Here is a 57,671-nt window from a genome sequence, read left to right as displayed (position 1 = left end):
TGCGCGGGCACCCGCAGCGTGAATACCACCTCCAGAGGCCGCTCGGCAATCAGGTTGGGCAACTGGTGGCGGCCCAGATCATTGCGGATCAGCGAGTTGATGACCTCGACTCTGGACACCTGCAAGGCCGGATTGGGTTCGATTCCCAGACTGACGGTACGGCCCACCGTGCGCGAGAAGCCCTGCAGTTCGGCGGCAAAGAAGGCGGGGAGGGCCTCGACATCCTCGATATGTTCAAAGTTGCCGTCTCCGGCATCAGCCATGCCGCGCAGCAGGTCTTCCTGATAGTGGCGGCCCAGACCCACCGTGCTGGTGCTGACGCCCCGCGCAGTCAGGCCGCGCACATGTCCGGCAATCACGTCTGGGCGCTGTTCGCCGCAGTTGGCCTGCCCGTCGCTCAGCAGCAGCACCCGGTTCAGGGCTTCCGGGTTCAGGTGCTGGGCAGTCATGGTGGCCCCCTCCAGCCAGCCTGCGTGCAGAGCAGTCGAACCGCCTGCTGTGATGCCCTCCACTGTCCGGCACAGGCTCTCGGGGTCGGTGACCAGTTGCGGCGCGATCAGCAGTTCGACCGTATCGTCGAAAATCACGACGCTCAGGCGGTCTTGAGGTTCCAGGGCACGGATGGCCGTCTGCGCCGCCTGCCGGGCCATCTCCAGAGGGTGGCCGCTCATGCTGCCGCTGCGGTCAAGCACCAGCGAGAGGTTGATGGGCGCACGCGCTCCCGCACGCAGTTGGGGTGCAGGGGGAATGATTCGGGCCAGAACAGTCACCTCCTGCGCCTGACCCACAAACATTCCGGCTTTCAGCGGCAACAGTTCGACCTGGGGTAGATGGGTGGGAGCAACAGGAGTGGACATAGGAGACCTCCAAAATGGTCAGGCAAGAGGGCGCAACATCAGCGTGAGCAGCAGCGTAGAGCCACTTCTCTGGAACACCCAAAGTCTACATCAACAATTCTAATTGTCAACAACCTAGGGTGTCATGGTTGATCTTGCTCTGTTCTCTCCCTAGATTTCCCCTGACCCGCGTCATCGCCTGACGTGCCCTCGCTGGCCTTGTGCAAGGCGAGCAGTGACGCCCGGAGATCTTCCATCAGGGCGTCCCATTGCCGAGGATTATGGGGCCAAGCCATATCGCCGCTCACCTGTAGTTCCAGGCCGCGCCGCACCTGGACTCGGGTCAGGGCTTGCGGTTTTCGGGATGGTGACGGCACCAGCGACGGGTTTGCCGCGACACCCAGCAGCGGCGGAGCTTGAGGCGCAGGGGCGGGCGCAGACAGAGAGGGAATCATGAGCGGCGTGCTTTCCAGTTTCGGGGCAGGGGAGAGCAGAGCCGGGGGGAGGGCTGATCTGCGGCGAATTCCCGCAAGAAACGACAGGGCGTCCTCGCCGTCTTCCGGCGGAGCTTCCAGACTCTTTTGGAGACGCTCCGGCATTGCGGCGTGGCCCCCTGAACTGCCCAGGCCATCGCTTCCCTGCAAGGCCAACACCACCAATTCATCCTGAGTCCGGCCTTCGAGGGCAGAAGTCAGGACTTTTCCGCCCAATCCGTCAGCCATCAGGCGGCGCAGGGCCAGCAGTTCCAGCAACTGCCTGCGCGTATACCGGGCTTCACGTCCTTCACGGCGCGGCGCACTCAGCAGGCCCTGGGTGGTGTAATGCCGCACCAGCCGCGCATTCACCTCGTCTTTTGCACGTCCGGAGCGGTCTTCAGGCAACAGGTAGACCAGCCGCAGATTGGCCTCGTGTACCAGTTGCTCTATCCCGCCGGTCCAGTCGGTTGCTACGTCCAGCTCCAGTCCATCCAGCCCCACTACGTCCAACATGGCCGCAGGGTAACAGGCGCGGCGGCCCATTGACCATGTCTGCTGAACATAGAGCGCTAGGCCGTGACCTTATGCTGGACCTACACGGGTTAAACGGGCACTGCCTCAGCGCACACTGACTTTGGGCACGTCGTTCGGGAACACGTAGCTCGTTCGCATCACGATGTCCTGCTCGTAGTTGCCAAACTTGCGCCCAAACAGATTCAGGCCGGAACAGTTCCGGGCATCCGGTTTGACACCGAGGCGAACCTTGATCTGATTGGCGCCCTGAATCTTCAGGTCGTGCAGAGTCACGTCGGAGAGGCGCTCTCCATCTATATAGGAGCCGTCTTCGGTGACGATCCAGTGCTTCAGAAGGCCGTGCGTGGTCTGATCTTCGTTCCACCAACGCGGCGTGAGGCGGGTCCGGACGCCGCCGAAATCACCCGGACTCGTGAAGGTGCCCACTTCCTGCCCGTTGATCCACAGCGTGATATCGGAAGGCCACTCCGGGTCGTACTGCGGCGCTTCCGAGCAGATTTCCATACTCAGGTCGAGTTTGTCGGGAGCCGCTCCGTAGGGAAGATTGTTGGGGAAAATGTATTCCACGTAACCGGATTTGCCGAACCACAGGATCTGGGCGTACACATGGTCAGGTTCGTATAGAGAGCGTGGGTTGTCGAGCATGCCGATGATCTTGGTTTCGGAAGCGAGGCCGCAGGTCGGCTGGGCCTCGATATGCGCGTAGTTGCCGATGGGCATCGACACCGTGACCTGATCGGGCTTGGATTCCACCGCCGCGCCCGGCACCTTGTAGATGATCTCGTCAAAACGCTTGGAACACAGTTTTTGTGATCCCCGCGTGCCGGGTTCGTATTCCACGGAGATCAGCCCGGCGGCCTGCAACTGCTTGAGATTGAAGTTGACGGTGGAGTGCGGCAGATTCAGCGCATCGGCCAACTCGGACACGTTCATGACGTTGTGAGACAGCATGCTCAGAATCAGCAGCCGAGTTTCATTGGCCAGAGCTTTCAGGACGCCGAGGGCCACCTCTCCTTCCAAAGTCAATGTGCGGTTTCCAGAAGCAGGCATCTCTTCTCCTTTTGGGACGACTATAACAACATTTAATCTGAACTGGTGAGTTTCCAACGATCAGCTATCATGATCGAATCATTGACTGCAGAAAAAAACGCGTCCCTCACGCATAATTTTCGTACCATTCAGCGGATTCTGTTTTACTTCCGGGTCAGATAGATGAACATTTTGTTGACTTGTAACAAAATAAGCTGTTAGTATCACCTCACCAAGCGGTCACAACTCAGAGCAGATCATTCTGCACGTCACGAAGGAGGAGGACAGTTGATTGATCCCCCGCACCACGGCCCCGGCCCATATCGTGCTTACGGCTTGATTTCGACCCTGATGTCTCTGCGATACTGCTCTTCCCCCGCTGGTTTCTACATCCATCCGCACGGCTCTCTCGTGCGAACATCCGCGTCACCTCATCTTTAGGAGGCAGCCTATGAAACGTTTTGCCCTGACTCTCAGCTTTGCCCTACTCGCCGCTTCATCTGCATCCGCCCAGAAGGTCAGCCTGACCTATCTTCACGGCTTTACCGGGCCTGACCGGCCTGTTATGGAAGGGCTGGTCAAGAAGTTCAACGACAGCCACCCGAATATTGAGGTGAAGGCGCAGGCCCAGCCCTGGGGAACGACCTGGCAGCAGTTGCCCGCGTTGGTTGCCTCGGGCCGCGCTCCTGACCTCGTGGTGATCAACGAAGACCAGATCACCGGCTTCGTGGCACGTGGGGCCGTCTCGCCCCTCAGCGACGCCGAGCTGAAGACCGCAGGCATCGACAAGGCCAAATTCTTCGGCCCACTGTTCAAGACCGCCGATTACAAGGGCAAGTCCTACGGCGTCCCGATTTCCAGCGTGGCCTACGCGATGTTTTACAACAAAGACCTGATGAAGAAGGTCGGACTTGATCCCAACAAGCCTCCCCGCACCCGCGCCGAGTTCCTGAAGGCCGCACAACTCTGCACGGTCGACAAGAATGGCAAGAACTCCACGCAGGCGGGCTTTGATCCCAAGAATCTGGACACCTGGGGCGTCAGCCTGTACAACAACTGGGTCGGAGCACGCGCCGCGTATGCCGCCATCCTGCAAAACGGCGGTTCGATGGTGAACGGTGCCCAGAACGCGTCCTTCAACTCGCCTCAGGCCGTCAGCGCCGTGCAGTTCCTGGTCGATCTGGTGCAAAAACAGCGCGTCGCCCGTGCCAACAGCACCGAGGAAGCCGAGCTGGCCGCCTTCTCGCAGGGCAAGGTCTGCATGTTCCCCAGCGGCCAGTGGTACCTCGACCGCTTCGAGACCCAGAAGATGAACTTCGGCGTGACCTTTATGCCGCGTGTGGGCGGAACGGCCAGAGACGCCGCGTGGGGCGGCTCCAGCCACCTGACGCTGCCCAAGCAGCCCACCAATTACAGCGCTGCCAAGCGCAAGGCCGCCCTGGAATTTATGGCGTGGCTGGCCCAGCCAGAGCAGAACCTCGCCTGGACAGCCACCGGAAGCCTGCCCACCCAGTCCGCCGTCGCCAAGAATCCCAAGTTTGAGAAAGCAGCCATCAGCGGCATCTTTGACCGCCTCGGCAGCGTGTACGCCACCAGCGGATTCCCCTGGGTCGGCCAGGTCATGGGGCCGTTCGACGCCGCGTGGGAAGCCGCCTATCTGGGCAAGAAGACCGTCACTCAGGCACTGAACGACGGCGTGGCCGAATCGAACAAGCAGATCGACCAGGCCCGCAAGAACTTCAACTGAGCGCGGCGGCCTGAAAGTCTGAGCCAGGAAGTTCAGAAGAAGTGGGAGCGGTCAGGTTTCCTGTTTGGGAGAATGCCGCTCCCCTTGCTATGCCCCGGTCAGCAGTTTCAGGCCGACCCCTGGTGCAGCTTCAAACTGTTGTGATTCCAGCAGGCCCATTTCCCGATTCGATGCTTCCAATGTGCCGTGCTCAGAGAAGCCGGTACACCGTCCTGAGCGAGGTATGAGCCATGACCACCACCCACGCGCCGCCCGGCCAACACACCGCTCCTCACAAGCGCAGCAGGATTTCGCTGGAGCCTTACCTGTACCTGCTGCCGCACGCCGTCCTGTTTTTCGTCTTTACGGTGTATCCCATCGGTTACGGCCTGTATATCAGCATGCACCGCTGGGATCTGCTCAACAGCAACCAGCAGTTCGTGGGATTTGAATTTTTCCGCAACCTCTTCACGGCGGGCACGCCTCAATTCGAGTTTTTCTGGCGCACGCTGCTCAACACCACTTTTTTCACGGTGGTCAGCGTGCCCCTGCTGGTGGCTTCGGCTCTGGGCCTGGCCGTGTTGCTGCACCGTCCGATCTTCGGGCGTTCCTTTTTCCGGGCCGTCTTCTTTATGCCGGGCATTCTCACGGTCTCGGTCATGGGCATTCTGTGGCGCTGGATGTTCGACAACCAGATCGGGCTGGTCAATGCCGCCCGCGACCTGCTGACCGGGGCGGCCCCGATTCCCTGGCTGTCCACAGAAGGGCTGGCCTGGGTTCCCATCGTGGTGGGCACCATCTGGTGGACGCTGGGCTTCAACATGACCCTGTATCTGGCGGCCCTGAGCAACGTGTCGGTCAGCCTGTACGAGGCCGCTTCTCTGGACGGCGCAAGCCCCTGGCAGCAGTTCCGGTTCATTACCTGGCCGATGCTGACGCCCATCACGCTGTTCGTGGTGATCACCACCGCGCTGGCCTCGTTCCAGCTGTTCGGGCAATCGCTGACCATCACCAACGGTGGCCCCAGCCGCAGCACCCAGAGCGTCATTCAGTACATCACCGAGGAGGGCTTTACCAACTCGCAGATTTCCAGCGCCGCCGCGATGGGCTTCGTGTTCGGCCTGATGATGCTGATTCTGACCGGGGCACAGTTCCGGATGATGGCGCGTGACGTGACCAGCAGCTCGGAGGGCAAATGACCATTACCGCGCCTCAACCCACCCAGACGGCCAACGCACCTTTCAAAAAGCGCCGTCTGCCGCGTGATATTCCCCGTTTCCTGATCCTGTGTGTCCTGTCGATTCTGTTCCTGGCTCCGGTGTACTGGATGATCAGTACGTCGCTGAAAACCGAGGCCGACGCCATCGCCTCGCCCGTGCAGTGGTGGCCCGCGCATCCCACGCTCGACAACTACGTGGCCGTCCTGACCTCACCCGACGGCAATATCTTGCGTTGGACCTGGAATTCCCTATTCGTGGCGCTGACCTTCACGGTCATTCACGTGGTCGTGTGCGCCCTGACCGCCTACCCCTTGGCCCGCATGAACTTCAGGGGCCGCAACGCCTGGTTCTGGATCATCCTGTCCAGCCTGATGATTCCCGGCATCGTGACCCTGGTGCCCACCTACATCATGATGCTCAATTTCAACTGGATCAATTCCTATCACGCCCTGATCTGGCCGGGGGTCAGCGGAGTCTTCGGCGTGTTTTTGCTGCGCCAGTTTTTCGTGGCAATTCCCAGAGAACTGGAAGAGGCGGCGACCCTGGACGGAGCGAGCAATTTCCAGATTCTGTGGCGCATCATCTTGCCGCTCAGCGTGCCGTCGCTGGTCACGCTGGCCGTGTTCGCGTTCATGGGGTCATGGAACAACTTCCTGTGGCCGCTCTTTACCGTCACCGACGTGGACAAGATGACGCTTCCAGTGGGCATCACGACCTTCTCGCAGCGCTACACCACCGAATACGGCAAGCTGATGGCCTCGACCACGCTGGCCGCCGTGCCCGCCCTGATCGCCTACCTGGTGGCCCAGCGCTTTCTGGAAGCGGGCCTCTCCACCACCGGACTCAAGGAGTAGTGGCCGACGTGTCTATCCATCTCTTCTCGGGCCTGAAAGGGCTGTCTGGGGCTGCCCTGCTGGTGGCCGGAATGTGGGGGGCGCTGGCTGTAGCGGGAGGCACTGGCTCCGCACCCACCGCCTCTGCCCCTGCCACCGGCTCTGCCCGCACTGCGGCCACCTTCTCCAACCCTGTGCTGGACGCCAATTTTCCTGATCCATTCATCCTGCGCTCGGGGGCGACGTACCACGCCTACGCCACCAACGGCAGCGGGGGCAACGTGCCGCACGCGGTCAGCAAGGATCTGGTGAACTGGACCGCAGCGGGCGACGCCCTTCCCAAGCTGCCCGCCTGGGTGAAACCGGGCCTGACCTGGGCACCTGAAGTGGCGCGGCTGGGCAACAAATACCTGATGTACTACACCGCCCGCGACATCAAAAGCGACCGCCAGTGCATCGGGGTGGCTGTGGGGGTGCAGGCGGCAGGGCCATTCTCGCCCGCAGGCGGCGGCCCGATCGTCTGTCAGGCCGATCTGGGAGGCAGCATCGACGCCAGCCCCTTTATCGACACCGACGGCAAAGCCTACCTGCTCTGGAAAAATGACGGCAACTGCTGCAACCTAACCACCCAGATCTTCATTCAGCCCCTCAGGAGCGATGGTCTGCGCCTGACCGGAAAAGCCACCGACCTGATTCAGAATTTCCAGTTGTGGGAAGGAAGCGTCGTGGAAGCGCCCACCCTCTACAAGGCGGGCGGCGTGTATTACCTGCTGTACTCGGGCGGCCCCTTCGACAGCGACCTGTATGCCGTGGGCTACGCGACCAGCAAAACTGTGACTGGCCCCTACAAAAAAGCTGAAGAAAACCCCGTGCTGATCAGCAAAGGCGCAGTTGCTGGCCCCGGCCACCAGACCATCGTGACCGACGGGGCGGGGCAACCGTGGATCGCCTACCACGCCTGGACGACCGGGCAGATCGGCGATAGCGTAGGCTACCGCAGCATGCGAATCGACCAAGTGACTTTCAGCGGCGGCAAGATGCGCGTCAGCGGCCCCACCCTGACCCCTCAGACAGCACCGAAGGCGATCCGGTGAACGGCCCGCGTTACTCCGGCTACTTTGCCGATCCTTTCGTGCTGGCCTGGCAGGGTCAGTATTACGCCTACGGCACAGGCCACAACGGGGGAGAGGATGGCCGCGCCTTCGAGATCCTGTCTTCGCCCGATCTGGTGAACTGGACCTCACGCGGCGGAGCCTTGACGCCCCTGCCCGGTGAACCCCGCGACTACTGGGCACCTGAAGTGGCGCAGTCGGAAGGCACGTTCTACATGTACTACTCGGCAGGCGTGGGCGACAAGCACCACCATCTGCGCGTGGCGACCGCGTCCAGTCCACTGGGGCCGTTTACCGATCAGGGCCTCAACCTGACCCCCGGCGAACCCTTCGCCATCGATCCTCACCCCTTTCAGGACAAGGATGGTCAGTGGTATCTGTACTTTGCCCGTGACCATCTGGACGGCGAGCGCGTCGGAACCTCGTTGGCGGTGATGCCCATGCAGGACATGCAGACTCCCGGCGGCCCCGTGACAACTGTCTTGCGGGCCACCCACGACTGGCAACTCTACCAGCGCGAACGCTCCATGTACGGGCAGACCCTCGACTGGCACACGTTGGAAGGCCCTTTCGTGGTGCATCGCGGCGGCCTGTATCACTGCTTTTATTCAGGCGGCGCATGGACCAACGAGACCTACGGCGTGGGGCATGCAGTGGCCGAACATCCGCTGGGGCCGTGGCGAGAACCCGCAGAGGGACCAGTGGTTCTGGCAAGCGGCCTGAACGGACTGATCGGCCCCGGTCATAACTCGCTGGTGGTGGGGCCGGACGGTCAGGACATGATCGTGTTTCATGCCTGGAACGAAGAACGCACCCAGCGGCAGCTGCACCTCGCGCCGCTGGACTGGGCCTCGGGAAGTCCACGCCTGCACAGCTGAACCGAGAGTTCATAGCAACACGGCAGGCCCGCTCAGGATGAATGAGCGGGCCTGCCGTGTTGGTGGTTCTTCCCGGCCTACTTTTTCTTCAGCAGGGCGATGTAGCTGTTCAGGGCATCAGCGCCCCGCCCTTCCTTGAAGGGATTGAAGGTGCCGGGTTGCCGCTGACCCGCCTGACCTGTTCCGGCCTGCCGCTGCGCGTTCTGGCCCCCCGGACGCTGGCCGCCCAGCAGCCCACCGGGAATTCCCGGAACACGTGCCGTCTGCCCATTTTGCCGGGCGGCCCGCTGCGCCTGCTGTTCTTTCTCGGCCTTGATCACCAGGGTATCCAGCGCCGTCAGTTGTTTTTCGGTCAGGATTTTGTCTTCGATCTGGGTGAGGTATTTTTTGGCATCGTTGGGCTGCACCGCCGCCTTCTGCAACGTCGTCAGGATGGTCAACAGCGTTTTGGCCTGCGTCCTGGTGATGGCCGTCGCCTTGTTCTTTTCCAGCTCGGGCAACAGGCGCACCGTCTGAGACAGGTCGATGATGGGCTGCATGGCGGCCATTCGCGCCCGCATTTCGGGGGTCATCTGGAAGCCGGAGCCAGCAGTCTGGGCCGCAGCAACGGAAGCGAGCAGCAGGGCAGTGGTCAGAAACAGAGGATTGGAAGGCTTGAACGGCATGGGTGTTCTCCTTGACATGGGAATGGGTGTGGGATTCCGGGCAGTCTCTATTCGTAGCGCAGGCTTTCCACGGGATCGAGGCGGGCGGCTCTGGCGGCGGGGTAGTAGCCGAAAAACACGCCCACCAGGGCACTGAACACGAACGCCACCACGATGGGCGTGGCCGAGAACACCGGGCTGATGCCGAAGCTGTTGCCCGCATAGGCCGTGGCGATCCCCAGACCGATGCCGATGATGCCCCCGCCCAGACTGAGCAGCGCGGCTTCCACCAGAAACTGGGTCAGGATGTCGCGGGGACGGGCACCCAGCGCCTTGCGAACGCCGATTTCGCGGGTGCGCTCGGTCACGCTGACCAGCATGATGTTCATGATCCCGATGCCGCCCACCAGCAGGCTGATCCCCGCAATCGCGCCCACCAGCAGCGTCAGCGTATTGGTGATGGTGTTCAGGCTGGCGAGGCTGTCGGCCTGATTCTGCACGCTGAAATCGAGGTTGTCGGGGTCGGTCTGCTCGTGGCGGGTGCTCATCAGGTCGGTCACGTCGGTCACGAGGGCCGTGAGATCGTCTTTGTCGGTGGCCTGCAAATACACGTTGCTCACGGTGGGCTGACCGCTGGCGCTGTTGGTGCGGCTGAAGCGCTGAATGTAGGTGCTCAGCGGCACGATCACCTGAGAGTTGGCGTTGCCGAAGCCGCTGTTGCCCTTGTCGGGCAGCACGCCAACCACCGTGAACGACACGCCGCTCAGACGCACTTTCTGGCCCACCGGGTCGGGCGTATCGGCAAACAGGTCGGTGACCACCTGAGCGCCGATCACGGCCACGCGCTTGCGTCCGTCTACATCCGCCTGAGTGAAGTAACTGCCGCTGGCAACGGGGCTGTTGCGGACTGTCTCGTAGGCGGGCCAGGTGCCCAGCAGCGTCACCTGCGCGTTCAGGTCGCCCGCTTTGGCCTGAACACTACTCTGGGCGGTGGGAGCCACGCCCGCGATCCGCGCACCGAAGGCGGTACTCAGCGCCTCGGCATCTTTGAGGGTTACCGTCTGGCGGGGGCCTGCCCGCACCAGGCTTCCGCCGCCGCCCCCACGCGCACTCTGCACGGTCAGCAGGTTGGTGCCCAGCGATTCCAGATTGCGCGTGATGCCCGCCGTGCTGCCCTGTCCGATGGCCGTGAGGGCCACCACCGCTGCCACTCCGATAATCACGCCCAGCGCGGTCAGAATGGAGCGCAGAGGCGTTCCGACGATGGCCCGCCAGGCGATCACGAAGGCCCCGCCCAGGCCGATGCCGCCGCCTCTGCGGGGCCGCGCCGGAGCAGAAGCGGGCACAGGCCGCACCGTTTCACCCGCCTGAACGGTCATGCCTCACCCACCGCCTGGGCGACCGGCAGAGGCGCGGCCACCCCCGGACGCCTGGGCACCTGCTGGCGGTCGCTCTCGATCAGGCCGTCTCGCACCCGCACCACGCGCTCCGCGTAGGCTCCGATATCGGCCTCGTGCGTCACGATCACCACCGTGGTTCCCTCGGCATGGAGGGCACAGAACAGGGCCATCACTTCCTCGCTGGTGCGGGTATCGAGGTTCCCGGTGGGTTCATCGGCCAGCAGCAGACGCGGGCTGCCCGCCAGGGCGCGGGCCACGGCCACCCGCTGTTTTTGCCCACCGCTGATCTGGCTGGGGCGGCTCCCCGCTTTGTCGGCCAGTCCTACCCGCTCCAGCAGATCCAGTGCCCGCGCCCGGCGTTCACGGGGCGGCACTCCGGCATACACCAGCGGCACCTCCACATTTTCCAGCAGGGTCTGACGGGGCAACAGATGGAACGCCTGAAAGACGAATCCGATGTCCTCGTTGCGGGCGCGGGCCAGATCATTTTCACCCAGTGTGGTCACGTCACGGCCTGCCAGATGGTAGGAGCCGCTGCTGGGGCGGTCGAGCAGCCCGATCACCTGCATCAGCGTGGTCTTGCCGCTTCCCGACGGCCCCATCAGGGCCACCATCTCGCCCTGAAGAATGGTCAGAGAAACCCCGCGCAGCGCCTCGAAAACCAGTTCGCCCTGCGTGTAGATTTTGCGAATGTCCTGGAGTTCGACCACCGCAAGGGGGGCAGCAGCAGCAGCGGTCATGGTGCGCCGCCAAAGCCACCGGGAGGACCAGCCACGCCGCCCTGACTCTGCGTGCGGGGCGATGTACCAGACGTGGTGCGCGTGCTGCCCGGCACCACCACTTCCTGCCCCGGAGTCAGGCCACTTTTGATCACGGTATTCGTGCCATCGGTGTCGCCCAGTTCGACCCGCACCCGCTCCGGCTCGGTGCCCGCCGCGCCCTGCACCTGCACGTAATGGCGCGTCCGTACCGTTTCAATCGCCTTTTGCGGCACGATCAATCCCTGGTCTTCGCTCTGCACGATTTCGGCCTCGGCGGTCATGCCTGCCCGCAGCACGCCGTCCGGATTGGGCAGGCGCACGGTGGCCGTAAACACGCTGATACCGCTGGACTGCGTGGCTGCCGGAGACACCCGCACCACCTGTCCGGTAAAGGTTTCGCCGTCCACGGCGTCCAGGGTGACGCTGGCGCTCTGGCCCACCTTCACACCCGCGATCTCGGTTTCGTCCACCTGTACGGGCAGTTCCAGGGTGGAATCGTCCATCAGGGTGAGCAGGCCTGCCGCGCTTGCCAAGACTGCGCCCTCGGTGGCACTCACGGCACTGACCACGCCCGTGATCGGGGCATACACCTTCAGGGAGGTGCGGGCCTGCTGCGCCGTTTCCAGGCTGGCCTGCGCCTGCTGCACGGCAATCTGGGCACTCCGCAGGTTCTCGGCGTCGCTGCTGGCGTTGGTGCTCAGTTGGGTACGCGACGCGGCGGCGCTAGAGCGGGCGCTGGCGAGGTCGAGTTCAGCTTTGGTCACGGCGTTCCGGGCGTCGCCCAAAGCCTGCTTGCTGACTGCGCCGATGACGGCAAGCTGTTCCTGTGCGTTCAGGGTGGTGCGGGCCTCGCTCAGCGACTGTTGCGCCTGGGCCACATTTCCCTCGGCGCTGGTCACGCTGCTCTGCCTGCTGGCCGCCCCAGACACCTGAGAAGCCCGCGTCGCGTCCAGGCTGGCCCGCGCCTTCTGGAGATTCAGTTCTGCGGTTTTTACGCTGTCCTGCACGTCATCGCTGGTCAGGGTGGTCAGCAGTTGTCCCCTGGTGACCCGTTCGCCCACAGCGGGCAACGCGCCGACGGTGACGCTGCGGCTGACCCCAACCGTGCGGGTCGCGCTGGCTTCCAGCGTGCCGGGACCGCTGACACTCACGCGCACCACGCCCCGCTGTACAGGCTGCGTCTGGATGGTGGGTACCGCCGTCTGGGCCTGCGCCGACCGGTTGCGGGTCACGATCACCCCCCCGGTCACGCCGCCGATCAGCAGCAGTGCTCCCAGCACCCAGGGCCAGCGGCGACGGGCCGGGCGAGCGGGAGTGCGCGGCAGGGTGGGCCGGGGCGGGGAAGGATTGAGCATAGGTTCAGTCATGGGGGAACCTTTTGAACAGCGTGAGTGGTCAGTGGAGAAGGAAAAAAGCGCGGGGCAGGGGAGAGCAGAACCCGTGCGGCATTGGGGCATGGCTCAGGACGGCTGGTCCAGAGCTGGCCTGTTCCTCAGAACGTTCCCCCGATTCCGGTCAGGTTCTGCCCCGCAGCCACCGACAGGCTCGCCAGAGCCTGCAACACGTCCGTCTGGGCCTGAAGTCGGCTGTACTGGGCTTTTTTCAGCGTGAGCTGGGTATTTTGCAGGTCTACGGCGCTGATGGTGCCGCTTTTCAGGCGGGCGGCGTCCTGCGTATAGGTCTTCTGGGCGGCACCCTCTTTGCTCAGCGCCACTTTCAGCAGTTCGGTGGCATTGTCTACGTTCTGGTACGCGCTACTGAGCGTGGTGGTCGCGTTCTTCTGGGCCGAATCCAGGCCGCGCTGGGCATTGGCAAGGGCAGTGCGGGCATCCTGAAGGGTACGGGCAGGCGTAAAATCGTTGTCGGCCAGTTTGACGCTGAGTTGGGCAGAGGCCACCTCGTTGCTGGCCGAGACGACGGCGGTCAGGTTGGTGTTCAGGCCCGTTTGCAGGCTCGCCAGCGGTGTCTTGAGGGCCGGCACGTTGCCCTGTGCCCCGGCCCGCACGCCCGCCGCAAGTCCGGTGGCGACGCTCAGCTTGCCGCTGGCGAGGTTGACCTGTGCGCGGGCATCGGCCAGATTCTGCTGAGATCCGGTCAGGGTATTGCCCGCATTCTGCACGTCCAGCGCGGTGGCGTTCTGCACCTGCAATTTCACCTGCGCCACCTGAAGCCCCTTCTGATCCACCTGCACCTGAAGCGTCTGCAATTCCACATTTTCCTGCGCTTCCAGCAACGTGGCGTAAGAGTTGATGGTGGTCTGAAGGGTACTCAGGCGGGCACCCTTGAGCTGCACCTGCGCCAACGTCAACGTGTTTCTGGCGTTCAGCTTGGCGGCGGCCAGAGCGCTGGGGTCGGCCTGCTGCGCGGTGTTGGCCGCCTGAGCCTTCTCCAGATTGGCCTGCGCGGTCCGGACATCGGCCCCGTTTTGCAGGGCGGCCTGTACGGCGGCGCTCAGGGAAACGGGAGCGGCAGTCTGGGCCACCACAGCAGCGGGGCTGAGCAGCAGGGCGAGCGTGAGGGCCGCTTTGGACAGGGAGTGGAACGGTTGAGGACGAATCATGGGAAGCCTCCAGCGGCGTGATGGGGGAAATAGGGAAGAGCAGGGAGTGTTCAGAGCTACCGGCTCAAGGTCCAGAGTCAGGCTCTTCAGGCTAATACACCGAATTTTCAAGTTGCAGCAGGGCCTGCTGCGCGGTACTGCGGGCCTGTACAAGATTACGCTGGGCCTGCACCAGCGAGATCTGGGCCGCCGTGACTTCGTCCTGCGTGCCTGTTCCGGCACTCAGGCGCAGGCCCGCCGCGTCCAGTCCGGCCTGCGCCACCTGCACCTGAGTTTCGCTGGTTCTCAGATTGATGGTGGCGGTCTGGGCCGCGCTGTAGCGGGTTCGCACATTCAGTTCGGCATCGCTCTGGGCGGTGTTCAGGCTCAGTTGCGCTCCGGTCACGTTGGCCTGCGCTGCCGACACCTGCGCCCGCACGCTGGGTGAGTACACCACGTAACTTCCGGTCAGGCTGGCGCTCAGGCGGTCTGCACCCGCGCCCGTGCCCAGTGGCAACGTGTAGCCCACACCCGCCGTACCGTCTTTCACGTTCAGATTGGCGCTCAGGCCGCCGCTTCCAGACGGGCCGTAGCGCAGGCTGGCATTCAGGGTGGGCAGATTGGCGTCACGTTGCTGGGTATTCAGGGTGTCCTGCGCGTCTGCGAGGTCGTTGCGGGCCTGCACGACAGCGCGGCTGGAGGTGCGGGCACGGGTCACGAGTGCGGCCAGGTCGGGCAGAGTGAAGCTGACCGGCGGCTGGCTGGAAAATACGGTGCCCGTGAGGTCCACATTCAGCAGCGCCGACAGATTGCGGCGGGCGGCGTCCAGGTCGGCGGCGGCATTCAGGGCGCTGGCCTGTGCGGTCAGCACGTCGGCCCCGGCGCTCAGCACGCTCTGCGGGGTGGCATTGCCCAGATCGGCCTGGGCCTGAGCCACCGCCTGCTGCCGCTGCCGAAACGCCAGAGTCTGATTTGCCAGCGCCACGTCCTGCGTTGCCACCACCGCTGCCAGATACTGCGAATAGACGTTCAGGCGTGTACTGGCCTGCGTTTCGCCCAGCCGGGCCTCGGCCAGCGCGAGGCTGCGGGCTGAGGCCTGCAGGGCCGTCTGACTGCTGGCCCAGGGCAACAGGCCCAGATTGATCTGGACGCCCGCACTGCCGCTGAGACTGGAGGCCGTATTGACGGTGCTTCCATCGGCGGCGGTACTGGCAAACCCGCCCGAATATCCGGCGCTGCCGTTCACGCTGACCGACAGGCCCAGTGCGCTGCGGGCCGCCTCATAGTTTTGCTGCGCCACCTGCACGCTCAGGCGGGACGCCGTGACCGATGGAGCCTGCGTCAACCGCGCCAGAGCGTCTTCTAGGGTCAGAGTTGGGAGCGCCCCGGTCTGCGCTGATCCGGTCTGGGCCAGCCCAGTGGCAGACAGGAGAAACAGGCCAAGTGTCAGGGTTCTGAGTTGGATGGCCCCTGAAGAACGGGGCGGCGGCTGGCATCGGCTCATGGCGTTACTCTGGGCCGGGCGCACGAAGACCACGCGAAGGCTTTTTGAAGATTTGTCGAAGACGCCTCGAGCCGCACGCAGACGCAAGATCATCCACTTTGGCGCAGGCACGGGCCTTGAACACCTTCGCACAACCTTGCAGGCCTGGGCCTACCATGCAGGCATGAGCGCCCTGATTCTGATTGTCGAAGACGAACCGCAACTGGCCGAAGTGCTGGAAGCCTACGCACGGCAGGAGGGCTACCGCACCGAACGCGCCGCAGACGGCCTGATGGCCCTGACCGCCTACCGCGCCGCACACCCCGATCTGATCCTGCTGGACGTGATGCTGCCGGGCAAGAGCGGGTTGGACGTGCTGAAGATCGTCCGCGCCGATGGCCTGACACCCGTGATTCTGGTCACCGCCCGCGCCGAAGAGACTGACCAGATCGTGGGGCTGGAACTGGGAGCCGACGACTATGTGGTCAAACCGTTCCGGCCCCGCGAGGTGATGGCCCGCGTGAAAGCGGTGCTGCGCCGCGCCACTGCCGCCCTGGAAAGCAACGAAAAACCGCTGCGGGTGGGAGAACTCGAAATCGACCGCCGCGGCGTCTCCGCCCGCGTGCACGGGCATCCGCTGGCGCTCACGCCTGCCGAATTCCGGCTGCTGGCCCATCTGGCGCAGGCTCCGGGCCGGGCCTTTACCCGCGAAGAACTGCTGGCCGCCGCCCTGCCCGAAAGCGAGGCGCTGGAGCGGGTGGTGGACGCGCATCTGGCGAGCGTGCGCCGCAAACTGGAAGCCGCGCATGCGGGCGGCCTGCTGCACACGGTACGCGGGATCGGGTACAGGCTGGAGGCGTCCGCTTGACCAAGCCGCCGACCAAATCAGTGCCGCTCTCGACTTTCAGCCGACTCAGACGCGGCCCCAGCCTGACCGTGACGCTGATGTTGACCATGTTGGCGATGGTGCTGCTGACCATCGGCGGCATGTTCTTGTTCAGCAATCTGGCCGTCAAGCGTCAAATTGCCCGTCTGCCGCCCGAGGTGCAGGCCTACCTGCGGGCAGGACAGGCCGCCGAACGGCTGGGACAGCAACTGGCCCCCAATCCCCCCACGCCCGAAATCCGTCTCGGCAACGACCCCGACGCCTATCTGCTGCCGCCCGGCGATTCGAGTCCGGGGGTGTACGGCACGGTGCCCAATCCCAACGGCCCCACGACAACCATCGAAAACGGCCTGCGTCCACAGCCGCCCGGCGATACGGGCAGTGGGGAACGCCGGGGCCGCACCTCTTTTTCGGGTCTCCTGCCTGCGGCCGTGAACCCACGTACGCAGGATTTTGTGCGCGACGTGCAGAGCAGTCTCATTCAGGCCGGAGTGTTGGCGGCCAGTGCCGCGCTGGTGCTGGCGCTGCTGCTGGCGCGGCGGGTGGTGCGGCCCATCGGGGCAGTCAGCCGGGCCGCCGCAGAATTGGCCGCAGGCAATCTGGCGGTGCGTGCCCCCACGCTGGGCGCAGAGCGGGAGGTGGCGGAACTGGCCCGCACCTTCAATGAGATGGCCGAGAGTTTGCAGGCCCTGGAGCGCGAGCGTCAGCACGCGGTGGCCGACATCGCCCACGAACTCCGCACACCGATTGCCATCATGCAGGCGCGGCTGGACGCCATCGAGGACGGCGTCTATCCGCTGACGCCCGAACAGGTGACGCTGCTCAGCGGACAGACGCAACTGCTGACCCGACTGGTGGGCGACCTCAGAACACTGACACTGGCCGACGCGGGCCGCCTGGGACTGAATCCGCAGGGCGTGAACCTCGGTGAATTGGCCGCGCAGGTGGTCCGCGATCAGCAAGACCGCGCCGCCGCCCGCTCGCTGAGCCTCACCTTCCGGACCGCGCCGCCCACTCTGATGCCCGCCGCCCTGACCGCCGACCCTGACCGTGTGCGGCAGGTGACCAGCAACCTGATCGAAAATGCGCTCCGGTACGCCAGTAGCCGTGTAGAGGTGCAGATCGAGGCGATGCCGGACGCCGTACAACTGCACGTGGACGACGACGGCCCCGGCATTCCCGCCGCTCAGCGCGACGCCGTGTTCACGCGCTTTACCCGTCTGGACGAGAGCCGCGCCCGTGATACCGGGGGCAGCGGACTGGGCCTCTCGATCGTGCGGGCACTGGCCGCAGCGCACGGCGGGCGGGCCAGCGTGGACCGCAGTCCGATGGGCGGGGCACGTTTTACGGTGACGCTGCCCCTGCACCCGGCGGGGCGGGAGTCCTCGGGTCTGGGATTGGCGGGCCTGACGGCAGATACACCGCTGCGTTAAAGCGGGGTTCTGGGCCGCCTCATCTGTCTGCCAACGCCAGAAGCGTACCTTGAACCTATGACCATTCACAGGCGGGCACTGGGACGCACAGGAATACAAGTCAGCGAGATCGGCTACGGCGCGTGGGGAATCGGGGCCGACATGTGGAAGGGCGCACAGGACGACGAAAGCCTGACCGCACTGCGCCGCTACATAGAGTTGGGCGGCAACTTTATAGATACGGCCATGGGCTACGGCGACGGCCACAGTGAGCGTCTGGTGGGTCAGGTGGCCCGCGAGCATGAGGGCGTGTATGTGGCGACCAAAATCAGCCCCAAGAATATGCAGTGGCCTGCCCGCTCCGGCACCCGCGCCCCGGAAGCCTTTCCCGGCGACTGGGTGGTGCAGTGTACCGAGGCCAGCCTGGAACGCCTGGGAACGTCCAGTATCGACGTGCAGCAGTTTCATGTCTGGGACGACAACTGGCTCAGCGTAGGCGACTGGCAGGAGGCCGTGGCACAACTCAAGCGCGACGGCAAGATCAGGCACTTCGGGATCTCGATCAACGACCATCAGCCGAACAACGCGGTCAAGGCCGTGGAAGCGGGCGCAGTCGAAACGGTGCAGGTCATTTACAACGTCTTCGACCAATCGCCGCAGGACCGCCTGCTGGATGCCTGCCTTGCCAACGGCGTGGGCGTGATCGTGCGTGTGGCGCTGGACGAGGGCAGCCTGACCGGAAATATTACGGCTGACACGACCTTTCCGGACGGAGACTGGCGCAACAACTATTTCGGCGGCGACCGCAAGGCCGAGCTTCAGCCCCGGCTGCGGGCCATAGAGCAGGCGCTCGGGATTTCCACGGCGCAACTGCCGGAAACGGCGCTGAGATTTGTACTGGCGCACGAGGCCGTGAGCACCGTGATCGTGGGGATGCGCTCGGTTCGGAATGTGGAGCGCAACGCTGCGCTGGGCGACGGCCAGAGCCTTTCTGACGAACAGGTCCAGCAACTGTATGCCCACCGCTGGGAGCGCAACTGGTATGAGCCAGCCACCGATTGATCAGCCTGTGAGCGGTCAGCGAATGGCTCCGCCGCCGTCCCACTCTGGCCCGGAGCCTATCGAAGAGATTCGCGTAACCTCCTGGGCACACCTGCTGGACGTGCTCTACACTGGTGGCTGGAACGCTGGTCTGAGGCGGCACCGTTCGCCCTATGTGTTCCGTGGATCGCACGACGCCACCTTTACCCTCCAGACCTCTCTGCAACGGTTGGGCGGCGATCCCGCAGAAACAGAGCGCCATCTGCTGCGCAATTTCCGCAAATATGCCCGCCAGGAGAGCATGCAGGGCGATACGGTCTGGGACTGGCTGGCGTTGGGACAACATCACGGCCTGCCTACCCGCCTGGTGGACTTTACCTATTCTCCACTGGTGGCGCTGCATTTTGCCACCCGTATGCCCTCGCAATTTACCCACGACGGGGCCATCTGGCGGGTCAATCCGGCCCGCGTGCATGAGAGTCTGCCTGCGCCTCTGCGCGACGCTCTGGCCGGTGAAGGGGCGCAGGTCTTTACGGTGGAGATGTTGCAGAGCGTGATGTCGCCGGGGCGGAAAGGCTCCAGTCTTATTGCCGCGCCCCTGGCGGAATTGGCGGCGCTGTCGGAGTCTCCATTTCTGACTTTCCTGGAGCCGCCTTCTCTGGACGCCCGGATCGTGCAGCAGTTTGCGCTCTTTGCGCTGCCCAGCACGCCCGAACTTCAGGTCGAAAACTGGCTGGAATCCCAGCCTCACGCGGCCCTCAAGATCACCATTCCTGCCGACCTGAAGTGGCAGATTCGGGATCATCTGGATCAGGCCAATATCACCGAGCGCACCCTGTTTCCGGGGTTGGCCGGGCTGGCCCAGTGGTTGGCGCTGTATTACATGACACCGCCGTTGCCGCCTGGAGCAGAACAGGACGCAGATACCAACCTGCTGGAACAGAATGTGGATGCGCTAGATCGGGAGCTTGGGCCAACAGATCAGGTCAGATGAAGGGCGTCGCAGCAGAAACTCTTCAGTCCTGCTGCGACGCCCTTTTTTTGTCTCTCCATTCACTGAGGTGAGGTAAGAACGCGGCTTCCTCAGCTGTCGCTCGCCTGATTCAGTTCCAGTTCATGGCTGCTTTCGATGTCTGGGGCGTGATCGGGGCGGCGGGTTTTGAGATTGAAGCTGTCGCCGTGGGCCAGCACATGCAGCCGCACATCGGTCAGCGAGAGGGCGCGGTTGTGCCCACCGTCGGCAATGTTGGAATAGGTCACTCCTGCGCCGTCCAGCACGTACACTGCGCCCGCACCAACCACACGGAAGGAGCTGTCCCGCACCACGATGGCGGTGTTTTCATCTATGCCGATCCCCAGCAAGCGGGGATTGTGGGCCACGGCGCCCAGCAGGCGGCCAATGCGCCCACGTTCGCCAAAGTGCTGGTCGATCATCACGTCGCGGATCAGGCCGAGGCCAGGGGCCATGTGCAGGTCGCCAATGCGGTGAGATTCGCTGCTGGTACCGCGCACCAACATGGTTTCGCTCATGACGCTGGCCCCGGCAGAGGTGCCCGCGATCACGCCACCTGCCTCAAAAATCTCGTGAACGCGGACTTCCAGCGGCGTGTCGCCTATCTGGCTGGTAATTCTGAGTTGATCACCGCCAGAAAAGAACACGCCCGCCGCACCGTCAAAGACAGCCTGCTTTTCGGGCAACAGGGTTTCGGCCCGTTCCTGCACGTACAGTTCGGCCATCTCGGTCACGCCCAGCGCACCGAAGGCCTGCTGATAGGTTTCAAAGTAGCCTTCCGGCTGGTGTGAGGCGACTGTGGCAAGAACAAGTTTTCCGCCGTGCAGGTACCGGGCAACCTCCTGGAGAATCAGGCGCTTGCCTTCCTTGTCTTCATGGCCGCCAATGATAATCAGCGTGCCAGATGCAGTTCTCTGGGATTCGGTCATACAGTGTCCTCGCGTTTCAAAAAAACCTGTGCGCTCTGCTGCGACGTGGCATACGCCACCGCGAAATGTGGGCTGCGGTGATCCCAACCGACCCTGCCCCCAGCGTCTATGGCAATGGCTCCGGCATCGGTTTTATCGGTGTCGGTCAGGCGGTCAAGGTGCCCCAGAGCACTTGAAACCGCACTCTGCACGTCAGTTTTTTCCATCGCGTGCATGATCCGGCCCGCCAGCATCAGGCGCGAAATGGCCTCGCCATGACCCGACAGGGCCACGCCGCCCAGGGTGTTGTCGGCATAGAACCCGCAACCGGGCAGCGGAGAGTCTCCGACCCGTCCGGGCAGTGTTCCGTTCAGGCCGCCCGTAGAGGTTCCGGCCACAAGATCGCCGTATTGATCGAGTGCCACGCAGCCCACGGTGTCATGCCCAGGCAGGGGTTCTGCCGCTTCACTGGCCTGCTGGGGCAACAGCATCTCGGCTGGGTCGCACAGTTCCGCGCCGTACAGGTCTGATTCGGTGTGTTCGGCAAAGTGCCGCGCCCCCTCTCCAATCAGGAGCGTCGGCGGTTCCTTGAGCAGCGCCCGCGCCACCGAGACGGGGTGCCGCACGCCCTGAATGCCCGCCACCGCGCCCACCGCCAGCGTCGCGCCCTGCATCAACGCCGCGTCCATCTCAACCTGCCCGTCGGCATTGGGCACCGAGCCGAAGCCTGCATTGAAGGTCGGATCGTTTTCCAGCGCACGCAGGACGGCTTCGGCAGCGTCGAGGGCGTGGCCGCCCGCTTTCAGAATCTCTTGACCGGCCACCAGCGCCGCGAGGCAGCCCCGGCGATTGGCTTCCTCCTGCTCAGGCGCAATCTCTTTGGCTCCGCCGTGCAGGATCAGCGCCCAGATCGGTGGATCAATCATGGCCTGCTCGCTGAGATTGGGTGCCGCTGCCTGTCTGGTCAGTGCGCGTATTGGGGCGCTGATCTGGGCGGGGCGAGACGGAAGGTTGAGCCTGAGTTTCGGCCCGGCTGTCCGGCACAAAGGTCTGGACCTGCTGCCACACAGCGTCAATCGCGGTGGGCATCAGGGCCACCAGATCGCCGGGCCGGGCCAGACGCAGCGAGGCCTCTACAGCATCGGTCTCGTGCAGCACGCGGCGCATCCGTTCGGGCGAGAACCCCGCGCCCAGTGCGCCCTGTGACAGCAGCGCCATGACCTCGCCGCTGGCCCGGCCCCGTCCGTCCGGCGCCTCCCGGAAAATCAGGTCGTCGAAGGTCCGGGCGGCAATGGCCCCCATCTCCTCTATGTCCTCGTTCCGGCGGTCACCGGGAATGCTGACCATGCCGATGGTGCGGGCATACTGGGGCCGCAATTTGCCCACCAGATCGCTGAGCGCCGACAGGCCCGCCGGGTTGTGCGCGTAGTCCACAATGACGCGGAAGCCGTGCCCATCATGCACATTCAGGCGTCCGGGCGACTGTTCGAACGAAGAGGTGAAGGTGGACAGGGCGCTGCGAATCTCACCCACCGGGAGGCCATGAGCAAAGCACATCGCGCAGGCCGCCAGAGCGTTCTGTACGTTGAAACCTGCCAGGCCCCCCAGGGTAGCGGGAATCTCGGCGGCGGGCATGATCGGCAGGCGCTGCTGCTCGCTGCCCCCGTACACCACGATTTCGCCCTCTTCGAGAACCACGGCCATGCCTCCAGCCCCCACATGCCGCTCCAGTTGACTCAGGCCGTGCATGGAGAAATACACCACCTGGCCGCCCGCCGTGCGCCGCATCCGGGCCGTCAGGGGGTCGTCGGCGTTCAGGATGCTGTGGCCGCGCCGTCCCACCACATTCACCACCAGCGACTTCAGGCGGGCCAGATCCTGCAGGGTGTCTATTCCCTTCAGGCCCAGATGGTCGGAGGTGACGTTCAGCACTGCGCCGACATCGGCCCGGTCTATGCCCAGGCCCTCGCGCAACATGCCTCCGCGTGCCGCCTCGATCACGGCCACATCCACAGTGGGATCACGCAGCACCATGCGGGCACTGCGGGGGCCGGTGGCGTCGCCGGGGGCCACCAGTTCGCCGCCGATATACACGCCAGACGTGCTGGTCATCCCCACGGTGAGGCCCTGAGCGGCCAGCACATGCGCCACCATCCGGGCCGTCGTGCTTTTGCCATTGGTGCCCGTCACGGCCAGAATCGGAATCCGGGCACGCGAGCCACGCGGATACAGCATCTCGATGACGGAGCGGGCCACGTCTCGCGGCTGGCCTTCCGAGGGTTCAAGATGCATCCGGAATCCCGGTGCGGCGTTCACTTCGACAATGCCGCCCCCCGTTTCGCGCACCGACTGGGAAATATCGGGGGCCAGGAAGTCTATGCCCGCGATGTCCAGCCCCACGGCCTGCGCGGCGCGGCGGGCAAACAGGGCATTGGCCGGGTGAATATCGTCGGTGCGGTCTATGGCGGTGCCGCCTGTAGAAAGGTTGGCCGTGGAGCGCAGCACCACCGTCTGGCCCGCATCCGGCACGGAATCCAGCGACAGGCCCGCCGCCGCCAGCAGCCCCCGCACCTGTGCATCGATCCGGATGCGGGTCATCACGTTTTCATGGCCCGCACCGCGCCGGGGATCGCGGTTCACCTCGTCAATCAGGGCCTGCACCGTGCTGACACCGTTGCCGACAACCTGCGCTGGCACGCGCTGGGCCACCGCCACCACCTGCCCATTCACCACCAGAATGCGGTGATCGTGCCCGGTGTAGTGCTGCTCCAGAATCACCCGCGCCGAATGCTGGGCCGCCAGTGCAAAGCCGGAGCGCACCTCGTCGGGTGTGGTGAGGTGGGTGCTGACGCCGCGCCCATGGTTGCCGTCCAGCGGCTTGGTCACGAGGGGATATCCCAGCCGCGCCGCTTCACGCACGGCCTCGTCGGCGCTGCGAACCACTGCGCCACGCGGCACAGGCACGCCCGCATCCGACAGGAGTTGCTTGGTCAGATTCTTGTTGCTGGCGGCGTCTACCGCCACATGCGACGTCTGCCCGGTAATGCTGGCCCGCAGCCGTTGCTGATTTTTGCCGTACCCCAGCTGAATCATGCTCAGTTCATCCATGCGGAAGACCGGAATGCCGCGCCGCCGCGCCGCCTGCACCAGGGCCGCCGTCGTGGGGCCAAGTCGGGTGCGCCGAACCAACGTGCCGAGGATCTCCAGCGCAGCAGGCAGATCAAAGCTTCCATCGGGCAGATTCAGGGCCGCCAGACTCCCGGTTTCATCCCGGTAGGCCACGTCCAAACCGCGCACGCCGCGTAAATCGGACGGCAACAGGGAATCCACAAGTTGCAGGGCCAGCCGTCCGGCCAGCAAGCCCACCTTCTCTTCCTGGTAGGCGTACATCATGTTGTACACGCCCTCTCTGCCTTTTACGGAGCGGGTTTTGCCACGCGAAACAGGCGAACCTGCCAGCGACTGGAGTTCCAGCGCCACATGTTCGGTGACGTGGCCCAGCCAGGTGCCCGACTGAAGCCGCTCGACCAGACCGCCGGGCCGACCCAGGCTGCACTGATGGGTGTGGAGACTGGGCAGCAGCGCCAGCAGGCGGCCATTGAAATCCGGCAGACGGTGGGAAGGCCAGGCTTCCAACGTGCCCAGATCCAGCATCAGCCGGATCATTGGAAAGAAGCTGTAGAGGTGCGGCCCCCGGTACACGCCCTTTTCAAGAACGCGCATGGAGGAAGGCAGAGGAGAGGACGGCACGGCGCGGGCAGAGCCGCTATCGGGCAGGGTCATGGTCAAGGTTTCCTTTCAGAAAGAAGGCGAGGCTAAAAGTCAGATAGGCATCAGGAATGCGGCTCTATTCTAGAGAGCCAGATTGAGTCTTCTTCTATGGGAATACGGGTGAAACCTTAACAACTGGCCGAAGACTGTAAAATTTGTGACGTTTTAGCCTTATAGCTCTACAGTAGCGAGCAGGTGAACACCAAGTCTTTTGTTGTTTTTCAATCTCTATTAGATTAATCTGGAGAGATAGAGTAAAAGTCTTCTTCTGTTGTATTGATTGGCCTCTCTCTAGGGGTCAAAAGTCGGGAGTAGGCAGCAAAAGTCGGCTCCTGTAGGTTGTTTTCTGCAATGAAAGCCACCCGGAGCCGACTCCCAGAAGATACCCTGTCCAGTTACCTTGCCACCGTTCTTCCCATTGATCCCCGCCGACTGGCCGTGCTGGCTGCACTGATCTTGGCCATGATTGAGAAGCGCACGGTGTGCCTTGCTCAGCTAGTGAGTTGCATCCGCCTCGTCGGAACCGACGAGACCATTTACCAACGCCTCAAACGCTTTGCTCAATTTGCATGGACAGATCAGCAGCTCTTGACGGCCCGACTGGTGTTGAGTCATTTCCGGGATGACGCTGAACTGGTGCTGATCCTTGACCGCACGAATTGGAAGTGGGGCAAGGCCGATGTGAACTTCTTGATCTTGAGCGTGCTGTGGAAGTCATTCAGCTTCCCCTTGGCTTGGCAAGTGTTGCCACACAGCGGTAACAGCACTACTGCTACTCGAGTCGCGCTGCTGGAATCGGTGCTGCCTTTGATGCAGGGCAAAACTGTTGCCCTGCTCGCAGATAGAGAGTTTATCGGCAAAGAGTGGTTTCAGACGCTCAAACGGCTGGGCATCAAACCAACCATCCGACTCCACGTCACAACCAAAGCCGACGGGATCGAGGTGTGGGCCTATTTCAAGAAGCTCCATCCGGGAGAACTTCGCATCTGGCATACCCCGATGACGGTCTATGGCGTGAAGATGAGGGTTCTGGCCTGCCAGAACCTGTACGGACAGACGCTTTATCTGGCGTATCACGGTTATGGTACCCAGGCCATCAGACGCTACGCTTGGCGCTGGAACGCAGAAAATATGCATCAAGCCCTCAAGGGACGAGGCTTTGACCTTGAAGCGACCCGCTTGACCGAGGGCACACGAGTGAGCTTGCTCTTTGGTGTCGTGTCACTCGCCTTCATGTGGTGCTGCTTGAGCGGGGACTTCGTCGCAACGAAATCCCCACCGAGAATCCTGAAACACGGCTACCCCGCGAAAAGCCTCTTTCGATTAGGCCTTGAGGCACTTCAAAGTGCACTGTCAAGTAGGCCAAAGGGAAATAGTCCGTCTAGGCCGTCATTCCAGCAACTCCTAGCCACTTTTGACCTGTAGAGGCCGGCCCATTGCCCACACTTTGCTGAAGAACCGACCAGTCACGTGGCCTGGGCAGCAGGCCACATGAACGGGGAAAGTCAGCCCCAGGATTTAGCCCACCTTTGGTCAGCTGTCCGCCTTGTTCACGGCTCCGTAAATCAGCACTTCGCCTACGAAAAACGCCCCCACAATCCAGCCGCGCAGATGTGCAATCCCCAAAGCATCGGCAAACAGGGCCAGGGCGCCACAGATCAACGCCCACAACACGAGCCAAGGAAAGGGTTTTTGGCTAAAAACTGATTTGGAAGGTGAGGTCACACGAGGCAGCATACAAACGAATTGACCGTGCGTCAAGCAAAATTACGGCGAGGGGCAGGGCTTCTTGTAGAAATTAGCTTCAGGCAACTTTCATCGCAGGAGTCATCCTGCAGAAGCCGATTTATGCTGCCTACCCCCGACTTTTGACCCCTAGAGAGGATTGGCCTATAGCAGGAACCGCCAGAAGTCTCCTGGGAGGTTCTGGCGGTGTGAATTGCGGCCCACGGGTAAGGTGGCCCAAAACGTATGTCAAGTCTGTCGCCGTCGATATCCAATCTAGCTCAGAGGACACGATCAAGATGCATTCTCTTCGATCCTCTGTTTCGCAGCTTCATGAGGCGATTCGCAGAGATGATCTGGAGATTGACTTCGACCTGTTCAGGCCAACGAATTGGCAGGATGGACCGGAAAGAGATGATCCAGCTCGGCATCGTCGTACAGGCGCGAGCGGATCAGGAAGCGCACGCCTTCCGGGGCTTCTACGCTGAAGCCGCCGCCCCTGCCGGGAACGATATCGACGGTGAGTTGGGTGTGTTGCCAGTATTCAAACTGACTGACCGACATGTAGAACGGTGTACCAGCGATCTCGCCCATATACATGTCGGAGCCGCCGACCCGGAATTCTCCGCGTGGGTAGCACATCGGAGAACTGCCGTCGCAGCAGCCGCCCGACTGGTGGAACATCAGAGGGCCGTGCTGCACTTCCAGCCGTGCCAGCAGGTCGCGGGCAGCGTCGGTGATGTTGACGCGTGGAACAGGAACGGAGTGGGTCACCTTGTCTCCAGAAAGTAAAAAGAGAACATCGGCGGGCAGGGAGCCATTGCAGGCCACCTCCACCCACCGAAGTCAGAAGGCCAGCCTCAGAAGAAGCCGAGCTTGGAGGTGCTGTAGCTGACCAGCATATTCTTGGTCTGCTGGTAGTGATCGAGCATCATCCGGTGGTTTTCGCGGCCAATGCCCGACTGCTTGTAGCCGCCGAACGCCGCGTGTGCGGGGTAAGCGTGGTAGCAGTTGGTCCAGACGCGGCCAGCCTGAATGCCGCGCCCAAAGCGGTAAGCCTTGTTGATGTCCCGCGTCCAGATGCCCGAGCCGAGGCCGTACAGGCTGTCGTTGGCAAGGGCCAGAGCATCGTCATCGTCTTTAAAGGTGGTGACGGACAGCACGGGGCCGAAGATTTCTTCTTGGAAGACCCGCATGCGGTTGTGGCCCGCGAAGATGGTGGGTTCCACGTAGTAGCCTTCCGCAAGGTCGCCCTCAAGGTGGGCACGGTGGCCGCCCGTCAGGACTTCTGCGCCTTCCTGCCGCCCGATATCGAGGTAGGACAGGATTTTTTCCAGCTGGTCGTTGCTGGCCTGAGCGCCGATCATGGTGCCCGGATCCAGCGGATTGCCCTGCTTGATGGCCTGCGTGCGGGCAATGGCACGTTCCATAAAGCGGTCATAGATGGATTCGTGAACGAGGGCGCGGCTGGGGCAGGTGCAGATTTCGCCCTGATTGAGCGCGAACATCGTAAAGCCTTCCAGCGCCTTGTCGAAGAAGTCGTCGTCCTCGTTCATCACGTCGGCAAAAAAGATGTTGGGGCTTTTGCCACCCAGTTCCAGCGTGACCGGAATGATGTTCTCGGAGGCGTACTGCATGATCAGGCGGCCCGTGGTGGTCTCGCCCGTGAAGGCGATCTTGGCGATGCGGGGGCTGCTTGCCAGAGGCTTGCCCGCCTCCACGCCAAACCCGTTGACGATGTTCAGCACGCCGGGGGGCAGCAGATCCGCGATCAGTTCCATGAGCATCAGGATGGAGGTGGGCGTCTGCTCGGCGGGCTTCAGGATCACGCAGTTGCCTGCGGCCAGCGCCGGGGCCAGCTTCCACGTCGCCATCAGAATCGGGAAATTCCACGGGATGATCTGTCCGACCACGCCCAGCGGCTCGTGGAAATGGTAGGCCACCGTATCGTTGTCGATCTGGCTGATCCCGCCTTCCTGGGCACGTATCGCGCCTGCAAAATAGCGGAAGTGGTCGATGGCGAGCGGCAGATCGGCGGCCATCGTTTCGCGCACCGGCTTGCCGTTTTCCCACGTTTCAGCAATCGCCAGCTTCACCAGATTCTGCTCCATGCGGTCAGCGATTTTCAGCAAGATATTGCTGCGCTCGGTGACGCTGGTGCGGCCCCAGGCGGCGCTGGCGGCATGCGCGGCGTCCAGCGCCAGCTCGATGTCTTCGGCGGTGGAGCGGGCCACCTGCGTGAACACCTTGCCCGTAACCGGGGTAATGTTGCCGAAATACTGCTCCCGCGTGGGCGGAACCCATTGACCCCCAATGAAGTTGTCATAGCGGGCCTTGAATTCGACCTGACTGCCGGGCTGGTTGGGCTGCACAAACGCTTGCGGTTTGTCCTGTACCGTCATGCTTCCGCCTCCTAGATTTTTAGTGCTTTTCTATCCTACACCCGGTGTAGTGAGAAGCAAATGCAGGAAACGTCACCAAGTCGCAACACCAGATTGGGGGTATTCCACCGCAATGGGAAAATCAGGCGGGCCAGCCCTGTTCGGCCCGCTCCAGCACCTCTTTGGGATTCAGCACGCCCTTGAACCACACGACGCGGTTGCCAAAATCGGCCAGATTCACGCCCGCCTTATCCAGATTCAGGCGCTCGGAAACGCACACGATTACGTCTGTTCGACCCGATTTTCTCAGCAGCTCAAATTTTTTGCGGAGGTATTCGGGCCGCCAGTAGCCCACGATTTCGACCAGCACGCTGCGGCCATCCGGGTGCTTCAGGCGAAAATCGGGGATGACGACGCCCCCCGGCACAGGCACCAAGTCCACCTCGCGCTCCAGCACCCACGGCGTCTCCAGCTTGGTCCAGCGGTCTGCAAATCCGGCTTCCAGGGCGCTGTCATGGTCTTCGGGCGGCTTGTAGTGGCTGACGTAGCCGTCCTCACTGGTCATCTGGAACGACCATTCCTCATCGGTGGCATCTACCCACGCCAGATCTTTGCGGGGCTTCAGGGTGGCACTCAGGTCCCATTTGGTGACGTGCAGCAGGGCAGGCAGGAACTTTGCCATCGCCAGGCCGTAGCGCGTGGTGCCGCTAAACAGACTCATGGGGCCGTCTACAGTGAGGGTAAAGCCGTAGTCGGGGTCGCCTTCTACTGTGACCATCAGGCCAAAAAACTTGGTGTATTTCAGCAGTTGCTTGTAGCGGGCGGGTTCATTGCGGCGGGCCGTGATGATCAGGCTGGAGGCCCGGTACAGCGTGCCCTGCGCCTGTGCCAGATCAAAGCGTTCCAGCAGGGCAGCAGGTTCGGGAGCCTCGAACAACACCAGGGTCTGCTGGTCGGCCAGATCGGCGTACAGGGCCGCCGCCACGGCTTCGGGCGCGACGGCCAACGCCTGCGCTGCCCTTTCCAGCACCCGCGCCGTGGCCGCCCGACTGGGGGGTTGGGCCTGCGCGAGTTCAAAGACTTTGGCCCGCACCACGCCCGGTTCCACGTCGCCGCCCGCCTCGAAGGTGCCCAGCGAGGTCAGCAGATGCGCCAGCCCCCGCAACACTCGGAAATCGGTTCGGCCCGCCTCCAGCACCTTGAGTTCGGCTTCCAGTTCTCCGCGCTGCTTGCCGATATTGGACTGAAACAGATCAATCAGGGTCTGGGCCAGTGCCAGATTGCCCGAGGTGGCTTTCAGGCGGCGCGGCTCCACGATTCCGGCCTTGACCCGGAACATCAGCAGTTCAGTGGGGAGCATTCAGGTTCTCCCAGATACTGGCTTCGTGGGCTGCTGGCTCCCGCGCCTGCCCGCCTCCCGGCTTCCACTGCCCGCGCCGCTGCTGGCTGACCCGTTCTTCGCTGGTACCCTCGGTAATGACCTCGTACAGCACGGCATTTTTGCCTTCTGCCCGCCGCAGAATCCGCCCGAGACGCTGGATATGTTCGCGCTCGGTGGCCGTGCCGGACAGCACGACGGCCACGCTGGCTTCGGGCACATCCACGCCCTCGTTCAGCACCCGGCTGGTGACCAGCACGCGGTAGGTGCCGTCTCTGAACTTTTCCAGCAGGGCGTGGCGCTCCTTGGTGGGCGTCTGGTGCGTCAGGGCCGGAATTAGAAATTCACGGCTGACCCGGTACACGGTGGCGTTGTCGTCGGTAAAGATCAGGGTGCGGGCGTCGGGATGATTCGCCAGGACTTCTTCCAGCACGCGCAGTTTGCCCTCGGTGCCGTAGGCGAGGCTGCGGGCCTCGCGGTGGGCCAGCATCGCGCTGCGGCCCTGCGGCGTGCCGCTGCCCATCACAAACTGTTTCCAACCCTCGATACTGCCCAACTGAATGCCCGACAGGCGCAAAAAGTGGTTTCGGTGGGCGATCAGTTCGTCGTAGCGCTGCTGCTCGTGCTGGCTCAGGCGCACGCGGATCACGACTTCCCGGTAATCGGCCAACGTGCCGCCCGACAGGTCTTCGGGTCGGCGCTGATACACCACCGGCCCCACCAGCGTGTCCAGATCGCGCTCACGCCCGTCGCTGCGTTTGGGAGTGGCCGTCAGACCGAGGCGGTAGGGGGCCAAACCCATCTCGGCCACCACCCGCGTCCAGTCGGAGGGCAGGTGATGAACCTCGTCGTAGACGTGCAGGGCGTAGCGTCCGGCGAGGGTTTCGGCGTGGATGGCCGCCGAATCGTAGGTGCTGACCAGCAGCGGGGTTTCGTCGTGGCTGCCGCCGCCCAATACGCCCACATTGGCATCGGGAAAGGCCGCCACCAGGCCCGAATACCACTGCTGCAACAGGTCCAGCGTGGGCACACAGATCAGGGCGCTGCGGGGCGTATCGCGCAGGGCGAGGTGGGCCACCAGCGTTTTGCCTGCCCCCGTGGGCAACACCACCACACCCTGCCGCCCGGCCCGCTTCCATTCCTGCAAGGCTCCGGTCTGGTGAGGATAGGGCTGGACCTCGCGCCCATACACCAGTTCCAGCTTCTCAAAGGCGCTGGCTTCATCGGTCACGCTGATGTTTTCGCGCTTCAGGGTTTCCATCACGGCGCGGTAGGCGCGGCCCGGAGCACGCCAGGACTGGCTGCGTTCATCCCACTGAAACAGCTCTTTCAAGATTGCGGGCGGGTCTTTCATGACCAGGGTACCCCGGTCCAGCCTCAGCAGGGGCGGCATCAACAGGGCCTCTGAGGTTGCACCAGCCTGATGCTGAATTCCAGATCATTGTCCTTCTTTCTTTGCCGCAATTGCATAAGGATTGGCCCTCAAGTCAGTTAAAATATCCGGTTTGAATGAAGGCTGATTCGCTTTCCTCCGACCTACAGATAATCTCATGACCGCAGAGCGCGAAATGAGGCAAATGGCTGAAAGTGCTGGCAGCTTTTATAAAGATGACCTTTAGATCAATAGGATGAAGTGGACCATCACAGAACAAGAAAAGCAGGCGACCCTTTTGACGGGATCACCTGCTTCTGGAATTGATGGATTCAGATAGAAATTTGCTTTAGCCCTGATGTTGCAGCGTGCGTGCTGCGGTGGCCGCCACATGCTCGGCCTTCTTGTCGGCGGGCAGGAAGGACAGGTGACCCTCGTAGGAACCGAGGTTAAATTTCATGGGGCGCTTCTCGACCAGGGTGCCCTGCATCAGACCGTGCTGGGTCATCACGTACAGGTCGCAGCGTCCGGTATCGGCGCAGGCATTCCGCAGGGCGTCAATATCCACAGCGAGGGGAATGGGCTGATTGGCGGTTGCCTCGGCCAGAATGGTGAGGCGCTTGTTTTGTGCGACGTGGTACTTGCCTTGAAGGGTCAACATGGGGAAACTCCAATGTGAAATAGTGGGAGTGAGACAAATGTGGGGTGGACGAAAGGCGGCGTGGGCAAACCGGCTCAACCGACGCTGCTTACGGAGCCGCGGGCGTGAAACCCGACCAGCCCTGAAAACGCCTTGACAGCTTGTTGTGGAATAGGCGCGTAAAAAGAGGAGCGGAGAGCATCTCTGCCGCTTCAGACGAACGAAATGAGTTCAGAGGAGTAGTTCGGAACGACGCACCGAATCTACCGTCAAATCCAAGTATCGCACGCTCTCATGATATTTGGATGCAGCGGCTCTCCTGCTCTGCCGCTGCATCCAGTTGTTGAGAGGCTCAAGACCCTACCAGACGTGCTCCAACTCAGACGAGCAACTCAGTCGATGCCCATGCTGATGAACTTGGTTTCCAGATATTCCTCTAGGCCCCAGTGCCCACCCTCGCGGCCCACACCGCTGTTTTTCATGCCGCCGAAGGGAACGTGCGGCGCGGCGGCACTCGGTACGCCGTCGTTGATGCCCACGATGCCGTATTCCAGCGCCTCGGCCACGCGCCATGCTCGGCCCAGATCGCGGGTGTAGGCATAGGCGGCCAGCCCGTATTCGCTGTCGTTGGCAAGGCGCAGGCCCTCCTCCTCGGTATCGAAAATGACGATGGGGGCCACCGGGCCAAAGGTCTCTTCCCGCAGGATCAGGCTGTCAGGGGCCACATTGGTCAGCACGGTGGGCTGGAAGAACAGACCGTGATCGATGGCGCCGCCCACCACAGCGGTTGCGCCGCGTTCCAGTGCGTCCTGTACCTGTGCCTGCACCTTGTCCAGTCCGGCCTGCTCGACGACAGGGCCGACGCTGGTGCTGTCCAGCAGGGGATCACCGAGGATCAGTTGGGCGGTCTTTTCACTGAGAATGCGGGTGAACTCTTCGGCCACCTCGCGCTGCACGTACACGCGGTTGGTGCTGATGCAGGTCTGGCCCGCGTTTCTGAACTTGCTGCCCACCACTTCCCGCGCCGCTTTATCGAGGTCGGCATCGGCAAACACGAGGAAAGGGGCGTGTCCGCCGAGTTCCAGCGAGACGCGCTTGATGGTCTTGGCGGCCTGCGTGTACAGCAGACGGCCCACGGCGGTGCTGCCCGTAAAGGTGACTTTGCGGACCCGCTCATCGGCCATAAAGGGCGCGGTGAAGGCGGCGGCATCGTTGGTGGGCAGAACCTGGAAGGTGTTGGCGGGGCCGCCCGCTTCCAGCCACAGTTCGGCCAGATACAGCGCCGTCATGGGGCTTTGTTCGGCAGGCTTGAGAATCATGACGCAGCCCGCCGCCAGCGCCGGAGCCGCCTTGCGCGTGATCATGCCCGCCGGAAAATTCCAGGGAGTCACGGCGTACACGATGCCCACGGGTTCGCTGGAGGTCAGGCCGCGCTTGCGGTCAAAGCGCATGCTGACGCGCTCGCCGCTGATGCGTCCGGCTTCCTCGGCACACCACTCGATAAAGCTGGCGGCGTAATGCACCTCGCCCCGCGTTTCGGTGATCGGCTTGCCCATTTCCAGCGTCATCAGGCGGGCCAGTTCTTCCTTGTGCACGAACATCAGGTCGTTCCAGCGGCGCAAAATCTTGCCGCGCTCGTAGGGATTGACCTTGCGCCACGTTTTCAGGGCCACTTCGGCGGCGTCTATGGCCCGCTTCGCGTCGTCGGCGGTGCAGTCGGCCACCGCGCCGATGCTTTCTAGCGTACCGGGATGAATCACGTCGAAGGTGTCGGGCGTGCTGCGCCATTCGCCGTCAAAATAGGCGCGGGTACGGGTGACGGGATCGTTCAGCAGAGCCGGGGTTGGATTGGTCTGGGTGGTCATGTTGTCTCACTTTCGGCCACTGGTGCGCCGGAAATAGAATGGTCGGCAAGAATTGCGCCGTGTACGGGAAGGTCGGACAGCAGGTGGACTTCAGTATGAAACGGATCGGCGTGTAGGCGCGTGAGGTCGGCCCGGAACCCCGGACGCAGGCTGCCGCGTTCGTGCGAGTCGCCGTGCGCCACCGCGCCGCCGTGGGTATACGCGCCCAGTGCCTGCGCCAATGTGACGTTCATTCCGGGCACGTACGCCTCACTGACCGCCGCCTGCACGCCCGCCAGGGGCCGCAGTTCGCGCACGACGGGGCCGTCGCTGGAAAAGGCCACATCCAGTTCCGCGCCGAACATGGCCCGCAGCGGAAAGACCTGCCCCGCCAGCTCGGGCGGAATATAGCGGTCATAGTTGGCGCGGAGTTCGTGCAGAAAAATCGGCTGTGGCACGGCGATCACACTCAGGGCGCGGGCCTGTTGCAGATGCTGGGCCGAGGGCAACCCGAAATGTTCGATGCGGTGACGCGGCCCGCCGGGATGCTCCGCGTTCAGGCGGGCATACACCGCCAGCAGTTGATCCAGCGCCCGGTCTCCAATCGCGTGTGCGCCGATGTGAAAGCCGCTGACATGGGCTTCGCAAGCCAGTTCGTACAGATCGGCGGAACCAAAGCGCAGCACACCGTGATTGGGCGGCGTGAGGCCAAGGTAAGGCACGCTGACCGCCGCCGTTGCCCCGCTGAGGCCGCCATCCAGGAAGAACTTGACGCTGTCGCAGCGCAGCCGATCTGAAAGGTATTTTTCGGGCAGGGGCAGGGTCTCGGAACCGCCGTCGGGCCTGCGGATATACAGCAGATTGACCCGGATGGGCAGCCTGCCCGCTGCGTCGAGTGCCCGGTAAGCGGCGTACAGGGGCGCGTCCACGGCAGGATCGGTCACGGCGGTCAGGCCCAGCGACTTCAGGTAGGTGAGGCCCGCCAGAATCCACGCCTCGAACTGGGCCTGCGTGGGGGTGGGCATCGCGCCGTAGACGAGGCCGTACGCCGTTTCGGTGAGGCGGCCCGCCGCGTAATCCAGCTCTCCGCCGGGGGGTGCGGGCGTGCCGGGGCCGATGCCCGCCGCCTCCAGCGCCCGCGTGCTGACGGCGTGAATGTGGGCACAGGTGCGGGTCAGCAGTACGGGCCGTCCGGGGGCGAGGGCGTCCAGCAGGGCGCGGTCTGGAATGAATCCCTGCCGCGCCTCGTTCCAGCCTCGCCCCCACAACCATTCGCCGGGAGGCAACTGCTGATGCCGCGCCCGCACCAGCGCCGCGAATTCTTCGGCAGACTGGGTTTCGCGCAGATCCAGCAGGGTGGTGCGGAGTTGCCCTACCTTCCAGACATGCACATGCGCGTCGGTGAGGCCGGGAAGCAGGGTATCTCCGCCCAGATCGTGGGTGAGGAAGTCGGCCCCGGCGGCGGCCCGCGCTTCCTCCACTGAACCAGCGGCCAGCACGCGCCCACCACGCACGGCGAGGGCGTCTACAGCCTGCCCATCGGCCTGCGGGTAGATGGGGCCGCCCGTATAGATGGTGGCAGCAGGCTGGCTCACAGGGCTTGATGACTCCGGTTGCGCCACACGATAAACACGCCGTGATTGCCGCACGATTCATCTTCCAGATAATCGGGAATGATGCCCCAGACGCCGTACCCGCGCTTGAGCTGCACGCTCAGCACCGGGTCGGCCCGCTCGTTGCGAATGACTTCCATCACGTACTGCTCTATAGACAGCGTGTCGCACACCGCGCCGTAACCTTTGGGCATCGCTCCGGCCACATGCCCGCGCAGGTTCAGGCGGCGGATCAGGTCATGACGTGCGCCGTACAGCAGCGTTGCCAGCCCCTGCCCGCGTGCGTCCGGGTGTACGCCGATGTCTGCGCCGTACAGCCAGTCTCCGTGCGGATCGTGGGTGGTAAACAGGTTGTCGCCGGTTTCTTCGAGGTACGAATGGGCATAGTGGGCAAAATCCACCCGCATCCGAAAATCGCTGCTGGAGGCCACCAAACGCCCATTTTGGGTGTCCAGCACCGCCAGTTGGCCTTCCGGGAAATGTGCCTGATGCGAGAGGAAATGCCGCTCGGTGGCCAGTTCTGATTCGCTGAGGTCGGGAAAGCAGGCCCGCTGCACGGCTTCGAGTGCCGGGGCGTCGGCGGCCTGCGCCTGCACCACCACGTAGCGGCCATCGTTGCGGGCGGCCAGGACGGGGCGGCCCTGATACTCAGTGGGGGTCGTCTGGGGCTGGGTCGTCTGGGGCTGGGTCATACGGGGGCGGCTAAAGCTGGAAGTTCGGCAGCGGCGGCGGGACGAGCTTTGGCATAAGCCTCACGCACGGCGTCTACCACGGCATTCAGGCCCTCGCGCAAGACCTCTTCGGGAATGTCCAGCGCGGGCAGAAAGCGCAGGCAGTTGGAATACAGGCCCGCCCGGATCAGCAAGACGCCGCGCTCCACGGCCAGCGGCACGGCGGCGGCCACCATGTCCATCCACGGCTCCTTGGTGTGCGGGTCTTTGACGAATTCCACGGCCATCATCGCGCCCACGCCGCGAATATCTCCGATGGGCAACTCTCCGCGCACCGCCTCCCAGACCTCGCGGGTCACGCGCTCGATCATCTGGGCCTGTTCCAGAAAGCCGGGTTCGGTCAGGATGTCCAGCACCGCCAGAGCCGCCGCACAGCTCACCGGACTGCCGCCGTAGGTGCTGCCCACGCCGCCCAGATGAGGCGCGTCCATGATCTCGGCGCGGCCCGTGACGGCGCTGATGGGCGTTCCGGCCCCCAGGCTCTTGGCACTGACCAGCAGATCGGGCACTACGCCCGCGTGTTCGATGGCGTACAGCCGCCCGGTGCGCCCGCTGCCGCTCTGGATTTCGTCAGCGATCATGACGGCCCCGGTGCGGTCACAGATTTCACGGATTTTGTGCAGAAACTTGGCAGGCGTGGGAATGAATCCGCCTTCGCCCATCACCGGTTCGATGACGATGCAGGCCAGCGCCGAGCCGTCAATGTGCGCCACCAGCGCGTTTTCGAGGTTCCAGCAACACCAATCGGTCCACTGCTCGCTGCTCAGGCCTTCGGGGGCGCGGTACGGGTTGGGGTAGGCGAGACGGTAGACCTCCGGGGCAAACGGCCCGAAGCCTTTCTTGAACAGGCCGTATTTGGAGGTCATCGCCATCGTAAGGTTGGTGCGCCCGTGGTACGCGCCCTCGAAGACGATCACGCCCGCCCGTCCGGTGTAAGCCCGCGCAATTTTCACGGCGTTTTCCACGGCTTCCGCGCCGCCGTTGGCGAGCAGGGTCTTCTTGGGGAAGTCGCCGGGGGTCAGGGCGTTCAGGCGTTCGGCCAGCGCGGGATAACCCTCGAAATTCGTGACCAGCGCACAGGGATGAATGGCCTCCTGCACCTGCGCCTGCACCGCCGCCACCACTCTGGGATGGTTGTGGCCTACCGCCATCATGCCGATGCCGCCCGCCAGATCGATGAAGGTATTGCCGTCTACATCGGTGACAAGCGAACCCCGCGCCGACTGCACGGCGACGGCGTTGGCCTGCCCCAGTCCCCGGCTGACCGCCGCTGCTCGCCGCTGCTGGAGGGCCACGCTGTTGGGGCCGGGAATTTCAGTCTTCAGTCGGATGTGGGTCATGGGGACTCCTTGTGTGTGGGTTGAGTGGGAAGGCGAACCCCCCCCCCGTTGCTGTGCAACGCCCCCCCTTAGACTTGCAAAGCTCCGCAGGAGAGGGGAGGACAAAAGATGTTGCGCTCCCCTTAAGGAAGGCTGGCGGCAAAGCCGACTGGGGGGTTTGCACGGAGCGTCAATCTCTGGCTTGTTACCGTCCCACCGCCTCCAGCACCGCCGCCCGCAAAATGACCAGCCCTTCTTCCAGTTCCTCAAAGGTGACGGTAATGGGCACCAGCACGCGAATGACGCTGCCGTACATGCCTGCCTTCAGCAGCAGCAGTCCACGGCGGCGGGCGGCTTCCACGATGCGGGTCGCCAGTTCGGGGGCGGGGGCGCGGGTCTGTGTCGCTTTGGTCTGGGTGCCTTGGGTCTGGCTGCCTTGCACAAATTCCATGGCGACCATCGGGCCGAGGCCGCGCACATCGCCAATTTCGGGCACTTCGGCCTGTAGAGCAAGGAAGGCTGCCGTGAGGCGCTGACCCACCTGCTGCGAGTGGGCCAGCAGGGCGGGATCATCAAATAAATCCATGACCGCCATGCCTGCCGCGCACGCCAGCGGATTGCCCGCGTAGGTGCCGCCCAGACCGCCGGGGGCCGGAGCGTCCATGATCTCGGCCTTGCCCGTGACGCCCGAGAGGGGCAGGCCGCCGCCGATGCTCTTGGCAAAGGTCAGCAGATCGGGTTGCACGCCGCTCTGCTCGATGGCCCAGAAACTGCCTGTGCGCCCCACGCCGCTCTGAATTTCATCGGCAATAAAGACGATGCCGTGCAGGTCGCAAATATCGCGCAGGGCCTGCAAGAAGGCGGTGGGGGCGGCCAAGAATCCGCCTTCGCCCAGCACGGGTTCCAGAATGATGGCCGCCACGCGGGAAGGGTCTACGGTGGTGCGGAACAGCTCTTGCAGACCCTCCAGCGCCGCCTCCACGCTGACGCCCCGGTACTCGTAGGGAAACGGGGCGTGGTACACGTCGGGGGCAAAGGGGCCGAAATTCTGCGCGTAGTACGCCTTTTTCCCGGTCAGGGTCATGCCCAGCAGGGTGCGCCCGTGAAACGAGTGGGTAAACGAGATCACGGCGGGCCGCCCGGTAAAGCTGCGGGCGATCTTGATGGCGTTTTCGGTGGCCTCGACTCCGGTGGTCAGAAAAAGAGTTTTAACGGGGGGAGTTTTGGTGGAAGTCGCCGCACCCGAAGCCGCGCCGGGAAAACGGGCATTCAGGCGCTGCGCCAGCCGCAGATAAGGCTCGTACATGGCGACCTGAAAACAGGTGTGGCTGAAGTGATCCAGTTGGGCACGCACGGCGGCCAGCACATGGGGATGGTTGTGGCCCACGTTCAGCACGCCGATACCGCCCACCCAGTCGTGGTACATCCGGCCTTCTATATCCCACAGCCTCACGCCCTCGGCCCGCGCCGCGACCACCGGGTGCGCGTTGCTCACTCCACGCGGGATTTCCGCTGCCCGCAGCGCCAACAGTTCATCCGTTCTGGACGGTGAAATAGTCATAGCAAAGCCCTCCCTTTGAACGGCCAGCGTAAGCCCTGCAGTCAGGGGGCGCATGGGGGGCAACCACCGAAAACAGGGGGTATTTGTTGTGGTAGTCCGACAACACCGCCCGACAACGTGTCCTAGAGTTGGCTGGGTTGCGGCGTTCCCAGTTCCAGCGCCCCCAGTTGTAATGCCAGCCACCACAGCGACCTGGTGGCCGGGTCTGCCAGCGGGCGGCCTGTCAGCGCCTCTATGCGGTCCATGCGGTAACGCAGCGTATTGCCGTGAATCTTGAGGCGGGCGGCAGCTTCGGCCTGGGCAAAACCCGTGTCGCACAGCGCCTGCACGGTGGCGATCAGGGCGGCTCCACCCCGCGCCCCACGCAAAGGTTCCAGCAGACCGCGCATCAGGTCGGCCTGAGCGTCGCGGTCGCCGCTGAGGGCGCGGGGGACCAGCACCTCGGCATAGGAACGCAGTTGGCCGGGTTGCGCGTAGGCTGCCAGCGCCAGCACCTCGGCCCGGCTCTGCGCCACGCCTGCCACGCCCAGCCGTTCCCGCCCGTACACCATGCCGGGAACCGTTTCAGAATTTCCGGCCTCCTGCCAACCCAGCCGCGCCCACACCCGCTCGGCGCTGAGGCTCTGGGGCAGCAGGAACCAGATGTGATCGAGGCTGACGCTGACCAGCGGCGCGGCTCCCAGCGAGATCAGCGCCCCACGCAGTCGTTTGGTGGCCTGTTCGCGTTGGGCAAAGCCTTCAGGCAAGAGGGGCAGCGCACCCGGCAGCACCAGCAGCGCCACCGTATAGCTGCCCAGAACGTCGAATCCCAGCCGCCGCGCCCGCTCATGCAGGCTGGAATCGGCAGTAAATCTTCCCTCCAGCAGCGTATCCACGAAGGCGTATCCCAGCCGCGCCTCCAGCACCTCCATATCCTGCTGGGCCAACATCAACAGGGCGGCAACAGTGGCCGCGTGCTCGGCAGCCCGGACCTCCAGATCATGTCCCGGCCCCGCCTGTGGCCCAGCGTCTGCGGCAGCGGCCTGGCCGGAGGAGGCCGCACCCGCCACCCAGACTCCACCCTCGCGCTGTCCACGCAGCACCACCGGAACCAATACGCCGCCTGCCAGCGGGCGCGGAGCCGTGCCGGGGCGAGCCAACGCGAGCCGCGCCAGCGCCGGATCGGGGGCTGGTGTCAGCCCTGTATGAGGAATCAGGGGAGAGCCGTTGCGGGCCAGCAGCAGCGCCACTCGCCCCAGTTGCTCCGACAATGTTCCGGCCACATCACTGAGCTGTCCGCCCAGTGCGGCGCGGGTCAGCGCCCGGTGAATAGATTCGCTGCGGGCCAGATGATCGGCCTGGGCGTGCAGAATAAACTCGTGGGTCTGCTGCACCACCTCCACGAACGGCACTTCCCAGGGCAGTTCCAGAGCCGGAATGCCGGATTCGGCCAGCGCCCCGGCCACCTCTGGCGGAAAGGCAGAAAAAAAGTGCGGCACGGCCAGCATTACCGCCGCTGGGCCGCGCCGCGCCAGATCCTGACCGAAAAGGGCCAGCGCCTCCGCCTCACGCGGCCACGACAGCCCGGTGGTGAGCAGCAACGTGCCGGGACGCACCCAGCTCTGGGCGTCGGGCACGTCTATGACGTGGGCCAGCCGCACCGTGCGGGTCAGGTCGGCTGCCGTTCCCCGGACAATCTCCGCATGGGCGCAGGCGGGCAGCGCCAGCACATCAGCAACTTGCACGGCATGGCTCCAGAGATGCAAGGCGCTTCACACCGCAGAGAATACTGGACGCCAGACATTGTGACCAACTGCCAATTTCTCCGTCTCAACTTGGTGGGTCTGTCACAGGCCAGCCGGATGATGACTTGATTAAGCTGAGGCTTCTTTACCACAGCTCATCTTTTCCACAGTTCATCAGCCGTTTGCCTATCGTTTTTTTCTTTTGTGTCCAAGCGAGGTTTCCATGACGGTCAAGCCCACCACTGCTGGAAGTTCTCCTGCCCCTGTCCCCGGACGGCCCAAACTGGGGCTGTGGGGCGTCATCATGGTCATCTACTTCACGGTGGCGGGCGGCGCATTCGGCATTGAGGGGGTGGTCGCCGGTTCTGCGCCGGGCATGGCGATTGCCCTGATCCTGATCACGCCGTTGATCTGGAGCATTCCCACCGCCCTGATGGTCACTGAACTCTCTACTGCCATGCCGGTGGAGGGCGGTTATTACGTCTGGGTCAACCGCGCTCTGGGCCGCTTCTGGGGCTTTACTCAGGGCTGGATCAGTTGGCTGTACGGCCTCGTTATCGCGGCCAGTTTTGCGGCCCTGTTTGCCGAATACACCAGCAGTTTTTTGCGCCTCGCCTTCGGCAGCACCATCATTGACGATTCGGCAGCGGTGCGCTGGATCGTCGCCGCCCTGCTGATCACCGGCTTCGGCTTTCTCAATATTCGGGGCGCAAAAGCTGTGGGAGACAGCAGCAAGGTGTTTGCCGTGATGGTGTTCGCGCCGTTCATCACGATGTTCGTGCTGGCAGGTGTGCGCTGGGCGGCCAATCCCGCGCCGTTCTGGTTGCCGGTCACGCCGCCCGATACGGGCATCATCGGGGCGTTTGGGCTGGGCCTGTTTGTGGTCATGTACAACTTTCTGGGCTGGGACAGCATCAGCACCATCCTGGGCGAGATCGAAAGACCGCTGAAGGTGGTGCCCAAGGCCATGCTGATCGCGGTGCCGCTGATCATCTTCGCCTACCTGTTGCCTGTCTTGGCGGGCCTGACCTCGGGTGTGGAGTACACCAAATGGGGCGACACGGCCTTTTTTCCTGAACTGGCAACCGCTATCGGTGGGCGCTGGCTGGGCATCTGGGTGGCCGTGGGCGGGATGTTCTGCGCGGCAGGGCTTTTCAACGCGATGGTGTTTTCCAACAGCCGCCTGCCCTTCGTGCTGGCCTCGGACGGTTACCTGCCTGCCGCGCTGGTGGCCCGCCATCCCCGCTTCGGCACGCCCATGATCTCCATCATCGCCTGCTGCGTCATCTACGCGCTGCTGGTGGTCGGCCCCTTCCAGACATTGGCCGTGACCACCGTGCTGCTGTACGGCGTCAGCCTGCTGCTGCAATTCACGTCGCTGGTCGTGCTGCGGGTGCGTGTGCCCGAGATGGTGCGCCCCTTCCGCATTCCGGGCGGCCTGCCGGGCGTGATCGGCATTTCTCTGCTGCCCGCGCTGATTATCGTGGTGGCTGTGGTGACCACGGCGCGGGACGAAGGCACCAGCTTTTTGCTGCTCGCCGCAGCGTTGCTGGTTTCTGCGCCGCTGGCCTTCCTGATTACCAGCGCCCTCTTCAAGCGTGGATCACCTGACCGCCTGACCCACGAACTGTCGGTGGCAGACAGGGCCGAACTCTAGAGCACGTCCAGAACAGGTTCAAACAGATCTATAACATGGAGCCACCGACAGAAGAGATGTTCGGTGGCTCCAGAGTCTGTTGGGTCACGAAGGACGCGCGTGCTGATGATCGACCGGCGGTCAATTCGTGCGGATAGCCCGAACATATGCCCGGCCCCGCACAGCGTCCAGCAAGGCCCGCGCTGCCAGCCCTGCCGAGCGGCGATTCAGTTCGCGGTGCTGGGCCAGCCGGATAAACGCGCCGCCCGTTTTGACCAGCAGCCGGATGGCATACCACGGGGAAGAGGTGCCGTACTGGCGGTAGACCAACAGTTGATTGCGCGTGTTGTAGTAGTGCTTGAGCGGGTTATAAGCGGTTCGGACGGGCGGGTAGGTGAGGCTGCCGTGGTGCCACACCCGGCTGGAAGGCACCAGGCGGGTGGTGATGCCCAGCTCGCGCAGTCGCAGGGCATATTCGCTGTCGTCGTACATGAAAAAGAAGTTGTTGACGGGAAGACCTGCCCGCCGCACTGCGTCCGTGCTGATCAGCACACTGACAAAGGTAAACAGGTCTACGGGCGTGCCCTGCTGGGTGTAGGCCTCTTTTGGCAGGTCGGTTTCGCTCAGGCGCACCTCATCGAAGCTGCGGCGCTGATGGAGATCGTAGCGCCCGTCGCGGGCCAACACGGCGCTGCACAGGGCCTCGCTCTGGGGCGTATAGGTCAGGAGTTCGGCCAGGGCCTCGGGTTCGGGCAGGCAGTCGTCGTCCATCAACCACACGTACTGGTAGTTGCCTTCAAGTGCTTGCTGTACGCCGTACGAGAACCCGTAGGCACCGCCCAAATTGCTTTCCAGGCGCACATGGGTAATGCGTGGGTCCTGCGGAATGACTTCGGCTGTGCCATCTGTCGAGGCGTTGTCTATGACGTAGATATGTTCCAGTGCTGCCGTCTGACCAAGCAGCAGGGTAAGGCAGCGGTGCAGCAGCGCCTTGCGGTTGTAGGTCACCACGATAGCAGCGGTGCCGCTGCTGATCGGGGTCGCCTGGGGCGCGGCCTGCACACCGACTTCTGGAGGAGATGGGGGGATCAAATTGGTCATGGCAATGTTCCTTCCTGCTCGGATGAGGGCAACTGGGTGAGAACTGTTCGGATGGAGGGACAAAGAGAAAGAAGATGCAGCGGCTCTCAGGTGCCTTCGGTGGGATGAATGGCCCGCCACCAACGTTCAGTGCGCGACAGGAATTGTCTGGAAAGGCGGCGGGCCTGTTGCTGCAGTTCGTTGGGTGGACCGAAGAGCAGCACTGCAAGCACGAGTGCACCCCCCACCAGGCCTTCTATGCCGAACAGGACGAATGCAGAGAGACCTGTCTGACGCAGCGGATAGACCACCACGAACAGGGCGGCGGCCACAGCCAGACCGCACGACAGCCCCACGCCGTAGGCACGGACAATGTGTTGACCGCCGCCGCCGATGATGTGGCGGGCCACGAACGCGTAGGCGAAGCTGCGCAGAGCGCCCGCCACCACCAGCACGCCCGCAAAACCGACGATGCCCCAGCCAAGACGGTAGGCCGTCCAGTATGCGGCGGCCAGCACCACCAGATACACCGACTGCACCGCAATTTTGGTGTTCAGGCGGGCAGAGGCCTCGGCCAGGACTGCCGACAGATTGCTGAGAACAGGAAAGGGAATAAAGAGCGCCAAAATCTGCACGATGGGTACCACACCGACAAACGAGTCTCCGAGCAGCACGAGCACGATTTCGTGGGCTGACACGAAGGCGCACGCGGCCAGACTGAACAGCAGCACCGACAGCGCCATCAGGCCCGACAGGTAGGCGGAGCGCAATTTGCCCTGATCGTGCTGCACCACGCTGAACGACGGCGCAAGGACGCGGGTCAGGCTGCGGGCCATACCCATCAACGGCGCGTAGATGGTGTTGTAACCCCGGTTATACAGGCCGAGGGTGGCGGTTCCGTAGAAGCGGCCGATCATCAGGGTGTCCAGATTGACACTGAGGAATTCCAGAAAACTGATCAGCGAGGCGCGGCCCCCGAAGGCGTAGAGCGCGCGGTAGGAGTCGCCCCGGAACGTGAAACGAAAGGGGTGACGACCGTAGAAATAAGACACCGACAGCTGAATGACGCCCTGCACGGCGGCGCTGATGATCAGGCTGTACGCGCCGAACCCCAGGTAAGCGGCCCCCAATCCGAAGACGCCCTGCCCGATCACGTAAGACCCGACCTCCGCAACCATGAGGGGCTTGAACCGCAGGGCGCGGCGCAGCAAACTCGTCGATACAGTCGCCAACGACGCAATAACGTACACGCAGGCGTAGGTACGCATGAACGGCGTGACATCCGGATTGTTGAAAAATTTGCCAGCTACAGGTGCCAGCAGCCAGGCCAATACGGTTGCCAGCAGGCCCAGCATGACCGACGATGTAAACCCGGCCCGGATGTCTTCTTCAGTCAGGTCGCTTTTCTGCACCAGGGCCTGCCCGATGCCGAAATCTGCAATGTACTGTCCGACCGCATACAGGCTCAGGCCGATGGCAAACAGGCCGAATTCTTCTTTGGTCAGCAGGCGGGCCAACACTGCCGCAAACAGGGGCGTCAGCAGCACGGTGGTCAGAAAGGAGAGTGAACTCCATTTGATGGCCCGCATGGTCTTGTCTTTCAGACCGCTCATGTGGAACCCACGTCGCCCGACCAGCGGCGCTGCTGTGCCTGTACGGATTCAGCAGACGACACCGACTCGTAAAGACCTTCAAGCTTGCGGACCAATACACGCGAGTCGAAGCGTGCCCGCACATCGTCCAGCGCGGCAGCCCGGAAACGTTGGCTCAGCGGGCGGTCCTCCAGAAGTTGCAGGATCGCGTGTGCCAGTGCAGCCTCATCGTGTTCCGGCACCACAAATCCGGTCTCGCCGTGCGTCACGGCCTCAGGGTTGCCCGCACTGGCCGTGGTCACGGTCGGCAGGCCCATCGCCATCGCCTCCAGAATCACGGTGGGCAGGCCCTCGGTATCGCCGTTGCGGGCTGTGACACTGGGCACACACAACACCTGAGCCTCCCGCATCCAACCCCGCACCTGCTCCGGCGTCTGACGGCCCACGAACAGAGCATTCAGCCCCAGTTGCGCGGCCAATTCTTCCAGAGGTTGCAACAGAGGCCCTTCGCCGATCAACACCAGGCGGGCCGCTGGAAGCCGCTGCTGAAGCGTATGCATGGCCCGTAGCAGCGAACTTCCGCCCTTTTTTTCCACATGACGGCCCACGAACAACACCAGCGGCTCCTCGGCAGGTTCCGCAGCGGGCACAAAGACGGACGTATCGATCCCGTTGTAGTGCGTCACAACCTTCTGGGCTGGGAAGCCCTTGGCAAGCAGTTGCCTGCGGATATGCTCGGATACGGCAATGAAGAGTGCGCCTTTGCGGATCAGTTCGGGGCGTCTGGACACCAACTGGCGGTCCCTCAACACGGGAGAGGCCCGCAGTTCGGCGTCGTGCATGGTGGCATCGAAGCCGTGAAACGTGACCACCAGCGGCAGTTTCAGGCGGCGGGCCAACGGAAGAGCCTGCGCTCCATCAGGGCCAAAGTGCGCGTGGAGCAGCTGGGGCCGAACAGCGCGGATCTGCCGGTCAAGCCGGGGGGCAAGGCCCGTCGCCTTGTACCACAGCTCGGACAGACGGCCACGAAGATCACCGCTACTCAAAATCAGTGTCCGGTCTGAGGGCGTAGAAATGCCCTCGACCCGGCGCGTGCCCACGTAATAGGGCGTGAAGCGGGTCAGCGCCTCTGCCTGATTCAGAATAAACGTCTCCGAATAGGCCAGAAGATTCTCGCGGTAGATCACCACATGGGGCGTCATTCACTTCGCCTGCCTTTGCAGTCTGTCAGCCGGAAACGGCGTACCTGATCGCTGGATGAATTGTGGAGGCAACCACGCATCAGACCTGTCCGGCATCCGTTTGACCTATGTCCGTTCGGCTCCTCTCCGTTCGGCGGGGAGGCCGCACCTGCGCCCAGCCTGTTTCGGCCAGGACATGAATACGCCGCCGCACCTGCTGCGGAAAGACCCACGTCGCCACGTAGCGGCCAACCTCGAAGGGCCGGGGCCGCCCCGACAATACGGCCCGCGAGGTTGACCAGAACGCCTTGGCGGTTCCGTCGTTGGCCGCGAACTGGGACACATGAAAGACGATGAAACCTACGTACGCCCGCTGGCTCAGCCGCCCATCCCGGTAGTGTGCTTCGGCCCACTTCAGAGACTCGCTCCACTTGGCCGACAAACTCATGTGAGGACGGGGTTCGTGAAAGTGATAGGTCGCCAGCAGTTCGGAAACGCCCTCGAAACCGACTCCGGGCAATCCGGCAACCCGCAACAACCAGTCCCAATCCTGATGGCGGCGCAGAGCAGGATCGAAGGGCACCTGCAAAAACAGTTCACGCCGGGCAAACAACACCGTACTCATCAGCGTGCGGTCACGCGACAACCAGGCATCCCGTGCCATGAGGTAATCCCCGATGGCCTCGCCTGCACGGGGAAAACGGGGCGGCTCTTCGTGGGTGCCCTGCGGGGTGGGCAGGAAATACCGGCAAACCACGATCGGCTGGGCATGGGCAGAAGCCCGCGCCGCTTCCAGCTGCCGTTCCAGTTTTTCGGGTGCCCACTCATCGTCATCGTCCAGCAGCGCGATCCATTCTGCCTGAGCCGCACGAATGCCAATGTTGCGGGCTTCGGCGGCTCCGATGTTGTCTGGCAGGGCCAGAACGCGCAGTCTGGAATCAGGTACCTCTGAGAGCGCCTGCACAGTGGCCGGATCAGGGCCGTCGATGACCACGATGACTTCTATGTTGTGCAGCGTCTGCGCGAGGGCCGTTCTGACTGCCCGCTGAAGCAGCAAATCCGGGCGGTTGCGGGTCGGAATGACCACGCTCACCAGAGGTGTGTGGGCGGCCTGCTCCGTTTTTATGCGGTCTTCCCGGAAGGCGGCAGTAGTAATGCTCAGCCCCTGGGCCAGGGCCACCTGGGGTGTCCAGCCGAGCAGTTCCTGTGCGCGGGAGATGTCAGGTTTACGCTGCTGGGGATCATCGCTCGGCGCAGCCTGATACACCACCGCCAGCTCCGGATCAATAATCTCCCGCACCACATCCGCCAGTTCCAGCATGGTGAATTCCGTCGGATTGCCCAGGTTCACCGGCTCGTGATAACTCACGCCCATCAACCGCACGATCCCTTCGACCAGATCGTCCACATACTGAAAGCTGCGCGTCTGCAACCCGTCGCCGTAGATCGTCAGTGCCTCGCCCCGCAACGCCTGATGCACGAAGTTGGTGATCACCCGCCCATCGTCGGCCCGCATGCGCGGGCCGTAGGTGTTGAAGATCCGGATGATCCGGGTGTCTACCCCCTTGGCCCGGTGATACGCCATGGTCATCGCCTCGGCGTAGCGTTTGGCCTCGTCGTAGCAGCTTCTCAAGCCGTTGGGATTGACATGCCCCCAGTAACTCTCCGGCTGGGGATGCACATGCGGATCACCGTACACCTCGCTGGTGCTGGCCAGAAAGAACTTCGCGCCGTGCTTGAGAGCCAACTCCAGACCGTGTTGGGTGCCCTGGGCACCCACCATCAGGGTTTCGACCGGGAATTCCTGGTAGTGGGGGGGGCTGGCTGGAGAAGCGAAATGCAGCACCCAGTCCAGGGTGTCCCCGGTGTAGGGGATGCCCTGGCTGACATCGGCCTGAATGAAGCGGAAGCGGGGATGCTGTAGAAACAACGCGGTGTTCTGGCGCTGACCGCTGATATAGTTGTCCACGCCGATGACGGTGTGGCCTTCGTTTAGGAAGCGCTCCACCAGATGCGAGCCTACGAACCCCGCACTCCCCGTGATCAGGATGGTCTGCGGCGCCGACTCGGTCATAGGGTCGCACCAGCCAGCACCTCGTTGTCGGGAACGTTGTGCAGGACTGTGCGTCCGATCTGCTCCACTGTGCTGTGCTGGGGCAACTGCTGAAGCACGTTGCGGGTATCGATGATCAGGCGGCGGCGCATGGTCCGCACGGCCTGATCCCAGTCCAGCGTGCGGTAGTCATCCCATTCAGTCATCAGGATCACGGCGTCGGCTCCGCGCAGGGCGGCCTCGGCAGTCTCGGCCTCATCGTAGGTCAGGTGTGCCCATTCGCGGCGGGCGTGCGGCATCGCCACCGGGTCATGCACCGTGACTTTGGCCCCCAGATCCATCAGGCGGGCAATGCAGTCGTGGGCGGGAGCGTCGCGCAGATCGTCGGTGTTGGGTTTGAAGGCCAGCCCCAGCACTGCCACACGCTTGCCCTGAAGGCGGTGCAGGTGGCGCTGCAACTTGCTGATCACCAGGTGGCGCTGACGCTGGTTGACTTCCACAGCCGCCCGCAAGATGGGCATGGTGTAGCCGTACTCACTGCCGGTATTGATCAGGGCCGCCGTGTCTTTGCCGAAGCAGCTGCCGCCCCAGCCCGCGCCCGCCGACAGGAAGCGGTGGCCGATGCGCTGATCACAGCCGATGCCGTGGGTCACCTGCTCGATGTCAGCGTCCACGCACTCGCACAGGCCCGCAATCTCGTTGGCGAAGCTGATCTTGAGGGCCAGAAACGCATTGGCCGCGTACTTGATCATCTCGGCGCTGCTCAGGCTGGTGGTCACCAGTTCGGGCAGGGTGTAGTTGGAGGGGCGGGGCATCCCTTCGGGCGGCGTAAACGTCTGCTCCAGCAGGGGCTGATACAGCTGGCGCAGGCGCTCGATGCCTTCGGGCGAGGAGCTGCCCAGCACGATGCGGTCAGGGTAGAGACTGTCGTGAAGCGCCGTGCCTTCGCGCAGGAATTCGGGATTGCTGACCACCACGTAGCGGCCTGCCGAATAGTCGAGGGCGTTCTCTTCGATGATCCGCGATACCCAGTCGCCCGTGCCCACCGGAACCGTGCTCTTGTTGACGACCACCTGCAATTTGCCGTTCAGGTTGCGGGCCACACTCTGGGCCGCCCCTTCCACATAGCGCAGATTGGGCTGACCACTGGGCAGCGGAGGCGTTCCCACGCAGATAAAAATAACGTCGGCGTCGGGAATGGCTGAGGCGTAGTCGTCTGTCCAGCGCAGGCGCTCCTGACTGGCCCTGAGCAGGTCTTCCAGGCCGGGTTCGTAGATGGGCAGTTCACCGCGCCGCAGCATCTCGATCTTCTTCTGGTCGATGTCGATGCCCACGACCTGATGGCCCAGAGAAGCCAGCATGACGGCGGTGCCCATCCCCACATACCCGGTTCCGACAACGGCGACTTTGAGGGATTCGGTCAATGATTTGGTTGGATGCTCGGTTGGCTGCATGGTGGGTTCTCCTTGAATGCTCATCTCTGAATGCCGGCGCTGAATGCTCTGTCCTGACGACCTGTGCCTGACCAGCTCTGCCTGAAGGGGTTGGTTCTGAGGGAGAGGGTCAATTCTGCTCTCTGGGTGGGCCGCGCCGACAGTGCAGCGGGAAGGCCGGAACCAACGCAGAAAACTTAACTTGGAAGGCGCTAACGAAAAATAAACCCAACGTTTTTCTTTATCGTGAGTTTACAAATGGAGGAAAGATAAAGGTAGAAGTAAAGCCAGTGGAGCTAGAAATGCGCCGGATACTGATGCTCTATGTGCCAGCGGGCGGTGTTGTAGACGCCTTCTAATAGACTCACGCCACTGCGCCATCCCAACCGTTCCAGAGGCAATTCGGGTGACACGGCGGCAGAAGCGGGCAGGCGCTGACTGAATTCGAAGGTGCCCCGGTACCCCGTGACCGAGGCCGCCAGATTCACGAGTTCGCTGATGGTGCAAGACTGCGTCAGGCCCACGCTGATCTGTCCGGGACGCTCCACCTGATCCATCATGAACATGGTGGCGGCGGTCAGGTCGTCCAGATGCAGGAGCGAGTAGCGCTCGTAGGGGTGCCCCAACACCTGAAAGACGGGCAGGTTGCTTTCGGTAGCCCGCTGCATCTCCTGAAGCAGGGTGGGTACCAGGGCGCCGCCGGGTTCCGAGCGCACGCCCGGCCCGTAGACGCTGCTGCTGACGGCGCTCACGAAGTTGCAGTTGTATTGGCGGCGGTAACTGTCACACAGTTCGGTGGTGGCCCGGCGGGTGACCGCGCAGGCGTGACGGGCCTCTTCGAGCCGGGCCGGAGACCATTGCTGACGTTGCAGCGGTAAGGCCGGGTCTTCAAGCAGGGCCGCGCTGCAATCGAGGCACAGCAGTTTGCCCACATCGTACAGGTAAGCGGCATCGACCATATTGGTCACGCTGAGCAGGTTGTCACGCAACCACTGCGGGGGCTGGAAGCTGTCAGCATCGAGGCTCTTGGCCTGTGCCGACATAAAAAACACGTAATCGGGAAGTTCGCGCTCAAAAAATTCCAGCACCGCTTCTTTTTCGCGTAAATCCAGCGCGTCGGCGATCACCAGATTGTCGTGACCCTGAGACAGCAGCCGGCTGACCAGCGCTTCCCTGAAGGCTCCCGACGGATAGGCCACAAAAATCTTGCTGTTGTCGGGCACATTCATAGGCGCGGCTCCGGCACGCCGGAAATGAGGACACAGAGCTGGGGCCGTCCGGTCTGGGTGTCAGCAGTGAGGTGTGGCGCACAGGTCGGTTGAACCCATCGTTGTTTCATTCTTGGCTCCTGGCCGCCACGTCTATCCGTAACGTTGAGGTTGCTCCTGCCCATTGGGCAAATTTACGGGAAAGGGCCGCACCCGGATGCCCTGCAAAAACAGATTCCACAGGAACAGGGGATTGAGCAGCACGTAGCGTTTCCAGAGTCGGCGCGGCTCCTGAATCAGCCGGAACAGCCATTCCAGCCCCGCATTCTGCATGCGCTTGGGAGCCTGCGGCAGCGTGCCTGCGTGAAAGTCGAAGGCCGCGCCCACGGCCAGAATCGGCAGACCGATCAGCGGCGCATTCTCGAAGGCCCAGACTTCCTGACGGGGACAGCCCAGGCCCACGAACACAGCGTTTGCACCCGATTCACGAATCCGGGCGGCGGTGGCCTGCTGCTCTTCGGGGGTGGTGCGGCGGAATTTGGAAGCTTCCATGCCCGCCACCCGCAACCCCGGAAACTTGACCTGAAGATTGCGGGCAAAGCGTTCCAGCACGGCGGGCTGGCTGCCGTACAGATAGACGCTCAGGTCGTCTTCGGCCAGAGCCTGGGCCACGCGCAGGGTCAGTTCGGGGCCGTAGACACGGTCAGGCAGTTGCTTGCCGTGCAAAAGACCGAGCGCCCAGCGCACCGGCTGACCGTCGGGCACCACCAGATTCAGCCCGTTGAGACGGCGGGCCTGCTCGGCATTGGTCATGCCCGTCATGACACCGTGAACCGCCAGTGCACTCACCGTAAAAGCCCGTTTGTCGCGTGCAGCCTCACGGATGGCCTTCACGGCGTAGTCGTAATCGACGGCGTGGATTTTCACGCCCAGTACCGAATGTGCGCCCAGATTGATCATGTCAGTGCCCACCGTTCCTGATTGACCGAGTACATTTCCTGCAAGATGCGCGGCACATCGTAGGTAATGCCCCAGCCGGGATAGTGCGCCTTGAACTTGGCAAGGTCGCTGATGTACCAGATATGGTCGCCGCTGCGGTTGTCTTCAGCGTAGGTGTGATTCAGTTCCCGGCCCGTAATTTCCTGGCACAGTGCGATGGCTTCCAGCATTGAGCAGTTGCTTTCGCGCCCGCCACCGATGTTGTAGACCTCGCCGGAACGCGGATTCTGGAAGAACTCGGCAAACGCGGCGATCAGGTCGGCAGAATGGATATTGTCGCGCACCTGTTTGCCCTGATAGCCGAAAATCGTGTAGGGCGTGCCGGTCATGGCGCACTTCATCAGGTAGGCCAGAAAGCCGTGCAGCTGCGTGCCGGAGTGGTTTGGCCCGGTCAGGCAACCGCCCCGGAACGACACGGTCTTCATGCCGAAGTAGCGCCCGTATTCCTGCACCAGCACGTCGGCGGCCACCTTGGAGGCCCCGAACAGCGAATGCTTGCTCTGGTCGATGCTCATATCCTCGGCAATGCCCGGCGAGTAGCGGTGCGTGGGATCAATTTCCCAGCGGGTCGCCAGTTCCTGAAGCGGCAAAAAGTTGGGCGTATCGCCGTAAACCTTGTTGGTGGAGGTAAAAATAAACGGCGCGTCGGGGCAGTTGGCACGGGCCGCTTCCAGCATATTCAGCGTGCCGTTGGCATTCACCGAGAAATCGACGAACGGATCGCGGGCCGCCCAGTCGTGCGAGGGCTGCGCCGCCGTATGAATGACGAGCTCTATGGACTTGCCGTATTTGGCAAACACGGCGTCCAGCGCCGAGGCGTCCCGGATATCTACATCTTCGTGGTGATAATTGCCCACCTGACGTTCCAGGCGGCTGCGGTTCCAGCGTGTGGACGCCTCCTCGCCAAAGAAATACTGACGCATATCGTTGTCGATGCCCACAACGTCGAGGCCCAACGCGGCAAAAAACCGCACCGCTTCGGAACCGATCAGCCCGGCAGACCCTGAGATCAACGCTACACCCATCGTTTTCTTCTCCTTCTTGCACGGCGGGCCATTCGCTGGCCGCCTCCAGCCCTTCGGCAGGACGGGGCAAGCATGAGGGGCGGGGCGTTAAGTCAGAGCTAATGCCAACAATCTGTGTTTTAACGCTGTACGGGTCTCTGTATGGATAACCGCAAGGCCAACCTGCTTTGACGGCCCCAGGATTTGGCTCAGCTTCCAGGCCACTGATCCATAAACAGCCTCTCGGCACGGCCAGAACTCCTTCCGAGGGTAGTTCTTTGCACTGCTGTCTAAGGTGTTCGCCCAGTTAAAGCTAAAGGCTGCTTTCCGTCCGTAAAAGCTGGAGTTAAAGGACAGAAGCGGGGCATAACTGGTCATTATTATCGAATAATTCACATTTTCCAACGGTCATATAAGTTGAAAGTGAGCATGCGTTCATCTGAATTGGGGTCAAAAGTCATGAGGCAATCACTAAGATTCATGTGGGACGAGTAAAATCTGAACCCATACTGCTGCACTATGTACAGCAGGTGAGGCCCAGACAAGCATCAGTCGTCTTTATGGGCCGATCAGAGATTTAGATTATCAATCGGTCACTCAGGAGCTTCACACCTCTCCTTACCCTTCTCAAATCCGCCCTCTCAAATCAGACCCAGTTGCTTTTGCACGGCTGTGCGTTATCCAACGAAGTCTGATAGACCCCCCAGTGCCGTGTCTGTTTAATAGCTCTCAGTTCTGTCTGGAGCAGGTCGGAATCAGGTGAGTTCTCCCAAGCGATGTCATCCGGTTCGGTTGTCGCCAAGAACTGCTTTCAGGTCCTCGCCCTGCACGCTTAATCCAGAGATCGACCTGAACCTGCCCAAGCGCTACCAAGCGTGTTTCCACTTGCAAACCCGTTCCGTTAAACCACCATAACGCCCGATTTGATGCAGGTCTCCCGGTCGTCGCGGTTTGTCCGTCATCAAGAGCGTGCTCCAATGAGACCCGGTAAAGAAAGCGGGATGTGGGGAGCAAGGAGGAAAGTTTCATGCTGATCGTCCATTTGTTGGGCCATGCCCACGTTACGCTGGCCCGGCGTACTGTACCCCTGTCGGCCAAAGCCGTGGCCCTCATTATTTACCTGTACATGGAAAAGCAGCCGCAGCACCGCGAACGGCTGGCGAACCTGCTCTGGAATACCCCGGAAGCCCGCAAAAATCTGCGGGTGGAGCTTGCCCGCATCCGCTCTGCCGGACTCAACGTCTTTCCGTCCAGTCACCAGTTGCTGCAACTGGAAAACGTCACCAGCGACTTTGAGATGTGGTGTGAAGGAGCCAACCGCTCTATGAACCAGAGCCAGTTGACCGATTGGCTGGCGATGATTCGTGGGCTGCCTTTTACTGGCCTGGAAGACCTGGGCAGCTCTACTTTTCAGAGTTGGGTGGATCAGCAGCGCTGGTTGATGACGCAGCAGATAGAGCAGCACCTCAGCCGGATGTACTGGCGCTATGCCCGCGAGAACCACACGTGGGCCACCCGCCTGATCGCCGAGCGTGCCGAATCTCTGGACCTGGAGCATCCGGGCGAAATGCAGGAGGCGGCCCCGGTGCTGGCCGTGGCTGCCGGATCATCCCTGGCAGCGTCGGCCAGTAAACTTCTGCCCGAACGCAGCCTGGCCGTCTTGCCCTCGCCGTTCGTGCCCGTCCACCTTTCTACCTCTGTTCTTCAGACCACTGTGCCCGAGCCGGTGCAGGTGCAGCCCACACGTTCCAAGATCGGAGCCGTGAATTTTGAGCGGCCCCACGAGGAACACGAACTGCGTCAGGCATTCCGGCGGGCCGAGGCACAGTCTCAGTTCGTGGTGCTGCACGGGCCTCCTGGCAGCGGCAAGAGCCATCTGGCCGAATCGGTGGCCCAGCAACTCGACTGGCAGGAGGTGCGGGTCTCCAGCCTGCGCTCCAGCCGCCTGATGCTCGCCAGCCTCGCGCAGGCCCTCCTGAAAGTGTGCGATTCCGAGAGCAGCGAGGTGCTGAACCGCCTGCTGATGCAGCCCGCCACCCTTGAAGAAGACGTGGTGAAGGTGGCCCACGTGCTGTTCAAGGTTCACCGCCCCGTGCTGCTGATTTTTGACCGACCACAGGACGCGCCCCCGGAACTGCTTCCCCTGTTCGAATTCCTGTTCAGTGCGTCGGGCGACGCGCAGCGCGTGTTCTTGCTGCTGAGCCGCGAACCCGCCGATCAGGTGCCGCTGGCGCGGGCCATGCGGCGGGCCATAGACCGCAGCAGCCGTCTGGAACTGGCGTTGCCGCCGCTGGCTACGCTCAGCGTGCAGCGCACGTTGGAAACCCAGTTTCCCTTCGAGCCTGTCGAACATCTTCAGGCGCTGGCCGCCCGTCTGGTGCAGCGCAGCGAGGGCAATCCGCTGCATCTGCTGAGCTTGATCGATCAGACTGCCGATCTGGAACAGACGGGTGGCCCGGCTTTTCCGCAGGCCCTGCGCGAAACCTTCAGCCACGAAGTTGACCGCTGGCCCGCTGCCATGCGCGAGGCAGTCGAACGCCTGAGCGTGATCTACGGTCAGTTTGATGCAGCCCTGGCGCGGGCAGTTCTGGGCGAGTCCAGCAGTGGCAGCACCGAATCTCTGTTGTACGAGGCCATCAAACACCATGTGTTGGTGGAGGCCGAACCCGAAGTGGCGCTGCACTGGCCCGGCTGCGTTCCCGAACGCGCCCGTATTCCTGCCGAGCCGCAGTATGTGTTCCGCAGTGAAGGCCTGCGCGTTACCCTCGCCAGCCAACTCCCCCAACTGCTCCGCCAGGACATTCGGCGGCGACTGATGACCGCCCTTTCCGAAGACCTGCCCGGTCTGGCCGCCTACTACGCCGCCCGCGCCAACCTGCCCGAAGACGCGGCCCTGCTGCGGGATATCTACACCCAGCGTCTTCCTGCCGACAGTCCTTTGCGGTACCTGCCGGGCCAACCCTCCAGACGCCTGCCCGTGCCCCTTGTGGACGTACCTGCCGAGGTCAACCATACGCTCCAGCCCTTGCCCGAGATTCCGCTGAGCCGTCAAGGATACCTGCTGTCGGGCAACCGGGGCGGCCTGACTGTACTGAGTTCCAGTCGGTACGGCCACCCGTCCACTCTGACGCTGCGTTTCGATCTGCCTGCGGGCCTGAGCCACCTGCATTCCAGCATCCGGCTGCTGTGGCGGCTGGACGTCTACGGCGGCGGCGAGGAACTGGGGCCAGCGCTGACGCCTTTTGCGCTGCGGCTGGGGGCGCAGGGTTCTCATGTGGCCCACGTGCTGGTGCCCTACGAACTGGACGCCTACCACGAAGAAGGCGTCGCTCACCGGGTCTATTCCAACGTGACCCTCGGCAGTTGGATGGAGCATGAATTGACGCTGGACGAACCCGCCGCACGAACACTGGAACTGAGCGTGAGGGCCGTGAATGTCTCGCTGACCATCAAGGCCATCCGCCTGAACGACCAGAATCTACTGAGCTACTGAGAAGGGCCAAACGACATGGAAGTGGCGCTGAGGGGACATTCCCCTTAGCACCACTTCTCGTTCGTCTGTTCGTCAATTTGTCTGGCCAGACTCAGGGGCCGACTTTGACGTTGTTGGCCGTCAGTTTGCCTAGCCAACCTTGATATTCCTGTTTTTCCATGTCGAGGGTAACGGTGCCGATGTTTTGGTTGCCTGCGCAAGTGGTGGCATTCAGGCCGCAGTGCGGGAACCACGTCGGGCTGTTGCTGGTCTTGCCGTCAGCAGCTACCCGCGTCCAGCCCACCACGTTGTTGTCCATGCGGTTGTTGGCAAACGTCGGGACTGCCAGCTTGCCTGCGCCGTTGGGATCCCAGACATATAACCCGACGTTTGCCGCTGGAATGCGCTCACCTGCAGGTGTGCGCCCGCTGGAGATGACGCGGTTGTTATATACTTGGTTATTGACGCCTCCTGCAATCCCGATCCCGTGATTGGTGGTGCCCACCACCTGATTGTCGTACACCCGGGCATAACCTGAATCTAATGGATCGGTGACTTTGCCGTCGCCCAACAAAATCCCCCCGCCCGCATAGAAAGTTTCGGTCAGCGGCGACACCCCATAGGCGCCCTGAATGTAGTTGTCATGAATCAGAAACGGACTGGCCGGCGTGCCACTACTGAGATAGAAATTCATGTTTTCTTCCGTGCGGCTTTTGCCGGGTTCGTTAATGATTTCATTCCAAGCAATTTCCACATTGGGTAAGCGTTTGACATTGTTGAACAGCACTGTTTGAACAATGGTGTATGCACCGGTGTACCCGCCAGCACCGTCACTCAAGCGTCCATCAGTATTCTTAAATCGGTTGCGCAAAATCTTGATGGTCTCTCCGGCACTTGTATTGCCCATGAAGGCACGTGCGTAGATGCCGGTGGTGCCTTCGAAATAGCTGTTTTCCACGCGCAGGTTCATGACTTCCTCGGCGTTGACGGCGCGTCCGGCGGCCTTGCCGGCGACGTTGGGGTTCAGGGCGTAGCCGCGGGTGTTGCGGACCGTCAGGCGGTTTTTGAAGCCGCTGATCAGGTTGCCGCGGCTGCGGATGTTGGCGTTCTCGATGATCACCGGTTCGCTGGTCTGGATCAGGACCGCGGATTTGTTCTGCGTGCTCTCCCAGTTGCCCGAGTACGTTCCACCCTTCGTAATCACAATCGGACCGCTGTACTGGA

At 62.9% G+C, this 57,671-nt stretch carries 44 protein-coding genes and 1 pseudogene (1 of these 45 running past the window's edge); 12 read left to right on the top strand and 33 right to left on the bottom strand.

All coding sequences use genetic code 11. The features are described 5' to 3' along the window. From F561_RS0107030 to F561_RS0107020, 3 genes are all read right to left on the bottom strand, one after another. Window positions 1-857, bottom strand: partial view of a vWA domain-containing protein gene (locus tag F561_RS0107030; protein WP_026298668.1) — the 5' portion only. The gene continues 415 nt to the left of window position 1, outside the view; 857 of the gene's 1,272 nt are visible here — the first part of the coding sequence; its start codon is at window positions 855-857; its stop codon lies beyond the left edge, outside the window. Between the two features lie 122 nt (window positions 858-979). After that, entirely contained in the window at window positions 980-1,825 is an 846-nt protein-coding gene (locus tag F561_RS27125) for a MerR family transcriptional regulator (protein ID WP_169389494.1), read from the bottom strand. 105 nt (window positions 1,826-1,930) lie between these two features. Next, window positions 1,931-2,896, bottom strand: coding sequence for an ArsR/SmtB family transcription factor (locus F561_RS0107020; protein WP_019009243.1), 966 nt, complete (start codon window positions 2,894-2,896; stop codon window positions 1,931-1,933). A 430-nt stretch (window positions 2,897-3,326) separates the two neighbouring features. On the opposite strand from F561_RS0107020, the gene F561_RS0107010 reads away from it, so the two are divergent. The 5 genes from F561_RS0107010 (at window position 3,327) to F561_RS0106985 (ending at window position 8,644) form a co-directional block, all read left to right on the top strand. Continuing rightward, window positions 3,327-4,622 carry an ABC transporter substrate-binding protein gene (locus F561_RS0107010; protein WP_019009241.1) on the top strand — a complete coding sequence of 432 codons (1,296 nt, stop codon included), beginning with the start codon at window positions 3,327-3,329 and terminating at the stop codon, window positions 4,620-4,622. A 230-nt stretch (window positions 4,623-4,852) separates the two neighbouring features. Continuing rightward, the gene (locus F561_RS0107000) at window positions 4,853-5,800 is read left to right on the top strand and encodes a carbohydrate ABC transporter permease (protein ID WP_019009239.1); all 948 of its coding nucleotides are present in this window, start codon (window positions 4,853-4,855) and stop codon (window positions 5,798-5,800) included. Beyond that, a complete protein-coding gene (locus tag F561_RS0106995) occupies window positions 5,797-6,675 on the top strand; it encodes a carbohydrate ABC transporter permease (RefSeq protein WP_019009238.1) in 879 nt (292 codons plus the stop codon). Before F561_RS0107000 ends, F561_RS0106995 begins: the two co-directional genes overlap by 4 nt. A gap of 8 nt (window positions 6,676-6,683) precedes the next feature. Further along, on the top strand, window positions 6,684-7,748 hold the full coding sequence (locus F561_RS0106990; protein ID WP_245556452.1) for a glycoside hydrolase family 43 protein: 1,065 nt from the start codon (window positions 6,684-6,686) through the stop codon (window positions 7,746-7,748). Beyond that, on the top strand, window positions 7,745-8,644 hold the full coding sequence (locus tag F561_RS0106985) for a glycoside hydrolase family 43 protein (RefSeq protein WP_019009236.1): 900 nt from the start codon (window positions 7,745-7,747) through the stop codon (window positions 8,642-8,644). Before F561_RS0106990 ends, F561_RS0106985 begins: the two co-directional genes overlap by 4 nt. A 77-nt stretch (window positions 8,645-8,721) precedes the next feature. Here F561_RS0106985 and F561_RS0106980 read toward each other — a convergent pair whose 3' ends face one another. The 6 genes from F561_RS0106980 to F561_RS0106955 form a co-directional block, all read right to left on the bottom strand. Then, window positions 8,722-9,309 carry a hypothetical protein gene (locus F561_RS0106980; protein ID WP_019009235.1) on the bottom strand — a complete coding sequence of 196 codons (588 nt, stop codon included), beginning with the start codon at window positions 9,307-9,309 and terminating at the stop codon, window positions 8,722-8,724. Window positions 9,310-9,356: 47 nt separating this feature from the next. Beyond that, complete coding sequence (locus tag F561_RS0106975; RefSeq protein WP_019009234.1) at window positions 9,357-10,667, bottom strand: ABC transporter permease; 1,311 nt, start codon at window positions 10,665-10,667, stop codon at window positions 9,357-9,359. After that, window positions 10,664-11,428 carry an ABC transporter ATP-binding protein gene (locus F561_RS0106970; protein ID WP_019009233.1) on the bottom strand — a complete coding sequence of 255 codons (765 nt, stop codon included), beginning with the start codon at window positions 11,426-11,428 and terminating at the stop codon, window positions 10,664-10,666. The genes F561_RS0106975 and F561_RS0106970 overlap by 4 nt, the downstream gene beginning before the upstream one ends. Further along, on the bottom strand, window positions 11,425-12,816 hold the full coding sequence (locus tag F561_RS0106965) for an efflux RND transporter periplasmic adaptor subunit (protein WP_245556451.1): 1,392 nt from the start codon (window positions 12,814-12,816) through the stop codon (window positions 11,425-11,427). The genes F561_RS0106970 and F561_RS0106965 overlap by 4 nt, the downstream gene beginning before the upstream one ends. Before the next feature lie 125 nt (window positions 12,817-12,941). Then, a complete protein-coding gene (locus F561_RS0106960; protein WP_019009231.1) occupies window positions 12,942-14,009 on the bottom strand; it encodes a TolC family protein in 1,068 nt (355 codons plus the stop codon). A gap of 91 nt (window positions 14,010-14,100) precedes the next feature. Then, window positions 14,101-15,492 (bottom strand): TolC family protein, encoded by a 1,392-nt coding sequence (locus tag F561_RS0106955; RefSeq protein WP_019009230.1) that lies wholly within the window; start codon window positions 15,490-15,492, stop codon window positions 14,101-14,103. A 163-nt stretch (window positions 15,493-15,655) separates the two neighbouring features. Between F561_RS0106955 and F561_RS0106950 the strand changes: the two genes are divergently transcribed. The 4 genes from F561_RS0106950 to F561_RS0106935 are packed head-to-tail and all read left to right on the top strand — an operon-like array spanning window position 15,656 to window position 19,804. After that, on the top strand, window positions 15,656-16,339 hold the full coding sequence (locus F561_RS0106950) for a response regulator transcription factor (RefSeq protein WP_026298664.1): 684 nt from the start codon (window positions 15,656-15,658) through the stop codon (window positions 16,337-16,339). Then, complete coding sequence (locus tag F561_RS0106945) at window positions 16,336-17,790, top strand: sensor histidine kinase (RefSeq protein WP_019009228.1); 1,455 nt, start codon at window positions 16,336-16,338, stop codon at window positions 17,788-17,790. The genes F561_RS0106950 and F561_RS0106945 overlap by 4 nt, the downstream gene beginning before the upstream one ends. Before the next feature lie 57 nt (window positions 17,791-17,847). After that, window positions 17,848-18,831, top strand: a complete 984-nt coding sequence (locus F561_RS0106940) for an aldo/keto reductase (RefSeq protein WP_019009227.1) — start codon at window positions 17,848-17,850, stop codon at window positions 18,829-18,831. After that, window positions 18,812-19,804, top strand: a complete 993-nt coding sequence (locus F561_RS0106935; RefSeq protein WP_245556450.1) for an FRG domain-containing protein — start codon at window positions 18,812-18,814, stop codon at window positions 19,802-19,804. Before F561_RS0106940 ends, F561_RS0106935 begins: the two co-directional genes overlap by 20 nt. A gap of 89 nt (window positions 19,805-19,893) precedes the next feature. Here F561_RS0106935 and F561_RS0106930 read toward each other — a convergent pair whose 3' ends face one another. From F561_RS0106930 to cphA, 3 genes are read right to left on the bottom strand one after another with little or no spacing between them, the layout of a single operon-like run. Beyond that, entirely contained in the window at window positions 19,894-20,751 is an 858-nt protein-coding gene (locus F561_RS0106930; protein ID WP_019009225.1) for a cyanophycinase, read from the bottom strand. Further along, the gene (locus tag F561_RS0106925) at window positions 20,748-21,656 is read right to left on the bottom strand and encodes an isoaspartyl peptidase/L-asparaginase family protein (RefSeq protein ID WP_019009224.1); all 909 of its coding nucleotides are present in this window, start codon (window positions 21,654-21,656) and stop codon (window positions 20,748-20,750) included. The genes F561_RS0106930 and F561_RS0106925 overlap by 4 nt, the downstream gene beginning before the upstream one ends. Then, entirely contained in the window at window positions 21,649-24,513 is a 2,865-nt protein-coding gene (cphA, locus tag F561_RS24980; RefSeq protein ID WP_245556449.1) for a cyanophycin synthetase, read from the bottom strand. The genes F561_RS0106925 and cphA overlap by 8 nt, the downstream gene beginning before the upstream one ends. 339 nt (window positions 24,514-24,852) lie before the next feature. On the opposite strand from cphA, the gene F561_RS0106915 reads away from it, so the two are divergent. Continuing rightward, on the top strand, window positions 24,853-25,926 hold the full coding sequence (locus tag F561_RS0106915) for an IS4 family transposase (protein ID WP_019009221.1): 1,074 nt from the start codon (window positions 24,853-24,855) through the stop codon (window positions 25,924-25,926). Window positions 25,927-26,034: 108 nt separating this feature from the next. Here the strand turns inward: F561_RS0106915 and F561_RS28705 are convergent, their stop codons facing one another. From F561_RS28705 to F561_RS0106855, 12 genes are all read right to left on the bottom strand, one after another. Continuing rightward, window positions 26,035-26,226, bottom strand: coding sequence for a hypothetical protein (locus tag F561_RS28705; RefSeq protein WP_157451631.1), 192 nt, complete (start codon window positions 26,224-26,226; stop codon window positions 26,035-26,037). A 378-nt stretch (window positions 26,227-26,604) separates the two neighbouring features. Further along, a complete protein-coding gene (locus tag F561_RS24975; RefSeq protein WP_040380053.1) occupies window positions 26,605-27,000 on the bottom strand; it encodes a DUF779 domain-containing protein in 396 nt (131 codons plus the stop codon). A gap of 86 nt (window positions 27,001-27,086) precedes the next feature. Beyond that, on the bottom strand, window positions 27,087-28,628 hold the full coding sequence (gene adh / locus F561_RS0106900) for an aldehyde dehydrogenase (protein ID WP_019009218.1): 1,542 nt from the start codon (window positions 28,626-28,628) through the stop codon (window positions 27,087-27,089). A gap of 121 nt (window positions 28,629-28,749) precedes the next feature. Further along, a complete protein-coding gene (locus F561_RS0106895; RefSeq protein ID WP_019009217.1) occupies window positions 28,750-29,967 on the bottom strand; it encodes a DUF790 family protein in 1,218 nt (405 codons plus the stop codon). Then, window positions 29,954-31,378, bottom strand: a complete 1,425-nt coding sequence (locus F561_RS0106890; protein WP_019009216.1) for a DEAD/DEAH box helicase family protein — start codon at window positions 31,376-31,378, stop codon at window positions 29,954-29,956. The genes F561_RS0106895 and F561_RS0106890 overlap by 14 nt, the downstream gene beginning before the upstream one ends. Window positions 31,379-31,706: 328 nt before the next feature. After that, a complete protein-coding gene (locus F561_RS0106885; protein ID WP_019009215.1) occupies window positions 31,707-32,018 on the bottom strand; it encodes a hypothetical protein in 312 nt (103 codons plus the stop codon). Between the two features lie 371 nt (window positions 32,019-32,389). Beyond that, on the bottom strand, window positions 32,390-33,862 hold the full coding sequence (locus F561_RS0106880; protein ID WP_019009214.1) for an NAD-dependent succinate-semialdehyde dehydrogenase: 1,473 nt from the start codon (window positions 33,860-33,862) through the stop codon (window positions 32,390-32,392). Further along, on the bottom strand, window positions 33,859-35,436 hold the full coding sequence (locus tag F561_RS24970) for an amidohydrolase (protein WP_019009213.1): 1,578 nt from the start codon (window positions 35,434-35,436) through the stop codon (window positions 33,859-33,861). Before F561_RS24970 ends, F561_RS0106880 begins: the two co-directional genes overlap by 4 nt. Beyond that, window positions 35,433-36,146 carry a GNAT family N-acetyltransferase gene (locus tag F561_RS0106870; RefSeq protein WP_019009212.1) on the bottom strand — a complete coding sequence of 238 codons (714 nt, stop codon included), beginning with the start codon at window positions 36,144-36,146 and terminating at the stop codon, window positions 35,433-35,435. Before F561_RS0106870 ends, F561_RS24970 begins: the two co-directional genes overlap by 4 nt. Beyond that, on the bottom strand, window positions 36,143-37,525 hold the full coding sequence (gene gabT / locus F561_RS0106865) for a 4-aminobutyrate--2-oxoglutarate transaminase (RefSeq protein WP_019009211.1): 1,383 nt from the start codon (window positions 37,523-37,525) through the stop codon (window positions 36,143-36,145). The genes F561_RS0106870 and gabT overlap by 4 nt, the downstream gene beginning before the upstream one ends. Window positions 37,526-37,709: 184 nt before the next feature. Then, the gene (locus F561_RS0106860) at window positions 37,710-39,065 is read right to left on the bottom strand and encodes an aspartate aminotransferase family protein (RefSeq protein WP_019009210.1); all 1,356 of its coding nucleotides are present in this window, start codon (window positions 39,063-39,065) and stop codon (window positions 37,710-37,712) included. A gap of 122 nt (window positions 39,066-39,187) precedes the next feature. Next, window positions 39,188-40,789 (bottom strand): PucR family transcriptional regulator, encoded by a 1,602-nt coding sequence (locus tag F561_RS0106855; RefSeq protein WP_019009209.1) that lies wholly within the window; start codon window positions 40,787-40,789, stop codon window positions 39,188-39,190. Window positions 40,790-41,012: 223 nt separating this feature from the next. Here F561_RS0106855 and F561_RS24965 point away from each other — a divergent pair, with 223 nt between their 5' ends. Next, complete coding sequence (locus F561_RS24965) at window positions 41,013-42,446, top strand: APC family permease (RefSeq protein ID WP_019009208.1); 1,434 nt, start codon at window positions 41,013-41,015, stop codon at window positions 42,444-42,446. A gap of 120 nt (window positions 42,447-42,566) precedes the next feature. Here the strand turns inward: F561_RS24965 and F561_RS0106845 are convergent, their stop codons facing one another. The 8 genes from F561_RS0106845 to F561_RS0106810 form a co-directional block, all read right to left on the bottom strand. Further along, the gene (locus F561_RS0106845) at window positions 42,567-43,526 is read right to left on the bottom strand and encodes a glycosyltransferase (RefSeq protein ID WP_019009207.1); all 960 of its coding nucleotides are present in this window, start codon (window positions 43,524-43,526) and stop codon (window positions 42,567-42,569) included. 86 nt (window positions 43,527-43,612) lie between these two features. Further along, window positions 43,613-45,118: a lipopolysaccharide biosynthesis protein gene (locus tag F561_RS0106840; RefSeq protein ID WP_019009206.1), complete on the bottom strand. Its 1,506-nt coding sequence runs from the start codon at window positions 45,116-45,118 to the stop codon at window positions 43,613-43,615. Continuing rightward, window positions 45,115-46,299 carry a glycosyltransferase gene (locus F561_RS0106835; RefSeq protein WP_019009205.1) on the bottom strand — a complete coding sequence of 395 codons (1,185 nt, stop codon included), beginning with the start codon at window positions 46,297-46,299 and terminating at the stop codon, window positions 45,115-45,117. Before F561_RS0106835 ends, F561_RS0106840 begins: the two co-directional genes overlap by 4 nt. 79 nt (window positions 46,300-46,378) lie before the next feature. Then, on the bottom strand, window positions 46,379-48,352 hold the full coding sequence (locus F561_RS30490) for an NAD-dependent epimerase/dehydratase family protein (RefSeq protein WP_019009204.1): 1,974 nt from the start codon (window positions 48,350-48,352) through the stop codon (window positions 46,379-46,381). After that, window positions 48,349-49,785 (bottom strand): UDP-glucose dehydrogenase family protein, encoded by a 1,437-nt coding sequence (locus F561_RS0106825; RefSeq protein ID WP_051096847.1) that lies wholly within the window; start codon window positions 49,783-49,785, stop codon window positions 48,349-48,351. Before F561_RS0106825 ends, F561_RS30490 begins: the two co-directional genes overlap by 4 nt. A 275-nt stretch (window positions 49,786-50,060) precedes the next feature. Then, complete coding sequence (locus F561_RS0106820; RefSeq protein WP_019009202.1) at window positions 50,061-50,993, bottom strand: NAD-dependent epimerase/dehydratase family protein; 933 nt, start codon at window positions 50,991-50,993, stop codon at window positions 50,061-50,063. Window positions 50,994-51,125: 132 nt separating this feature from the next. After that, entirely contained in the window at window positions 51,126-51,932 is an 807-nt protein-coding gene (locus F561_RS0106815; RefSeq protein WP_019009201.1) for a WecB/TagA/CpsF family glycosyltransferase, read from the bottom strand. After that, entirely contained in the window at window positions 51,929-52,996 is a 1,068-nt protein-coding gene (locus F561_RS0106810) for an NAD-dependent epimerase/dehydratase family protein (RefSeq protein ID WP_019009200.1), read from the bottom strand. Before F561_RS0106810 ends, F561_RS0106815 begins: the two co-directional genes overlap by 4 nt. 1,006 nt (window positions 52,997-54,002) lie before the next feature. Here F561_RS0106810 and F561_RS24955 point away from each other — a divergent pair. Continuing rightward, the gene (locus tag F561_RS24955; protein ID WP_019009199.1) at window positions 54,003-56,468 is read left to right on the top strand and encodes an AAA family ATPase; all 2,466 of its coding nucleotides are present in this window, start codon (window positions 54,003-54,005) and stop codon (window positions 56,466-56,468) included. Window positions 56,469-56,559: 91 nt separating this feature from the next. Here F561_RS24955 and F561_RS29470 read toward each other — a convergent pair. Then, a pseudogene (locus tag F561_RS29470) lies at window positions 56,560-57,671 on the bottom strand (NPCBM/NEW2 domain-containing protein); the annotation flags it as partial.

Origin of the sequence: Deinococcus aquatilis DSM 23025, assembly GCF_000378445.1 — a bacterium.
Lineage (GTDB): Bacteria > Deinococcota > Deinococci > Deinococcales > Deinococcaceae > Deinococcus > Deinococcus aquatilis.
Note: the sequence above shows the minus strand (reverse complement) of the source record. Positions and strands in the feature narration are given on the sequence as shown.

Bases quoted from the DNA above. Each gene is read 5' to 3' on its own strand.
- F561_RS0106980 (WP_019009235.1), bottom strand. From the start codon at position 9,309: ATGCCGTTCAAGCCTTCCAATCCTCTGTTTCTGACCACTGCCCTGCTG.
- F561_RS24955 (WP_019009199.1), top strand. From the start codon at position 54,003: ATGCTGATCGTCCATTTGTTGGGCCATGCCCACGTTACGCTGGCCCGG.
- F561_RS0106960 (WP_019009231.1), bottom strand. From the start codon at position 14,009: ATGATTCGTCCTCAACCGTTCCACTCCCTGTCCAAAGCGGCCCTCACG.
- F561_RS0106885 (WP_019009215.1), bottom strand. From the start codon at position 32,018: ATGTTGACCCTTCAAGGCAAGTACCACGTCGCACAAAACAAGCGCCTC.
- F561_RS0107020 (WP_019009243.1), bottom strand. From the start codon at position 2,896: ATGCCTGCTTCTGGAAACCGCACATTGACTTTGGAAGGAGAGGTGGCC.
- F561_RS0106860 (WP_019009210.1), bottom strand. From the start codon at position 39,065: ATGACTATTTCACCGTCCAGAACGGATGAACTGTTGGCGCTGCGGGCA.
- gabT (WP_019009211.1), bottom strand. From the start codon at position 37,525: ATGACCCACATCCGACTGAAGACTGAAATTCCCGGCCCCAACAGCGTG.
- F561_RS0106890 (WP_019009216.1), bottom strand. From the start codon at position 31,378: ATGCCGCCCCTGCTGAGGCTGGACCGGGGTACCCTGGTCATGAAAGAC.
- F561_RS0106915 (WP_019009221.1), top strand. From the start codon at position 24,853: ATGAAAGCCACCCGGAGCCGACTCCCAGAAGATACCCTGTCCAGTTAC.
- F561_RS0106810 (WP_019009200.1), bottom strand. From the start codon at position 52,996: ATGGGTGTAGCGTTGATCTCAGGGTCTGCCGGGCTGATCGGTTCCGAA.
- F561_RS0106835 (WP_019009205.1), bottom strand. From the start codon at position 46,299: ATGACGCCCCATGTGGTGATCTACCGCGAGAATCTTCTGGCCTATTCG.
- F561_RS0107000 (WP_019009239.1), top strand. From the start codon at position 4,853: ATGACCACCACCCACGCGCCGCCCGGCCAACACACCGCTCCTCACAAG.
- F561_RS0106925 (WP_019009224.1), bottom strand. From the start codon at position 21,656: ATGATTGATCCACCGATCTGGGCGCTGATCCTGCACGGCGGAGCCAAA.
- F561_RS0106815 (WP_019009201.1), bottom strand. From the start codon at position 51,932: ATGATCAATCTGGGCGCACATTCGGTACTGGGCGTGAAAATCCACGCC.
- F561_RS0106880 (WP_019009214.1), bottom strand. From the start codon at position 33,862: ATGACCACCCAGACCAATCCAACCCCGGCTCTGCTGAACGATCCCGTC.
- F561_RS0106975 (WP_019009234.1), bottom strand. From the start codon at position 10,667: ATGACCGTTCAGGCGGGTGAAACGGTGCGGCCTGTGCCCGCTTCTGCT.
- F561_RS0106940 (WP_019009227.1), top strand. From the start codon at position 17,848: ATGACCATTCACAGGCGGGCACTGGGACGCACAGGAATACAAGTCAGC.
- F561_RS27125 (WP_169389494.1), bottom strand. From the start codon at position 1,825: ATGTTGGACGTAGTGGGGCTGGATGGACTGGAGCTGGACGTAGCAACC.
- F561_RS0106895 (WP_019009217.1), bottom strand. From the start codon at position 29,967: ATGCTCCCCACTGAACTGCTGATGTTCCGGGTCAAGGCCGGAATCGTG.
- F561_RS0106840 (WP_019009206.1), bottom strand. From the start codon at position 45,118: ATGAGCGGTCTGAAAGACAAGACCATGCGGGCCATCAAATGGAGTTCA.
- F561_RS0106820 (WP_019009202.1), bottom strand. From the start codon at position 50,993: ATGAATGTGCCCGACAACAGCAAGATTTTTGTGGCCTATCCGTCGGGA.
- F561_RS0106955 (WP_019009230.1), bottom strand. From the start codon at position 15,492: ATGAGCCGATGCCAGCCGCCGCCCCGTTCTTCAGGGGCCATCCAACTC.
- F561_RS0106825 (WP_051096847.1), bottom strand. From the start codon at position 49,785: ATGCAGCCAACCGAGCATCCAACCAAATCATTGACCGAATCCCTCAAA.
- F561_RS0106930 (WP_019009225.1), bottom strand. From the start codon at position 20,751: ATGACCGAATCCCAGAGAACTGCATCTGGCACGCTGATTATCATTGGC.
- F561_RS0106970 (WP_019009233.1), bottom strand. From the start codon at position 11,428: ATGACCGCTGCTGCTGCTGCCCCCCTTGCGGTGGTCGAACTCCAGGAC.
- F561_RS0106870 (WP_019009212.1), bottom strand. From the start codon at position 36,146: ATGACCCAGCCCCAGACGACCCAGCCCCAGACGACCCCCACTGAGTAT.
- F561_RS0106845 (WP_019009207.1), bottom strand. From the start codon at position 43,526: ATGACCAATTTGATCCCCCCATCTCCTCCAGAAGTCGGTGTGCAGGCC.
- cphA (WP_245556449.1), bottom strand. From the start codon at position 24,513: ATGACCCTGCCCGATAGCGGCTCTGCCCGCGCCGTGCCGTCCTCTCCT.
- F561_RS0106950 (WP_026298664.1), top strand. From the start codon at position 15,656: ATGAGCGCCCTGATTCTGATTGTCGAAGACGAACCGCAACTGGCCGAA.
- F561_RS0106935 (WP_245556450.1), top strand. From the start codon at position 18,812: ATGAGCCAGCCACCGATTGATCAGCCTGTGAGCGGTCAGCGAATGGCT.
- F561_RS0107010 (WP_019009241.1), top strand. From the start codon at position 3,327: ATGAAACGTTTTGCCCTGACTCTCAGCTTTGCCCTACTCGCCGCTTCA.
- F561_RS30490 (WP_019009204.1), bottom strand. From the start codon at position 48,352: ATGACCGAGTCGGCGCCGCAGACCATCCTGATCACGGGGAGTGCGGGG.
- F561_RS0106965 (WP_245556451.1), bottom strand. From the start codon at position 12,816: ATGACTGAACCTATGCTCAATCCTTCCCCGCCCCGGCCCACCCTGCCG.
- adh (WP_019009218.1), bottom strand. From the start codon at position 28,628: ATGACGGTACAGGACAAACCGCAAGCGTTTGTGCAGCCCAACCAGCCC.
- F561_RS24965 (WP_019009208.1), top strand. From the start codon at position 41,013: ATGACGGTCAAGCCCACCACTGCTGGAAGTTCTCCTGCCCCTGTCCCC.
- F561_RS0106995 (WP_019009238.1), top strand. From the start codon at position 5,797: ATGACCATTACCGCGCCTCAACCCACCCAGACGGCCAACGCACCTTTC.